The organism is uncultured Bacteroides sp., from assembly GCF_958445495.1.
Taxonomy (GTDB): Bacteria; Bacteroidota; Bacteroidia; order Bacteroidales; family Bacteroidaceae; genus Bacteroides.
On the sequence record NZ_CAUCSQ010000007.1, the window covers coordinates 57,672 to 115,342 of the forward strand.

A 57,671-nucleotide genomic window follows, 5' to 3' on the forward strand; every position below is an offset into this window, starting at 1 on the left:
CTTACTTGGAGGACTTAAATCACCCATCAACGCATTTTTTACCTATTTGAGCGACTTAAATGGACAGAGTGCTACATCTTCATTTAGACTGCTTCGGGGAGTTTACCGAATACTTACTTTACAACAGCTTTTGGTAGTTTTTCCAATGGCAGGCATCCAAGCTATGGGCTTTCCTTCAAACTGGAAAGACGAACCTTTGTGGCTTGGTTCCAAGGAGATTTAATCAGTTCTCCTGTCTCTTTTCAGAGTATGATATTTAGGTATGATTCCTTACCGGATGTTATAATCTAGGTAGTTACGGCATATACCCCGGCCTGCAGATTGTCTTTTCGTCCTATCTTTGGGGTATGAAAACATTTTATATGATTCTCCTTTTGTCATGTTGTGCGTTTCATGTCGGTGCGCAGTTCCATGATATTTTAAATGACAGGTTTACGTACATGGTGAATAGTGTATCGGATAGTGCGGAAACAGAAAACGGTAACAAAAAAGCTACTCCCTCGGTAAACCCGGATAGGCAGCTTGAGAAAATACGTGCCTTATGGATAGACAGGTATCTGAGCGTATTCTATCCGTTGGATAAGATGGTGGTCAACTCACCTTTTGGTATTCGCAAAGAACCGTTTACGGGAAAGAAGCGGCAGCATAACGGTGTGGACTTGCAGGCTAAAAATGAACGGGTATATGCCATGATGGCGGGTGAAGGTGGTAAAGGTTTCTACAAGTAAGAGTGCCGGAAAATACGTCACCATCTACCACGGAGGATACATGATTAGTTATTGCCATTTATCTAAGGTACTAGTAAAAGAAAGAATGAAAGTCATGCCCGGCGAAATCGGGGGTCTATATTTCAACCTAAAAGTAATATATCTACAAGTTTTTGACACCGTGTAATGTTCCGTATTAATGACTACTCTATTAATCCTAAAATCCAATTGATCCAAGAAATTATAGTTGATGCTCTTCGTTTATATGTTTGATCTGAATCAATATTATATAGTTTAGCATTTTTCATTATTTCAACCACTTCATCTTTTGTTGGGACATTCCCTTTATCAAAATATAGCTTCAGAGTGTTTTGAAATACAGTATGTGATAGTATAAGTTTCACAAATTCTAATTGCCGTTCTACAATGGGCAAATTAAATATACGAAAACCATCTTGAGTTAAAGTACATCCGATTTGTTGATTCTCTCGAATAGTCTCTATGAGACCTAAATACTTTGCCGCATTTGAATAGTAGTCAGTTTGCCTATGGTCAAAGTCATAATTTCGAGTAATATCATCCTTACTGATAAATCCTCTTTGTTTCAATAATTCACAAAGATTAATTACACGCTCAAAACTATCAGCTTGAGGAAATGGCAGTTCAGGTTCTATGACAACCTGAATATCGTTCAAAATATTTTGTATATTCTCTATATTAATTGTTCCTTCTTGAACTGCATATTTTTTATGCTGTAGTAAGCGGATAGAATTATATAAGTTAGGTGTAGTAAATTCATATTCCCTCAAATGGAAAATTCCATTTGAGTATGTAAGAAAGATTGGACGAACACGTTTCGTGATCCTATTACTCCATAGCCTATATGGATAATATAATTGTCTGATCAAAAAATCATCAGAAATATAATTCTTTGCTTCAATCAAGTTTAGGGAATTATCTCCTTCATACCCTCCATCTATTTCTATTTGTGAATTCTCTACATTTATTTTGAAACTATTTTTCCCTGAATTAATTGTAAAATCAAACAAAGAAGAACTCATTCGTCCACAAACTGTAGGTAACAAATTTTCTTCACCTGTAAAGTCATGCAGTATCTTAGATACAAAAGTACAGTTTATTGCAATTGATTCACTTGTAATATCTTTATAATCTATACTTTCCAAAAAAGTTGGAAAGTCAATAGTGGTTATCCCTACATCTTCTTTGTTAAAATCACAAAAAGTTTCAAATGTGCCAATTTCATATGTACCTCTGGATGTAGGTAAAATTGACAACTTATGATCAATAAACAATTTAGGAAGTTGAGAACGATGATCAAACTTTGTCATTAAGCGAGCTTCCCGAAACTGGTTGATATCTATTGAAGATATTGATACTCGCTCGTTATTTGCAAGTCTATCTAAGATACGATACTTCTCGAATATTTTCTCCCATGCTATATCGTTTTTAGATTTACTCATAATTGCTAATTAAAAATTCATCTACTTGTCCTCTCTTAGAAGAATCAGAGTTTACAGCACGATTTGCATGCACTATATGAATATTATAATCGGAATAAATTTCTTTTATGAAATTAGAGGCTGAATTTGATAAAAGAAATTTAATACCGTTATCATTCAATCTGTTACAAATATCTCTTAGTCTAAGTTGATCTCTCTCATTCCATCCACCTTGCACGTATCCTGTAAAATTAGAACTTTCAGAGATAGGATGATACGGTGGATCTAAATACACAAATGAGTTTGTTGGTATATCTCTTAGAATTGCCTCATAATCTCCATTTGATATTTGAATTTGGGCAGAATTTAAATATTTGCTTACAGCTTTAATTACAGGTTCGTTAATTATATTAGGATTTTTATATTTTCCAAATGGAGAATTAAATTCTCCAGCATTATTAACCCTATATAATCCATTATAGCAAGTTTTATTGAGATATATAATTCGTGAAGCTCTTTCAATATTTGTAAGATTATTAAAAAAAGGCTGCCTATCTATGGCTCGAATTTCATAAAAATATTCTGATGTATTTTTATGTTTTTTCAAATCTTCAATAAGTTCATTTGGATTATCTCTTATGACTATATAAACATTGATCAGTTCTTCATTATAATCATTTATAACAGCTCGTTTAGGTTGTAAATCGAAAAGTAAAGCTCCTCCTCCTATGAATGGTTCATAGTAGGGACGATTCGCTACCCCCTTGGGTAACATCTTTTTAATTTCTGGTATAAGTTGTCTTTTTCCTCCAACCCATTTCAGAAATGGAACTACAAGTTTATTTTTAGCCATTTTATACAAAATCTATTATATCAAGTGCAAAGATACCATTTTTACCGATTTGTGCTATATAAATAAACAACAAATTGAGAATCTTGATTTTAATGGATTGATATACAGCTAATTATTCATCTATTCCTCCTTAAATCCCCCTATCTTTCCTTTGCGACTACATAGGTCGGTGTATGTTCTGCCGCAGCTTGTCGATACTAAGAACCAATTTCGTTCCGTCCGTCGGGTCTTTCAGCACTTGAACCCCAGCCTTTTCGGTCTTGAATTTCTGCTTGTGTCCCTCCGAATAGAGTTCTCCTGCGTATTCCAACGGCTTGCCCTTGTTACTGCCGAAAAGAGAACCGACGCTCTCGGCTATGTTGGCGGCTGCGGTGGTTACCGCCCCTTTCTATATATTCTCTTGCACCGTTTGGCTTCGAGGTGGCATTTCGTTGGCTCTGCCCCATATAGAAACAAAGCGTAACAAACGCTGTTTCAGCTAATTCGCTACGCTTTGCTCAAATTTGCAATTCTGCTATGTGTTTATTTTGATTCGACCGCCTTTGTTTCTATCATTAACAATCGATAATTCTGAAAAGAAAAAGGGTACAAAATAGTTTCCCGGCCGTCTTCCCGGTATGAAGAAGACTGGAAAAATGAAAATATACGCTTTAGTGTTCGGAGCGCTGGCGGTTTATGCCGCATCGGCGCAGACAGCCCGTGATTGGGAAAACCATCATGTCCTCCAGATTAACCGCGAGCCGGCGAGGGCCGCTTTCACGCCTTATTCCGTACGGAAGGGCGACTGCTCCCTGAGCCTGGACGGGACTTGGAAGTTCCGGTGGACGCCCGTGCCGGAGGAAAGAATCCCGGATTTTTACCGGACGGATTTTGACGACGGAGGCTGGACGGATTTCGAGGTTCCCGCCAATTGGGAAATAAACGGGTACGGTACGCCGATTTATGTGTCGGCGGGTTATCCGTTCAAGATAGACCCTCCCAGGGTGACGGGAGAGCCGAAAGCCGGTTATACGACGTACAAGGAACGGAATCCGGTGGGGCAATACCGCCGCACGTTCGTTTTGCCGGCGGGATGGGAGGCGGAAGGACAGACTTTCTTGCGTTTCGAGGGGGTGATGAGTGCCTTTTACGTCTGGATAAACGGCGAGCGGGTGGGATACAGCCAAGGCAGCATGGAGGCGAGTGAATTCAATGTCACCCGTTACCTGCAACCCGGAGAGAACCGGGTCGCGCTGGAAGTCTACCGGTACAGCGACGGCTCTTATCTGGAAGACCAGGATTTCTGGCGTTTCGGGGGGATTCACCGCAGCATTCACCTGATACATACGCCGGATATCCGTATCCGTGATTATACGGTGCGTACCCTTCCTGCACAGGCCGGAGATTACCGGGATTTTGTTTTGCAGGTAGACCCGCAATTCAACGTGTACAGGGGGATGACAGGTAAGGGATATAGCTTGCGGGGAACCTTGAAGGATGCTTCCGGTAAGGAAATCGCCGTGCTGAAGGGGGATGTGGAAGAGATTCTTGATTTGGAACACAAGGCGGCCCGGATGAACGAATGGTATCCGCAACGCGGTCCGCGGAAAATGGGACGCATGTCTGTGACCGTGAAATCGCCGGTGAAATGGACGGCGGAGACGCCTTATTTGTACAAACTTCATCTGGCGTTGCAAGATGCCGGAGGGAAAACCGTCGAACAGGTGGAACAGTCCGTGGGTTTCCGCTCCGTGGAGATTAAAGGAGGGCAATTGCTGGTTAACGGCAGCCCGATTCGTTTTCGCGGGGTGAACCGGCACGAGCACGACCCCCGGACGGCACGTGTCGTCAGCGAGGAACGGATGCTTCAAGACATCCTGCTGATGAAACGGGCGAATATCAACGCCGTGCGTACCAGCCATTATCCGAACGTGAGCCGCTGGTATGAATTGTGCGACAGCCTGGGACTGTATGTGATGGACGAGGCGAATATCGAGGAACACGGGCTTCGCGGCACGCTGGCGAGCACTCCCGACTGGCATGCCGCATTCATGGACCGTGCGGTACGCATGGCGGAACGCGATAAGAACTATCCTTGCATCGTTATCTGGAGTATGGGGAATGAGAGCGGTTACGGACCGAATTTCGCCGCTATCTCTGCCTGGTTGCATGACTTTGACCCGACCCGTCCCGTTCATTACGAAGGGGCGCAGGGAACGGACGGCAATCCCGACCCGGAAACGGTGGACGTAATCAGCCGCTTTTATACACGTGTCAAACAGGAATACCTGAATCCGGGCATCGCCGGGGGAGAAGATAAAGAGCGCGCCGAGAACGCGCGTTGGGAAAGGTTGCTGGAAATCGCGGAACGCGCCGGCGACGACCGTCCGGTGATGACGAGCGAATATGCCCATTCCATGGGAAACGCATTGGGCAATTTCAAGGAATACTGGGACGAGATATACAGCCATCCCCGTATGCTGGGCGGTTTTATCTGGGACTGGGTGGACCAGGGAATTTACAAGACATTGCCCGACGGCCGCACAATGGTGGCTTACGGAGGCGATTTCGGCGACAAGCCGAACCTGAAAGCTTTCTGCTTCAACGGTTTGCTGATGAGCGGCCGCGAGACTACTCCCAAGTACTGGGAGGTGAAGAAGGTATATGCGCCGGTCGGGCTGGAGATGGAAGACGGCAGGCTGAAAATAACCAACCGGAACCATCATACCGGCATGTCGCAGTACCGTTGTTTATGGACGGTGTCCGTTGACGGAAAGCCGGAAGAAGAGGGTGAGCTCGCCTTGCCGGAGATAGCTCCGGGCAAGAGCAGGACAATCGGCTTGCCCGCTTTCCCGTCATTGGAAGCTAACCTTTCTTTGAAGGGAAAAAACGGAAAAAGAACAGTGGGGACTGCTGCCGATTGCCGGCTGAAAGTGAGTGTTGTCCTGCGTTCGGATACTCCTTGGGCAAAAGCCGGGCACGAGGTGGCGTGGGAACAGTTCTGTTTGCAGGAAGGGGATTTGGCGCCTTCCGGTTTAGTCAATAAAGGGACATTGGAGATAGAGGAGAACGAGGAAACCCTCTCCGTCTCCGGGCGCGGTTTTTCTGTCCGGTGGAAGAAAAAGACAGCCGAAGGCATGGTTTCACTGGTGTATGGAGGAAGAGAAATGCTGGCGGACCCGGAAGACTTTCCCGTCCAACCCCTGACACAGGTTTTCCGCGCTCCGACGGACAATGATAAGAGTTTCGGAAACTGGCTGGCTAAAGATTGGAAATCGCACGGGATGGACACCCCGCGGATTTGTCCCGAATCTTTCAGTCATGAAGTGCGCAAGGATGGAGCGGTAATCGTCCGGACCCGGACAAGCAATCTATATAAGGAAGGAAAAGTGGTGACGGTTGCCGTTTACACGGTTACCGCGGACGGAACGATAGACTTGGAAACGACTTTCCTCCTGCAGGGAGAACTTCCGGAGCTGCCCCGTCTGGGAATTGCGTTCTGCCTGGCGCCCGCTTACCGTACGTTTACCTGGTACGGCAGAGGACCGCAGGAGAATTACCCCGACAGGAAGACATCCGCCGCCGTGGGGCTCTGGAAAGGAACGGTAGCGGAACAGTATGTGCATTACCCGCGCCCGCAAGACAGCGGGAACAAGGAAGAGGTCCGCTACCTCATGCTGACGGACAAGCGGGGCAAAGGGATTCGTGTCGATGCGGTAGGGAACGTGTTTTCCGCATCCGCCCTGCATTATACCGCCGGGGATTTGTACAACGAGACGCACGACTGTGATTTGAAGCCGCGCGCGGAAGTCGTCCTGAGCATGGACGCCGCCGTACTCGGATTGGGGAACAGCAGTTGCGGGCCGGGCGTGTTGAAGAAATATGCGATTGAGAAAAAAGAGCATACCCTTCACATACGTATAAGTGGCAGGTAACGGAATGGAAATGAATATGACAGATGACACAATAATAAAAGTAACAATGAAAAAAGTAACCGCATTATTATCGACTTTAGCGTTGGCAACCGCCTTGAACGCCCAGGATTTCCCGCAGACGGAACGGCAATATCTTTCAGGCCGCGGATGCGACGATATGGTAGAATGGGATTTCTTCTGTACCGGTGGACGCAACTCCGGCAAATGGACGAAAATCGGCGTTCCTTCCTGTTGGGAGTTACAGGGTTTCGGCACTTACCAGTATGGAATCACTTTCTACGGCAAACCGTTTCCGGAAGGCGTTGCAGATGAAAAGGGCATGTATAAGTATGAATTTGAAGTTCCCGAAAGGTTTCGCGGCAAGCAGGTGAACCTTGTGTTCGAGGCTTCCATGACGGATACGGAAGTAAAGGTGAACGGGCGTAAGGCAGGCACGAAACATGAAGGAGCTTTCTACCGTTTTTCATACAATATCACGGATTTCCTGAAATACGGCAAAAAGAACTTGCTGGAAGTGACGGTAGCCAAGGAAAGCGGGAATGCGAGCGTGAACCTTGCCGAACGCCGTGCGGATTATTGGAACTTCGGAGGTATCTTCCGTCCGGTGTTTCTGGAGGTGAAACCCGCCGTCAATCTGCGGCATGTCGCTATCGACGCGCGGATGGACGGTTCTTTCCTGGCAAACTGCCATACGAACATTTCCAATGAAGGCATGAGCATCCGTGCAGAGATTCGGGACGGCAAAGGTAAAAAACTCGCTGAAACGACTGTTCCGGTAAAGGCAGGCGGGGATTGGACTTCCTTGCGGATGAACGTTTCCGACCCGGCTTTATGGACGGCTGAAACGCCGAATCTTTACAAGGCATATTTCTCCTTGCTGGACAAAAACGGCAAGGTGCTGCACCGTGAAACCGAGAAGTTCGGTTTCCGTACCATTGAAGTGCGCCGGAGCGACGGGCTTTACATAAACGGGGTGCGCATCAACGTGCGCGGCGTCAACCGCCACAGTTTCCGCCCTGAAAGCGGCCGTACTTTGAGCAAGGCGAAAAATATTGAGGACGTCCTCCTGATAAAGAGCATGAACATGAATTCCGTCCGCCTGAGCCATTATCCTGCCGACCCGGAATTTCTGGAGGCTTGCGATTCTTTGGGACTTTATGTGATGAATGAGCTGGGAGGCTGGCACGGCAAGTACGATACGCCCACCGGAGTGCGTTTAATCGAAGGAATGGTGGAACGGGACGTGAACCATCCGTCCGTTATCTGGTGGAGCAACGGCAATGAAAAAGGATGGAATACCGAACTGGACGGGGAGTTTCATAAATATGACTTGCAGAAACGTCCGGTTATCCATCCGCAAGGCAATTTCTCCGGTTTCGAGACCATGCATTACCGTTCTTACGGGGAAAGCCAGAACTACATGCGTCTGCCGGAAATCTTCATGCCTACGGAATTTCTGCACGGCTTGTATGACGGTGGCCACGGAGCCGGTTTGTACGACTACTGGGAAATGATGCGCAAACACCCCCGTTGCATCGGAGGTTTCCTCTGGGTATTGGCAGACGAGGGAGTGAAGCGTGTGGATATGGACGGATTCATCGACAACCAGGGAAATTACGGTGCGGACGGTATCGTGGGGCCACACCATGAAAAGGAGGGCAGCTACTATACCGTCAAGCAGTTATGGAGCCCGGTACAGATAACGGATACTTCCATCGACAGAGGGTTCGACGGGCGGTTCTCCGTAGAAAACCGGTACGATTATCTGAACCTGAACACTTGCCGTTTCTTCTGGAAACAGGTGAAATTTCCTTCGGCGACGGACGCTTCCGATGCGGTTGCCCAAGTGTTGAAGGAGGGGGAAGTGCAGGGAAGCGACGTACCCGCCCATTCTGCCGGCGTAGTGGATATCCGAACTACTATTTTGCCCGATGCGGACGCTCTTTTCCTGACGGTTGCGGACAAATACGGGCATGAGCTTTGGCGTTGGACATTTCCGGTAGACAAACCCGGCAAGCAGGCAGGACAGGCTTCCGCGTCGTCCGCCCGCCCGGCTTATGCGGAAACTGAAAACGATTTGTCCGTAAATGCCGGCGGCCGCACTTTCGTTTTTTCTAAAAAAGACGGGCAGCTCAAAGGTGTATCGGTCAACGGCCGGAAAATCAGTTTCGCCAACGGTCCCCGCTTTATCGGCGCCCGTCGTGCAGACCGTTCTTTGGACCAGTTCTATAACCATGACGACGAGAAAGCAAAAGAAAAAGACCGTACTTACAGCGAGTTTCCCGACGCCGCCGTGTTTACCGGGCTCGATGTGAAAGAGGACGGAGAAAACCTGGTTGTTACGGCAAGTTACAGACTGGGGAATTTGGACAGCGCCCGATGGACAATCACGCCGGACGGGACGGCGATACTTGATTATGCTTACAATTTTTCCGGCGTAGTGGATTTGATGGGTATCCGTTTCGACTATCCGGAGGAGCTGGTAACCGGCAAACGCTGGCTGGGAGCGGGACCCTACCGTGTGTGGCAGAACCGCATCCACGGTACTCAATACGATGTCTGGGAAAATGACTATAACGACGCTGTTCCGGGGGAAACCTTCACGTATCCCGAATTCAAGGGGTACTTCGGCGATGTTTCCTGGATGAATATCCGTACCAAGGAAGGGACAATCAGCCTGACAAACGAAACTCCGGATTCTTATATCGGGGTCTACCAGCCCCGTGACGGCCGCGACCGCCTGCTCTACACGCTTCCGGAAAGCGGAATCTCCGTGCTGAATGTCATTCCTCCCGTCCGCAACAAAGTGAATGCGACGGATTTGTGCGGTCCTTCTTCACAGCCGAAATGGGTGGACGGCACGCAGGCGGGACGCATCGTCTTCCGGTTCGAGTAGCCGGGCGCCTGTCGTTTTCATCCTCCGGCGGTCGTTTTTAAAGGGTTATTTAACAGGTTGCCAGGCAGAATGCGGAATTTAATGCCTATATTCGCAGAATAACCGTTTATTAACTCTCCAAACACCCTGATGAGGATGAAAAACATTTCATTAGTCCTTTTGCCGGTACTTATATTGTTTGCCGGATGCCGGCAGAAAACCCAGGGCGACTTCCAGCCGGATACCGGCGGAATGGAAGCCGCCTATGATTTCCCGGAAGAATATGCCGAAGAGGTTGTCATAACAGGCAAAGTCGTGAACCGGGAATTTTATCCTCAGGAAAAGGAGCTGACGCTTGTCATTCCTTTCTTCAAAGGGATGGAAAACCAATACATCGCTCCCCTTCAGGAAGACGGTTCTTTTTATTTCACTTTCCCGGTTTATGCCAGAATCCGGGAAGTTTCCATCCGCAACTATGCGGAACATCTGTATGTGCATCCGGGTGACAGCCTGTATGTGGAGATTGATTTCAAAGACATGTTCCATCCCAAGGTGGCGGGCGATGCGGAAAAGTTGAACCGGGGGATACTGGCTTTCACGGAAAGCGGGTATTATTACATGCGCGATTATGGTATCAGTCACGATTCGAGTGTCGGGGACTTCGAGGCGGAACTGAAAAAGGAATACAAGATGCGTTTGGAACGCAGGACGGAATACCTGCAGAAATTCAAACCTTCGCAGGATGTCGTCCTGTTCACGGAAGAGCTGTTGAAACAGGATTATTATTGCGCTCTCCTGATTTACGCCGCCCAATGCCAACACCGGACGAGAAAGGAGTTTACGAGATATCGCGCGTTATTGCCCGAAATCAACCGGCTTTATAAAACCGGGATATTGTCGGCACGCCTGTTTGACGTAGCGGACTGGGTGGAGGAGTATATACCTTTAGGAATGATTCTTAAAAACAAGGCGTTTCCCGCGATAGAGGATATAATGTCCGAGATAGGCGAGAACGAGCTGAACCAGTACTTGTATGCGAAAGTTACCGCCAACAGCCTGGATGCCAATGATACCCTTGCTTTTTCAACGAAGCGTCCGCAGTTCGACTCAATCGTGAAGATGCCTCATTTGCGGGGACGCATAGCGCAGATGTACCGGCAGACCGGAGCGTTCCTGCAAAATCCGCAATCTGTTTCCGACAACCTGTTGTATGGCAAATATAACGGGGATTCGGGCAATCCGGTCCCGATACCTTATATGGACAGTATGTACAGGATACTTGAAGAAAACCGGGGAAAAGTCATCTATATTGATTTCTGGGCGACGAGTTGCCTGCCTTGCCTTGCCGAAATGGAACCTTTGAAGAAGTTGCGGGCCGGGTATCCGACGGAAGATTTGGCTATTTACTCTATCTGTTCCGGGAATGACAGAGGCAAGAAAAACTGGGAAAAATGCCTGGACAAGTATTCGATGAGAAACTGCGGTATCGAATGCATATATGCGGCCGATTACATGGGAGTGGAGAATTACCGGAAGATTGCCAAACAATGGAAGATTACCGGATTGCCCCATTACGTGCTGATAAACAGGAAAGGGCAGATTATCGATTACGGCACTTCCGCCCGTCCGAGCAATCCCCGGCTGTTGTTGAAAATTAAAGAGATAATCAGGTAATGAACGGATAGCGTTTCCCCGTGCAGGTAACGGATATCACCGCGGCAGCCCGCGTCATTTTTCCGGATAAGGGAAAACGACGCGGGCTGTCGCATTGCCGGGTGAGTACAAAACAGCCTTTTTCCCGTCTTCCTTTATAGAATAAATGCAGATTGGAATGAAAAACCGGCTGAAACAACGAATAGTTATGATTTTATTATCGGCATGGACGCTGACGGCGCCTGCCGGTGCGCAACACGCGCGTTCACTCCGCGAACAGTTCTTGAACCCTTCCGAAGAAGCCAAACCCTGGACATTCTGGTACTGGATGTACGGCGCCGTGTCCAAAGAGGGGATTACCGCCGATTTGGAGGCGATGAAACAGGCTGGGCTCGGAGGCGCTTACCTGATGCCGATTAAAGGTCTCCGCGAGGGGGCGCAGTATGGCGGCAAGGCACAGCAGTTGACTCCTGAATGGTGGGAGATGGTACGTTTCAGCATGGAAGAGGCAGACCGTCTGGGATTGAAGCTGGGAATGCATATCTGTGACGGTTTCGCATTGGCGGGAGGCCCTTGGATTACTCCGGAAGAATCCATGCAAAAGGTGGTATGGAGCGATACGATTGTGGACGGGGGAAAAGTGAGGGAATTGCGTCTGCCGCAACCGGAAGCCTATGAGGACTATTATGAGGATATCGCGTTGTTCGCTTTGCCCGTGAAAGAAGAAGGAGCGGACGAGATGCCGGCAAGGATTACCTGTGTGAACCTGGCGACGGCAGGCGACATCAACCCTTCCAAAACTGTGAATATGGATACAGCGGGGGTAATCCGTTCTTCATACCCGTGTTACATCCAGTATGAATACGAACAGCCTTTTACCTGCCGGAACGTGGAAATCGTTTTGAACGGCAATAATTACCAGGCGCACCGGCTGAAAGTGACGGCGAGCGAGGACGGCGTGAATTATCGGTTTGTGAAACAGTTGGTTCCCGCCCGTCAGGGATGGCAAAACACGGATGAGAATTCGACCCACAGCATTCCCGCCACTACCGCCCGTTATTTCCGTTTCTATTGGACGCCCGACGGGAGCGAACCGGGAAGCGAGGATATGGATGCTGCGAAATGGAAACCCAACTTGAAGATAAAACAATTGTGCCTGCACCGGGAGGCCCGTTTGAACCAATGGGAGGGAAAAGCCGGACTGGTGTGGCGGGTCGCCCAATCCACCAAAGAGGAAGAGGTGGGAAAAGAGGACTGCTATTCGCTCTCGCAGGTTATCGACCTGACGGGGCAATACCGCCATGTTCCGGGAGGCGATACCGGAGAGAAGGCATTGACCGCCACCCTTCCCGAAGGAAGATGGAAACTGCTCCGCATGGGGCACACGGCTACCGGGCACACGAATGCGACTGCCGGAGGCGGGAAAGGGCTGGAATGTGACAAGTTCAATCCGAAAACTGTCCGCAAACAGTTTGACAACTGGTTCAAACAGGCGTTTGTCAGGACTAATCCCGAAGTCGCTCACCGGGTATTGAAATATATGCACGTGGACAGTTGGGAATGCGGCAGCCAGAATTGGAACGGCAATTTTGCGGCGGAGTTCCGGAAACGCCGCGGCTATGACCTGATGCCTTATCTGCCTTTGCTGGCGGGTATCCCGATGGAAAGCGCGGAACGGAGCGAACAAATCCTGCGGGATGTCCGTACGACGGTTGCGGAGCTGGTAGTAGATGTCTTTTATCAGGTGTTGGCCGATTGCGCCAAAGAGTACGGTTGCCGGTTCTCGGCAGAATGTGTGGCGCCGACAATGGTGAGTGACGGTTTGGCGCACTACCGGAAAGTCGATTTGCCGATGGGCGAATTCTGGCTGAACAGCCCCACGCACGACAAGCCGAACGATATGCTGGATGCCGTCAGCGGAGCGCATATCTATGGAAAAAATATCATTCAGGCGGAAGGGTTCACCGAGGTGCGCGGAATATGGGACGAACATCCCGGAATGCTGAAAACATTGCTGGACCGCAATTATGCATTGGGAATCAACCGCCTCTTCTACCATGTATATGTACACAACCCTTGGTTGGAACGTAAGCCCGGCATGACGCTGGACGGCATCGGACTCTTTTTCCAACGGGACCAGACCTGGTGGGACAAAGGCGCGAAAGCCTTGTCCGAATATGCCGCCCGTTGCCAATCCTTGCTGCAATACGGGCATCCGGTAACGGATATAGCCGTCTTTACAGGCGAAGAAATGCCGAGGCGTTCGATATTGCCGGAACGGCTGGTTCCCTCATTGCCGGGAATCTTCGGTGCGGAACGGGTGGAAAGCGAGCGCGTCCGCCTGGCAAACGAAGGCCAACCCTTGCGTGTACGTCCGGTAGGCGTTACGCATTCCGCCAATATGGCGGACCCCGAAAAGTGGGTGAATCCGCTCCGCGGATATGCCTATGACAGTTTCAACAAGGATGCTCTGCTGCGTCTGGCAAAAGCGGAGAACGGCAGGATGGTGTTGCCGGGCGGAGCGAGTTACAAAGTATTGGTATTGCCGCTTCCCCGTCCGATGAATCCTGAACCGGCGGAACTTTCGCCTGAGGTAAGGCAAAAGATAAACGAATTGAAGAATGCCGGCGTGTTAGTCCCTGCCGTCCCTTATACGGAGGAGGACTTTTCGGCATACGGGTTGGAACGTGATTTGATTGTACCGGAGGATATTGCCTGGACACATCGCCGCGGCGAGTCGGGGGATATCTATTTCATAGCCAACCAGAGGGAAGAGACACGTACATTCACCGCCAGCATGCGCGTCAGCGAAGGCAGTCCGGAATGCTGGAATCCCGTTACGGGCGAGACGGATGCCCGTCCCCGTTACGAGCGAAAAGGTAACCGCACGGAAGTAACCCTGACGCTTGCCCCCAATGAATCCGTATTTGTCGTTTTTCTCACGGAAGAAACCGGCGGGGATGATTCGCAAAAATCGTCAGGAAAGAAGAAAAGCTGTGCCGGAAAGGTTCGGAATATCGCTCTGGAACCGGAAGAATACACCGTCGTTTTCCCCGCTAACGGAAAGACGGTGACCCGGAAAGTTTTGTTCGACTGGAGCAAGGAAGAGGATGAACGGATTCGTTATTATTCGGGAACTGCCGTTTACAAGACCGTATTCCATTGGAAAGGCGGGCAGGAGAAGGGGCGACCGGTTTACCTGAATCTGGGCAGGATATATAACGTCGCTTCCGTCCGTGTCAATGGCACGGATTGCGGCACGGTCTGGACGGCGCCTTACCGCGCCGATATTACCGCAGCCTTGAAAAAAGGAGCGAATGAACTTGAGATTGAAGTGGCTAACACGTGGGCGAATGCCCTCAGGGGAGCCGATGAAGGCAAAGCGCCTTTTGACGGAATCTGGACGAATGCGAAATACCGCAGCGCGGAAAAGGAGTTGCTTCCGGCAGGACTGCTCGGACCTTTGAGCCTCTCCGTCACCGATTGATTCCGGATTGCGGAATATGGAAAAACAAGGAATAAAGATATATGGAAATGAGAAATTTAATAAGTAAAACAGGTGTTTTAGGGGCTGCTTTCTGGCTTGCCGCTTGCTTGCCGGCACATGCGGAAGTCAAGTTGCCCGCAATCTTTTCCGACGGGATGGTGATGCAGCAGCAGACCGAAGCCCGTCTTTGGGGGACAGCGGTCCCGAATAAGAAAGTAACGGTCACTACCGGCTGGGACGGGAAGGAATATGCAACGGTATCGGATAAACAGGGGGCATGGGAACTGGCTGTTTCCACTCCGAAAGCGGGAGGCCCTTATACCTTGGTCTTTGACGACGGGACCCGAAAGACACTGGACAATATCTTGATAGGCGAAGTCTGGCTCTGTTCCGGGCAGAGCAATATGGAAATGCCGATGAAAGGATTCAAGAACCAACCGGTAGAAAATGCCAATATGGACATTCTCCGCAGCAGGAATCCGGAAATCCGCCTGTTTACGGTGAAACGCGCTTCCGCTTTTACTCCGCAGGCCGATGTGACAGGGGTATGGAAAGAAGCCGCTCCGGCCAGCGTGCGCGATTTCAGCGCGACAGCTTATTATTTCGGAAGGCTGGTCAATGAAATATTAGACGTTCCGGTGGGGCTGGTCGTGGCCGCATGGGGCGGTTCCGCCTGTGAAGCCTGGATGAGGGCCGACTGGCTGAAAGCTTTTCCCGATGCTAAAATCCCTCAATCGGAAGCGGATATCAAATCGAAGAACCGGACTCCGACCGTGCTTTACAACGGGATGTTGCATCCGTTAATCGGAATGACGATGAAAGGGGTAATCTGGTATCAGGGCGAAGACAACTGGAACCGCGCGCATACTTATGCCGACATGTTTACCAACCTGATTAACGGTTGGCGGGCGGAATGGAAGCAGGGGGATTTTCCTTTCTATTATTGCCAGATAGCTCCCTATGATTACGGGATTATCACGGAGAAGGGGAAGGAGGTGATAAATTCCGCTTATCTCCGGGAAGCGCAGGCGAAAGTGGAACATCGCGTAGCGAACAGCGGGATGGCCGTATTGCTGGACGCAGGCATGGAGAAAGGGATTCATCCTGCAAAGAAACAGGTTGCGGGCGAACGGCTGGCGCTTCTTGCACTGACGAAAACCTACGGGATAGAAGGGGTAAACGGGGAAAGCCCTTATTATAAAAGCATGGAGATAAGGAACGATACAGTTGTCGTCAGCTTTGAACGTGCGAAGATGTGGATTAGCGGCAAGAACTGTTTCGAATCGAAGAATTTCCAGGTAGCGGGTGAGGATAGGGTGTTCTATCCGGCAAAAGCATGGATTGAACGCAGCAAAATAATGGTGAAGAGCGACAAAGTGTCTTCTCCGGTGGCCGTACGTTACGGATTTGAAAACTATGTGGAAGGCGATGTGTATTGCGACGGATTGCCGCTAGGCTCTTTCCGTTCGGACGATTGGTAATTTATCCACTGCAGGGGGAAAGAAGGGACGGAACGCATCTTCCGGAGTGGAAAGCGGGAATTCCGCGTTCTTTCCTTCCGTAGCGGAGTTTTTATAAGAATGCAGATTATGAATTATTCGCGCAAGTTTTTTATTCTTTTGTTCATCGTCATGAGCATGCCGGCTTCATGGAGCCGGCATGCCGATATCGTCTGGGATGCTCCGAGCCGCAATTCTTCCGAGTCCATGCCTTGCGGCGGGGGAGATATCGGCATGAATGTCTGGGTGGAAAACGGCGATATATTATTCTACTTGAGCCGTAGCGGCACGTTTGACGAAAACAATTGCCTGTTGAAGCAGGGGCGTGTCCGCCTGCGCCTGTCTCCCAATCCTTTTAAAGACGCGGAAGATTTCCGGCAGGAATTGAAACTGGAAGACGGTTTTGTGGAAATCTCGGCGGGGAAGGCGCAGGTGCGGATTTGGGCGGATGTCTTTCATCCGGCGGTTTATGTGGAGATAGCCGGCGGTAAACCTTTACAGGCAAAGGTCTTTTACGAGAATTGGAGATACCGGGACCGTTTGATTAGGAAAGGAGAGGGGCAACAATGCTCTTACAAGTGGGCTCCCCCGAAAGGGGCAGTCACAAAAGCGGATTTTATTTCTCCTGTCGCCGCGGGAGGGAAAGGTTCGCCCGACGTTGGAAAACGTCCGGCCGGCGGAAAAAAGAATTGCTTGCTGTTCTATCACCGTAATGCGGAGAATACCGTTTTTGACAGTGCGGTGTCCCAGCAGGGGATGGACGGGGTGAAGTCCCGGATGATGAATCCTTTAAAGAATCTGACTTTCGGCGGATATTTATTCGGGGATAACCTGGAATTTGTAGGAACCTCCGATAGTATATACGCCGGAACCGATTACCGGGCATGGGAATTCCGTTCGTCAAAACCCTCTGCACGGCAACGAATCTGCATGGTGTTGCACACTGCCCAGACAGAAACGGCGGAGCAATGGGAAGAGGGTCTCCGGAACGCTTTCCGGAGGATTGCCCCGCACGGGAAAATCTCTTCCGAAGTCCTATCGCACGATAGGAAACAGACCCGTTTGTGGTGGAACGCTTTTTGGCGGCGAAGTTTCATAGAGGCGGAAGGGGAAGCGGAAGAAATCACCCGGAACTATACTTTATTCCGTTATATGCTGGGATGTAACGCTTACGGGAACGCGCCGACCAAGTTCAACGGCGGGTTGTTTACCTTTGACCCTTGCCATACGGACGAAAAACAGGCTTTCACTCCCGACTACCGGAAATGGGGAGGAGGTACGATGACGGCGCAGAACCAACGCCTGGTTTATTGGCCGATGCTGAAAAGCGGCGATTTCGACATGATGCCTTCCCAGTTTGATTTCTATAACCGGATGTTGCGGAATGCGGAACTGCGCAGCCTCGTATATTGGCGGCATGAAGGGGCCTGCTTTTGCGAACAGATAGAGAATTTCGGCCTGCCCAATCCGGCGGAGTACGGTTTCAAACGTCCGGACTGGTTCGATAAAGGAATGGAATACAATGCCTGGCTGGAATATGAGTGGGATACGGTGCTCGAATTTTGCCAGATGATATTGGAAACGAAAAATTATGCGGATGCGGACATAAGCCCGTATATTCCTTTGATTGAAAGCTCGTTGACCTTCTTCGATAAACATTACCGCCTGCTCGCCTCCCGCCGCGGAAGGAAAGAGCTGGACGGAGACGGGCGTCTGATTCTTTTTCCGGGTTCCGCCTGCGAAACGTATAAAATGGCCTGCAACGCCAGCAGCACCGTCGCTGCATTGCAGACAGTCTTAAAGACTTATGGAAAAAAGGAAGAGATGCTGAAAACGATTCCCGACATTCCGTTACGCTATGTTGAAGTGAGGGATTCGTTGAATCCCGATGCCGCTCCGGTTTTGAAACAGACGATTTCCCCCGCGAAGAGCTGGGAGCGAATCAATAACGTGGAGACCCCGCAACTCTATCCTGTCTTTCCGTGGAGGATTTACGGGGTCGGGAAGGAAAACCTGGAAACGGCGCGCAATACTTATTTTTACGACCCCGATGCGGTCAGGTTCCGCTCCCACACCGGATGGAAGCAGGATTGCATCTGGGCGGCGTGCCTGGGATTGACCGAAGAGGCGAAACGGCTCTCCCTGGCTAAATTGTCAGACGGTCCGCACCGCTTTCCCGCCTTCTGGGGCCCCGGCTACGACTGGACGCCCGACCATAACTGGGGAGGCAGCGGCATGATAGGGCTTCAGGAAATGTTGCTGCAAACCGACGGAGAGCGGATACTCCTGTTTCCCGCCTGGCCCGAAGAATGGAATGTGCACTTCAAATTGCATGCTCCGGGCAAGACAACGGTGGAAGCCGTTTTGAAGGATGGGAAAGTGGCGAGCCTGAAAGTCTTGCCGGAGAGCAGGAGGAAGGATGTCATCATGATGATTGGAAAAGAAAAATGATTGGAAAAATAAACGATAGAGTTATGAATGGAAGACCTTTTTTGATATTGTCAGCTTTTCTGCTGTTATTCTCTTTGTCAGTACAAGCAACGGATACTTACCGGCCCGAAACTTCGGTGGCGGGATTTATCCGGCTTCCCGGCAGCGGGCGGCAAGTCTATAATTTCAATCCGGGATGGAGATTTTTCAAAGGCGATGTCCGGGGAGCCGAAGCGGTGGATTACGACGACCGTTCCTGGGAAATCGTCTCTACTCCCCATACTGTAGAGCTGATGCCTGCCGAAGCCAGCGGATGCCGTAACTATCAAGGTCCCGCCTGGTACCGCAAGCGTTTTGTAGTCCCTGCCGAGACCGAAGGCCGGCGGGTGCTCCTTCATTTTGAGGCGGTAATGGGAAAACAGGTCCTTTACCTGAACGGCAAACGTGTCCGGGAACATACGGGCGGTTACCTGCCTTTCACTCTGGACCTGACGGCAAACGGCGTACAGGCGGGCGACTCCTGTCTGCTCGCCGTCTTTACGGACAACAGCGACGATAAATCGTATCCTCCCGGAAAACGCCAATATACGCTGGACTTCGCTTATCACGGAGGTATCTACCGGGATGTGTGGATGATTGCCAAATCGCCCGTCGCCATTACCGATGCCGTCGATTCGCAAACCACGGGCGGCGGAGGCGTATTTGTCTATTTTGACAAAATCAGTGAGAAGAGCGCCCAGGTATATGTAAAGACGGAAGTGAAGAACGACGGTAACCGGCCCGAATCGGTGACGGTTGAGACCGCCCTGACGGATGCCGGCGGCAAACTCATCAAGCGCAGTTCCGGCAAACTGTTTCTGAAACCGGGAGAAAAGAAGTCGGTCCGCCAACAGATGGAGGTGAAGAACCCGAAACTCTGGTCGCCGGATACACCTTATTTATATAGGGTACAATCCCGGGTTAAAAAAGGAGGAAAGTCCGTTGACGGAGGAATCACCCGTGTCGGTATCCGTTTGGCGGAGTTCCGCGGCAAGGACGGTTTCTGGCTGAACGGCAAACCTTTCGGGCAGTTGGTCGGCGCCAACAGGCATCAGGACTTTGCCTATGTCGGCAACGCTTTGCCGAACTCGCAGCAGTGGCGCGACGCGAAACGTTTGCGTGACGCCGGATGCACCATTGTCCGCGTGGCTCATTACCCGCAAGACCCTTCGTTCATGGATGCCTGTGACGAACTCGGCATGTTCGTTATCGTGGCTACTCCGGGATGGCAATACTGGAACAAAAATCCGGAGTTCGGGGAACTGGTCCACCGGAATACCCGCGAAATGATTCGCCGCGACCGCAACCATCCTTCCGTGCTGATGTGGGAGCCTATCCTGAACGAGACCCGTTATCCGCTCGATTTCGCATTGAAAGCCCTTGAGATAACCAAGGAGGAATATCCTTATCCGGGACGGCCGGTAGCCGCCGCCGACGTTCATTCCGCCGGCGTGGAAGAGCATTACGACGTTGTTTACGGCTGGCCGGGAGACGATGAAAAGGAGGACAGGCCGAGACAGTGTATCTTTACCCGCGAGTTCGGCGAGAATGTGGACGACTGGTACGCCCACAACAATAACAACCGCGCGAGCCGCAGTTGGGGCGAACGTCCGTTGCTGGTACAGGCATTGTCCCTCGCCAAGAGTTACGACGAGATGTTCCGCACCACCGGCCAGTTCATCGGCGGCGCCCAGTGGCATCCGTTCGATCACCAGCGCGGCTATCACCCCGACCCTTACTGGGGAGGCATTTATGATGCTTTCCGCCAGAAAAAATATGCTTATGAGATGTTCCGCAGCCAGTCGCCCGCCGGTCTCCGGCATCCTCTGGCGGAATGCGGCCCGATGGTATTCATAGCCCATGAGATGTCGCAATTCTCCGATAAGGATGTAGTGGTATTTACGAATTGCGACTCTGTCCGTCTTTCTATTTACGACGGGACGAAAACTTGGACGAAGCCTGTCGTTCACGCCAAAGGACACCTGCCGAACGCACCCGTCGTTTTTGAGGACGTATGGGATTTCTGGGAGGCGCGGGGATATAGCTATACCCGGAAAAACTGGCAGAAAGTGAATATGGTTGCCGAAGGTATCATCGGCGGCAAGGTGGTGTGCACCCAAAAGAAAATGCCTTCCCGCCGTTCTACCAAGCTCCGCCTGTATGCGGATACGCAGAAGGTGAAACTGGTGGCGGACGGTTCCGACTTTATCGTCGTTGTCGCCGAAGTGACGGATGACAACGGAAACGTGCGCCGCCTGGCGAAAGAGAATATCGTCTTTACCGTGGAGGGGGAAGGGGAAATTATCGGGAACGCGGCTATCGGGGCCAATCCCCGCACCGTGGAATTCGGCTCTGCCCCCGTATTGGTCCGTTCTACCCGGAAGGCGGGGAAGATTAAGGTGAAAGCCCGTGTGCAGTTCGAAGGCACGCAGGCGCCGGCATCAACCGAATTGGAGTTTGAGAGCGTCCCCGCCGAATTCCCTTTCTGCTATGAGGAACAGGAACGGGCGTCAGGCCTGCACGCCGGAAAAGCGGCGATGCCGGAGAAAAGCGCAGGAAACAGGGTACGGCTGACCGAAGAAGAACGCCAACGGGCATTGGACGAAGTGGAACGCCAGCAAACAGAGTTCGGCATTGAAAAATAGAGGAAGGGAAGCAAGAGAGCGTTGATTTAAAACGCTATTTGAAAAAAAAGGATTATCTTTGGATGCATTTTATTCCAATTATTGCTGTCAATGGAAAAACGTTACGTTCTAATACTATTTTTTTCTATGATGTGGGGTTGGGGCTTCTCCTATCCGAACATGATTGTGGAGCATTATACCGCCGAACGCGGTTTGCCCAATGATATCGTCAACTGTACGTTGAAAGGACAGGATGGCTTCATCTGGTTCGGCACGTGGTACGGGTTGTGCAGCTTTGACGGAAGCAAGTTCCGGTCTTATGACAACCGGGACGGGTATTATTCCACGGATATCCCTCCCCGCAAGATTCAGCGCATAGTGGAAGACAGGAACGGTTTCTTATGGATTAAGACGATTGACCGCAAGCTGTACCTGTTTGACAAAAGGCATGAAAGTTTCCATGCGGTCTATGACGACGTGAAGGAGTATTCGGAAAACATCCAGATAATCAAGATTCAGACAACGGAGGAGGGGGATGTCCTGCTGCTGACTAAAGACAAGAGTCTCCTGCGTGCATATACCGATAAGGAGGGGAAGATAACCATGAAGCAGTTGCACGACTCGCGCCCCAACGTAAATGCCTATGACATGCGCCTGAGGCATAACGTGTTCTGCGAGACGTCCGAATTCATCAACTGGATCGGCATGGACTACCAGATTCTTTCTTTAAGGAAAGGCCCGGCTTTGAAAGACAAGCCGGCGGACTTTATCCGGGAGAAGGTTGCCGCCGGTTCCGACCGGTTCACCTGCGCTTCCTACAGTTCCGGTTTCCTGTGGCTGGGAGACGAGAACGGGCGCATTTACAGCATCGACCCCCAAAACGGGGTTGTCAACCGTTATGAAATACCGGAAATCGGAGGCCCGATATCCAATCTGCTGGTAACCGAACCGGGCATGATGTATATCACGGCCGGTGAGGGGACTTACGAATACAATATAGGCTATAAGCGGTTGACCCGGCTTCCGTTTACCGTTTCCGGGAAAGACGGCGGAATGATATTCCATGATAAATACGACAAGATATGGTTTCAGGAAGGCAACCGGGCGTTGATTTATTACGACCCGTTGAACAAAAGCGACCGCCGTTTCACGTTTCCCAACCAGAATGCCATCGGGAATTTTGAGGTTCAGGACGCGGGCGAGCAGGGAATGTTCTTCCTGACTCCGGGAGGGGAAATCCTTTTGTTTGACCGGGAAAAACTGGAGATGGTCCGCATCAACCGACTGAAACCTTTCTCCGACGACCTTCCCGGACAGCTTTTCTTCCATCTCCTGCTCGACAAGGACGGCATCCTCTGGCTGGCTTCCACGGGCAGCGGGGTTTACAAAGTCAATTTCCCGAAGAGACAGTTCCGGTTGTTGCCGGAGGTGTCTCCCGTTCCTTTTACAGACCGGTCTACGTCGTGGAATCAGGGAATACGTGCGCTCTATCAGGCGCAGAACGGAGATATATGGGTGGGGACGCGCTGGCAGGCGTTGTACCGCCTGGAGCATAACGGCCGGGTCAAACAGGTCTTTTCCGACAAAAATTACCTGCTGGGAGCCGTGTATCACATCATGGAGGACAAAGACGGCAATCTCTGGTTCTCCACCAAAGGCAACGGGCTCGTCAAAGCCGAACCGGACATGAATTCCCCGCAGGGCCTACGTTTTACCCGTTACAAGAATGACCCCAAGAATCCGAACTCCATCAGCAACAACGATGTGTACTTTACGTATCAGGACAGCCGGGGCCGTATTTGGGTCGGCCTGCTGGGAGGAGGGTTGAACCTGATTTCCGAAGAAAACGGGGTGACCGTTTTCAAGCATAAGTACAACGGACTGAAACAGTATCCTCCTTACGGCCTTTACATGGAGGTGCGTACGATGACGGAGGATGACAACGGACGCATCTGGGTAGGGACGATGGACGGCCTGATGTCTTTCGACGGCGATTTCACCGCACCCGAACAGATTCGGTTTGAAACGTACCGCCAGGAAAGCGAACGCTCCAATGTGGCGGATAACGATATTTATGTCCTGTACAAAGACAGCGATTCGCAAATCTGGGTGAGCGTATTCGGAGGAGGGCTGAACAAGCTGGTGCGTTATGACGAGAAAAAGCACGAGCCGGTTTTCAAGTCCTACGGTATCCGCGAGGGGATGAACAACGACGTAGTCAAGTCTATTGTGGAGGATAAGGACGGCAACCTTTGGTTTACGACGGAAATCGGTTTGTCTTGTTTCAACAAAGCGACCGAGCAGTTCCGCAATTACGACAAATATGACGGGTTCCTGAATGTGGAACTGGAGGAGGGCAGCGCCATCCGTACCTTGAACGGCGATTTGTGGCTCGGTTCCAAACAAGGAATCCTGGTGTTTTCTCCGGACAAGCTGGAAACGCAGCATACGGATTACGACACGCACATTGTCGATTTTAAGGTATCCAACCGTGATTTGCGCAGTTTTACCGACCAACCGGTTCTAAAAGAGTCCGTCACCTATGCCGATGCTGTCCGGTTGAATTACAACCAATCCATGTTTACAATCGAATTTGCGGCCCTGAATTTCTATAACCAGAACCGGGTGTCTTACCGTTACATACTCGAAGGATATGAAAAGGAATGGCATTATAACGGGAAAAACCGTATCGCCTCTTATACCAATGTGCCTCCCGGAGATTATACGTTCCGCGTGGAAACCCTGGATGAAGCCAGTGAGGGACCGGTATCCGGCCGTACTTTGGCAATCACCGTCCTTCCTCCCTGGTGGTTGAGCTGGTGGGCGATTCTTATCTATGTCATTTTGGGAATCATCGCGCTTTATTTCGGATTGCGGCTGGCTTTCTTCATGATTAAGATGAAAAACGACATTTATATCGAACAGAAAGTCTCGGAAATGAAGATTAAGTTCTTTACCAACATCTCCCATGAGCTCCGCACGCCTTTGACACTGATTAAAGGCCCTATCCAGGAATTGAAAGAGCATGAGAAACTTTCTTCGAAAGGGCTCCAGTATGTGGATTTGATGGAGAAGAACACCAACCAGATGTTGCAGCTTGTGAACCAGATTCTCGATTTCCGGAAGATTCAGAACGGCAAGATGCGCCTGCATGTATCATTAATCGACTTTAACGAGATGATTGTCTCTTTCCAGAAAGAGTTCCGTGTGCTTTCCGAAGAGAATGAGATAAGCTTCACGTTCCAGTTGCCGGACGAGTCGATTATGGTATGGGCGGACAAGGAGAAGCTGGGCATCGTAATCCGCAACATCATATCGAACGCATTTAAATTCACTCCCTCCGGCGGAAGCATCTGTGTGACGACCGGGCTGACGGACGACGGAAAGAGTTGTTTCGTACGGGTGGAAGACAACGGGGTAGGGATTCCGCAAAACAAGCTGACGGAAATATTCGAACGTTTCTCACAGGGGGAAAATGCGAAGAACCCTTATTACCAAGGCACGGGCATCGGGCTGGCCCTTTCCAAAGAGATCGTGAATCTGCACCACGGAATCATCCGCGCCGAAAGCCCGGAAGGGCACGGGGCGGCATTTACCGTGGAATTGTTGCTCGGCAAGGGACATTACCGCCCTTCCGAGGTCGATTTCTATGTCAGCGATACGGAAGCGGCGCCGTTATCCGCCGAAGATGAAATGTCCGCCAATGCCGCCGACGGGAAAGAACCTGAAGAAAAAACGGAAATCGACGCTTCATTGCCGACTCTTCTGTTGGTGGAGGACAATAAAGACCTTTGCCGGTTGATAAAACTCCAGTTGGAGGACAAATTCAATATTCACATAGCGGGCAATGGGGTGGAAGGACTGAAAAAAGTGCATCTTTATCATCCGGACATCGTGGTGACCGACCAGATGATGCCCGAAATGGACGGGTTGGAGATGTTGCAGTCTATCCGCAAGGATTTCCAAATCAGCCATATTCCGGTCATTATCCTGACGGCGAAGAATGACGAAGGAGTCAAGACAAGGGCGATTACCCTGGGGGCAAACGCTTATATCACCAAGCCGTTCAGCAAAGAATACCTGCTGGCGCGTATCGACCAGTTGCTCGGCGAACGGAAGCTGTTCCGCGAGCGTATCCGCCAGCAGATGGAGAACCAGGCCACGACGGAAGAGGACAGTTACGAGCAATATCTGGTCAAGAAGGATGTGCAGTTCCTTGAGAAGATACATCAGGTAATCGAGGAGAACATGGACAACAGCGACTTCAATATAGATACAATCGCTTCCGGTATCGGGCTGAGCCGGTCGGCGTTCTTTAAAAAATTAAAGAGCCTTACGGGACTGGCTCCCGTCGATTTGGTGAAGGAAATCCGTTTGAACAAGTCTGTCGAGCTTATCAAGAACACGGATTTGAGTGTTTCCGAAATTGCGTTTGCGGTCGGTTTCAAAGATTCGGGATACTATAGCAAGTGTTTCCGGAAGAAATACAACCAGTCTCCCCGCGAATATATGAACGAATGGAGGAAAGGATAAAGGAAACCGATTACAAAATGCTTTCTTGACCGTCTTTTTAGAAAACCCATTTAAGATTCGAAAGAATGAACAACATTAAGAAAGTAGTATCGGCATGGATGCTGGTTGCCTGCGTACTGCCCGTTGCGGCACAGTATCCTGTCATTCCGGACTCGGTCAAGGCAAGAGCGGCAAAACAGGAAGCGGAGTTTGAACGTCAGTCGGACGCGGCATGGGAGAAAGCCTTGCCCGTAGTCCTGGAGGAAGCGCGGAAAGGCCGCCCGTACAAGCCGTGGGCTTCCAAACCGGAAGATTTGATAAAGAGTAATATTCCGGCCTTTCCCGGTGCGGAAGGCGGAGGAATGTACACTCCCGGCGGTCGCGGGGGAAAGGTGATTGTCGTCACTTCACTGGAAGATTCCGGTCCCGGAACATTCCGGGAAGCTTGCGAGACCGGGGGAGCGCGTATCATCGTTTTCAATGTAGCGGGGGTAATCCGCCTGAAAAGCCCCATCAGCCTTCGTGCACCCTATGTCACGATTGCCGGGCAAACGGCTCCGGGAGACGGTATCTGCATAACCGGCCAGTCTTTCCTGATTGATACGCATGATGTCGTAATCCGCCACATGCGTTTCCGCCGCGGCGCCCAGGATGTGGCTTTCCGTGACGATGCGGTAGGAGGCAATGCCGTAGGAAATATCATGGTGGACCATTGTTCCGCCAGTTGGGGACTGGACGAGAATATGTCCATCTACCGTCATGTCTATAACCGGGACGAAAACGGGCGCGGTTTGAAACTGCCTACCGTAAACATCACCATTCAGAACTCTATCTTTTCCGAAGCGCTGGATACTTACAACCATGCTTTCGGCGCTACAATCGGAGGACATAACAGCATGTTCTGCCGAAACCTTTTCGCATCCAATATCAGCCGTAACAGTTCCGTAGGCATGGACGGCGATTTCAATTTCGTGAACAACGTAATCTTCAACTGGTGGAACCGTTCCGTTGACGGAGGTGACAACAAGAGTCTCTACAACATCATCAATAACTATTTCAAGCCGGGTCCTATCACCCCGTCAGGCAAACCGATTTCTTACCGTATCCTGAAACCGGAAGCCGGACGGGACAAAAGCAGGCCTGTTTCTTTCGGAAAGGCTTATGTGAACGGAAATATCGTCCACGGCAACCAGAAGGTCACGAAAGACAACTGGAACGGAGGCGTGCAACTGAAAACGGAAGCGGACGCCGCCGAATTCCTGCCGCAAATCAAAGCGGACAAACCGTTCAAGACTCCTCCCGTCACTGTCATGGATACTAAAAAAGCCTATGGCTTTGTCCTTGAGCATGCAGGAGCCACATTCCCCAAACGCGATGCGGTAGATACGCGCATTGTCAAAACCGTGCGGACCGGAAAAGCCATTTATGTGAAGGATGCTCCGGAATTTGTGTCTCCCTATGTCAAAAGGCGCCTGCCCGCCGATTCTTACAAGCAGGGCATTATTACCGATATCCGGCAGGTAGGAGGGCTTCCCGAATACAAAGGGGAACCGGTGAAGGATTCCGACGGCGACGGCATGCCGGATGCATGGGAAATCGCCAACGGGTTGAATCCCTATGATTCGGGCGACGCGAACATGGACTGCAACGGAGACGGTTATACCAATATCGAGAAATACATTTACGGTATAGATACGAAAAAGAAAATAGACTGGACAGACTTGAAGAATAACTATGATACGCTGGCTAAACGGAAAAGCCTGTTATAACTTGACGGATAAATAAAGTTTATTGAAATGAATATACAATTTAAAACAATCCTCTTGGGACTATTAAGCATAGGGTTTGTGCAAGGACATGCGCAAACCTTTGCTTTACAGGTTAAGGATGAACGGCTTACTTACCTGAATGACGAACGGGGAAACAGGATTCTCGATTTCTCGCATTGCGGTTATCGGAGTTCCGAAACGGATATCCCTTCTGTTCGCAATGCCGTGTTTGTTCCGTGGAAAGCGGGGGATAACACCCGGCGCATCCAACGGGCCGTCGATTATGTAGCTTCATTACCTCCCGACGCTTCCGGTTTCCGTGGAGCAGTGTTGCTGGACCGGGGCGAATTTGCTTTGTCCGGCAGCATCCGCATAACCGCATCCGGCGTCGTATTGCGGGGAACGGACAAGGAAAAGACCGTACTGTTGAAAAAAGGAGTAGACAGGGGGGCGCTGGTTTATATGGAGGGAACGGACGACCTGGAATTGAAGGATACGCTACGGGTCCTTTCCGATTACGTTCCGGTGAATGCGAGAACTTTGCAAATAGTTTCGGGAGCCTCCTTGAAAAAAGGCGACCGTGTGATGATTAGCCGGCCTTCCGGAAAAGAGTGGATTGCTTCTTTGGGATGCGATATCTTCGGGGGAGGCATCAGTGCTTTGGGATGGAAAGAAGGAGACATGGACTTGACATGGGACCGGGAAATCACGGAAGCGGACGGAAATCAAATCACCCTGGACGCTCCGCTGACGGTTGCCCTGGATGCGAAGTGGGGAATTTCTTCCGTTATCACTTATCAGTGGGACGGACGGCTCTCTGATTGCGGGGTGGAAAACATGACATTGGTTTCGGACTACGACAGGCATTATCCCAAAGATGAGGAGCATTGCTGGACGGGAATTTCCATCGAGAATGCGGAGAACTGCTGGGTCAGGCAGGTGAATTTCAAACATTTTGCGGGAAGTGCCGTTATCGTCCAGCGTACCGGTTCTAAAATCACCGTCGAGGACTGTATTTCGAAAGAGCCGGTATCCGAAATCGGAGGAATGCGCCGGTGCACTTTCCATACGTTGGGACAGCAGACCTTGTTCCAGCGTTGTTACTCCGAGCATGGTATTCATGATTTTTCAGCCGGATATTGCGCTGCCGGACCCAACGCCTTCGTACAATGCGACTCGTATGAGTCTTCGGGCTTCAGCGGTTCTATTGATGCATGGGCCTGCGGGCTGTTGTTTGACATCGTTAATATCGACGGGCATAACCTCTCCTTCAAGAATCTGGGGCAGGATAAGAACGGAGCCGGCTGGAATACGGCAAACAGCCTGTTCTGGCAATGTACCGCTGCCGAGATTGAGTGTTACACTCCTGCGGAAGACGCGAAAAACCGTGCTTACGGCTGTTGGGCGCAGTTCTCCGGCGACGGCGAATGGGCGCAATCGAACAACCATGTGCAGCCCCGCAGTATTTTCTACGCCCAATTGGAGGAACGGCTGCGGAAAGCATGTGCGGAACGCGCCCGTATCCTGCCCAGAAGCACGAGCGCAACCAGCAGTCCGACGGTGGAAGTAGCGATGAAACTGGCGGAAGACGCTTACAATCCCCGCCTGACACTGGAACATTGGATTAATGACAACGCATTCGTTCCTTCAACGGCGACGGCCGGGATAAAGTCCATTGACGATATTAAAGAGAAAAAGTCGCCCGCCTCTTCCGGACCGGCCGCACAGCCGGAGGTGAACATCACCGGCGGACGTATCCAGATGGACGGGGCGTTGTTGGTAGGAGGCAGCCATACGACCCCCTGGTGGAACGGAAAGCTTAAAACTAATTTCCTGAAAAAGGCAAGCCCCGCCATTACCCGTTTTGTGCCGGGACGCGAAGGGCTTGGGCTCACGGACCGCATCGATTCCGTAGTCGGCTTTATGAAGCGGAAGAATATCCTGGTTTTCGACCAGAACTACGGTTTGTGGTATGACCGCCGCCGGGACGACCACGAACGTGTCCGCCGCCGGGACGGTGACGTATGGGGACCCTTCTACGAGCAGCCTTTCGGGCGTAGCGGCCAGGGAACGGCATGGGAAGGATTGAGCAAATACGACTTGGAACGTCCCAATGCGTGGTATTGGTCGCGCTTGAAAGAATTTGCGGAGAAAGGCGGCAAAGCCGGACTGCTTTTGTTCCATGAAAACTATTTCCAGCACAATATCCTGGAGGCGGGGGCGCATTGGGTAGACTGCCCTTGGAGAAGCAGCAATAACATCAACCGTACCGGATTTCCCGAACCGGTTCCGTTTGCGGGAGACAAGCGTATCTTTGTGGCGGATATGTTTTACGACATCAGCCACCCGGTACGCCGTGAGCTGCACAGGAAGTACATCCGGCAATGCCTGGACAATTTTGCCGACAATCCGAACGTCATCCAGTTGACGAGTGCCGAATTTACAGGTCCGTTGCACTTCGTGCAGTTCTGGTTGGACGTAATCGCGGAATGGGAGGCTGAAACCGGTAAAAAGGCGAAGGTGGCGTTAAGTACCACCAAGGATGTACAAGATGCCATTCTGGCGGACCCCAAGCGGGCTGCCGTGGTGGATATCATCGACATACGTTACTGGCATTACAAGACGGACGGCATCTTTGCGCCGGAAGGCGGAAAAAACATGGCTCCCCGCCAGCACATGCGTAAAATGAAAGTGGGGAAGGTGACTTTCAACGAGGCGTACAAAGCCGTAAACGAATATCGCCGGAAATTCCCGGAGAAAGCGGTGACCTTCTATGCACAGAATTACCCGTCCGTCGGATGGGCCGTATTCATGGCAGGCGGTTCATGCCCTGTAATTCCGTGTACGGACAAGGCATTCCTGAAAGACGCGGCGGCTATGGAGGTGGAAGAAACCGATACGGATAAATACCGGAAACTGGTAAAATCTGGTATCGGAAGTATCATTTATTCCAAGTCCGGAACAGAAATTCCAATACAGTTATCGTCCGGGAAATATGCATTAAAGTACATCCATCCCGGTTCCGGAAAGATTGAGGTGATAAATAAATCGTTGAAAATAAACGGATTATATAAATTGAAGATTCCTGATAAGAAGGAAGGTATTTATTGGTTCCATAAGTTATAGAACAAAAAATCCCGTAGGAAACGACCCTGCGGGATTTTTCGTTTTTACCGGTAATTTCTAGTAAAACAATGTTATATAACATGATACTTGTTTTTTCAATCCACAAACCAGTTTTTACCTAAGGTTGAAGCCTATATCGCTTAGCTTTGCAACATCAAAATCAATCGAATTAATGCTATGATGGAACAGACTAATAATTCAACCGAAACTTTGTTCGCTTCTTTTCAAGCGGGAAATATGGCAGCATTTTCACAACTGTATGATTTGCATGTCAACATCTTATTTAATTATGGATTGAAGTTGACTCTCGACAAAGAACTGTTGAAAGATTGCATCCACGATATTTTCGTTAAGCTCTATACGAAGAAGGACGAATTGGGAACCATTGACAATTTGAAGTCTTATTTGTTCATATCATTGAAAAATAAGCTTTGCGACGAGCTCCGCAAACGCATGTATATGTCCGATACCGCGGTGGAAGAAGTGAACGCGGCGGTTCCTACGGACGTAGAAGACGATTATGTGGAAGAAGAAAAGCGCAGGAACGAATTTTCACTGGTGAAGCGTTTACTGGACCAGTTATCGCCCCGGCAGCGTGAAGCGCTCACATTATATTATATTGAAGAAAAGAAATATGAGGATATTTGTGAGATTATGAATATGAATTATCAGTCCGTGCGCAACCTGATGCATCGCGGATTGACTAAATTACGCAACCTGGCAAGTTAAATTTAGTAAAAAAGGGGATTTTTATTAGTACATAGGCAGGATAACGGCGTCTTATTTATGTAAACGCTTTAAAAAAGATGCTATATGTGCTCTAAGGTAAAAGATTTTTTGACGGATGATGATTTTATCAACTATGTGCTGGGTGTATCTCCGCAGTCGGTTTCCCGTTGGGAGGCTTATTTCAGGGAACACCCGGAACAGATAGCGGACGCGGAAGAGGCCAAGGCCGTATTACTGGCTCCGGCCGATGTCGTTTCCGGCCTTTCGGAAGTTGAAAATCGGAAATTGAAAGATAGGATTATTAGCAGTATAAAAGATTTTTCAGGTATTTTGTAATTTAAGTTAGAGATAAAATTAGGTTAGTGTTAAGGAAAAGATTGGCACGGTCTTTCACAGAACCGGAAACGGGTTGCTGTGAAAGACCGTGTTTTTCGGTTTCGGATATTTAGTGAGAAAATATTCAGGAATAAGGCTGTTGCTATAACTCTTTTTTGTAATTTTGCAGCCGATTTAAAAATATCACTTACATGAAGACAAGCGAATCTTTATTATCAATAGGTAAATTCATTGCTGAATATTCTGCCCATCTGATGGGGGCCGGGGTGCATACTTCGCGGGTGGTCCGCAATTCCAAACGCATCGGGGAGGCTTTCGGGCTGGAGGTGAAACTGGGGGTATTCCATAAAAACATCATTCTCACAATTATCGACAAACAGACTAACGAGGCTTGCAATGAAGTCATAGACATTCCCGCGCATCCTATCAGTTTTGAACATAATTCCGAATTAAGCGCATTGAGTTGGGAAGCGCTGGACAATCACTTGTCGTTGGAAGAACTGACGGAAAAATACAGGAAAATCATTTCCGCCCCGATGATACATCCTCTTTTTGTCCTGTTGCTGGTGGGATTCGCCAATGCTTCATTCTGTAAGTTGTTCGGAGGGGATTTGATTTCCATGGGAATCGTATTCTCGGCTACCATCACGGGATTTTACCTGAAACAACAGATGCAGAAAAAGAAAATCAACCACTACATTACATTTATCGTTTCGGCGTTCGTCGCTTCCCTGTGCGCCTCTACGGCTTTGATATTCGACACGACTTCCGAAATTGCACTGGCAACCAGCGTTTTGTATCTCGTGCCGGGCGTTCCTTTGATTAACGGGGTGATTGATATAGTGGAAGGTTACGTTTTAACGGGATTCGCCCGGCTGACGGAAGCTTCTTTGCTGATTGTCAGCATCGCCATCGGACTTTCCTTTACATTGATAATGGTAAAAAACAGTTTAATTTGATATGATAGCTCTTGACATTCTTTCCGACGGACTTTTTGCGGCAGTGGCCGGTATCGGATTCGGTGCGATATCCGATCCTCCCTTGCGCGCGTTTAAGATGATTGCGGTACTGGCCGCATTGGGACATGCCTGCCGTTTTTGCCTGATGACTTATTTGGGTGTGGATATCGCCACCGCTTCTTTGTTTGGCGGTCTGGTAATCGGTTTCGGCAGTTTGTGGCTGGGGAAAAAGGTGTATTGCCCGATGACGGTGCTTTATATTCCGGCATTGCTTCCGATGATTCCGGGCAAGTTCGCATACAATATGGTGTTCTCGCTTATCATGTGCTTGCAGACAGTGAATGAACCGGAACAGTTGGACGGGTATATGGGAATGTTCTTTTCCAATTCTCTGGTAGCGAGCACGGTCATATTCATGCTGGCGGTCGGGGCTACATTCCCGATGTTTCTGTTTCCTCATAGGGCTTTTTCTTTAACAAGACATTAATAAACTACTTTTATGGAGATTTTTTGGAGAACAATCGCATATTATAATTCCGCTACCTGGCTTTTACAGATAGTTATTATTCTCATCGGCATCGCGTTGACCGCATTGCTCGTATGCAAGCCGCGCCCGTGGGTGAAGATGGGAATGAAGTTCTACATGATAGGGTTATATTCATGGATTTCCGTTGTCTATTATTATATCTGTTGCGAAGAACGCAGTTATAACGGAGTGATGGCCCTGTTTTGGGGAGTAATGGCCGTTATCTGGGTATGGGATGCGATAACGGGCTATACGACTTTTGAGCGTACGCACAAATACGACGTATTATCCTATGTCCTGTTGGCGATGCCTTTTATATACCCGCTGGTTTCTTTGGCACGCGGGCTGAGTTTCCCGGAAATGACTTCTCCGGTAATGCCCTGTTCCGTTGTGGTATTCACAATCGGGGTATTGCTGTTGTTCGCCCATAAGGTAAACATGTTTCTGGTACTCTTCCTTTGCCACTGGTCGCTGATAGGACTGTCCAAGACTTATTTTTTCCAGATTCCGGAAGATTTTCTATTGGCAAGCGCCACCATTCCCGGCCTATATCTCTTTTTCAGGGAATATTTCCTGAACAACCTGCACGCCGACACCAAACCGAAGGCAAAGTATATCAACTGGTTGTTAATCACCGTCTGTATCGGTTTGGCTATATTGCTGACCAGTACGATGTTTCTGGAATTGCTTCCCAAGAACTAAACAGGGAAATAACAAGATGCATTCCGTAAAAGAAACGCACTCCGGAAGTTTTATGCCCGTTTTTCGGGACACAGTCCAACTTTCAGGGTACAGTTCAAAATGGAACGGCTTTTCTTGCCGTTTATAAGTTATGACATCATAAATTCCCCTATCTTAGCCTTCATTCGTCAGAACACAAGGCATGGATAGGGGAATGTTTTCCTTTTCAAACTTCAACCTGCAAGAGGTTTCCGGCTTTCGATTTCTCGTTTGGAACGGCCTCTTTCCCGTTATGTCTTCATCGATACGGGGACTACTGCATCCGGCTCCGGAAGATTTCCGGAAGACCGTCGGGGCCTCCCGTTTATAATTTTCCCAACATCGCGGTCAGCTCTTTCCGCCAGTCCGTCCCGTTCTCCGGCTGGAAAGTCTCGAATCCGAGTTTCCGCCCGATATGTATATTCGAAGCCCCGTCGTCTACAAACAGGGTTTCCGAAGGAATGATGTTGCAGTCATTTATCATATAATCGAAAATTTCCGGAGCAGGCTTCGTATATCCGATTTGATAAGACAGATAAAGTTTGTCGCAATAATCGCTCAGCGGCCTTTTCCTTGATGAAAAACCGGGACTGCATGCCCAGGACATGACAAAGGGATTGGTATTACTCAAAACATACACATGATATGACTTTCTTAATTCCAGCATGTAATCGAGTTTATCCGGATTCACTTCATTGAAGAATCCCAGCCATGCCTGTCCGGTTTCTTCCATTGTCAGTCGGCGGCCGCAGAGGTCTCCCAGCAGTCTCCGGAATTCGTCCGCACTCAGCTTGCCCTCTTCCAATTCCTGAAAGATTCCGGTCTGGTGGTATTTGTCCAGGCGGGTATCGGCATCCGCCAGTCCCAATTTGATAAATGCCTGAACCGCCTTGTCACGGTCAATGTCTACAATCACTCCTCCAAAATCAAATACGATATTCTTTATCATAACTTCGTTTTTTATTTGTTACAAAGATACGGCTTATCTTCGTATCCGGCACTTCCCGGAACTGAAATTAGTCTGAAAAAAATACAACGGTTTTACCGGATGCGAATACCGTCGCCATCTTCACCGGCCCGTATCGCTCCATTGACATTTCAATGTTTTCCATGCATACAGCATCACGACGATGAACGAGAGTAACGGAACGGTAAATGAAAACGACATTGTGCTCCGGTCTGCCACATAACCCATCACCAGAGGACCGATAGCCCCTCCGACGGGCGACATCATCAGATAGGACGATGCCCGTTTGGTATGATTGCCCAACCCCCTCAGCGAAAGGGCGAAAATAGTGGGAAACATGATTGCCTCGAAAGCATAGCCGAAGAAAAGGGCCGTTAAGGATACGATTCCCAGATTCAGCACAATCAACAAGCTCGTTACGACCGTACCGACGGCACAAAAGAACAAAACTTTTTCCGCCCTTATCCGCCGCATTATCCAACTGCCGGCGAAACGCCCGCACATGAACAGCCCCAGGCCGCCGAACGAGAGCACCACGGAAGCGTCGCGCGCATTCATCCAGCCGTCGTCTACTACGTAATTGATAAAGAAACTGTTAATGGATATTTCCGCAATTTCGTAACAGAACAAGGCCGCGATGCCGAAAATAAAAAGTTTATGGGACCAGAGGCCTCGCGGCTGTCCCTGCTTTTCCGTTTCTTCCCCGTGGGTAATTTCCGGCAAGCGAATCCTGGAAAACACGAAAGCCACTGCCAGAACAAGAATTCCCATCCACGTATATGGAAGTGAGATATTCGAATCTCCTTCTTCCGAAAATAGCAACAAGCCTCCGATAAGCGGCCCGCAGATACATCCCAACCCGTTGAAAGACTGCGCCAGATTCAACCGGCTGGCAGCCGTCTCCCGTCCGCCCAATTCCGTCATATACGGATTGGCGGCCGTTTCCAGGAAAACTAACCCGCAGGCAATGACAAAAAGGGAGAGAAGAAAAAAATGAAAGGACATCAGATATTCCCCGGGAATGAAAAACAACGAACCGCTTCCGTAGAGCAACAGCCCGAAAACCACTCCTTTGCGGTAGCCGTACTTGTTGATGAACAGTCCCGCCGGAACAGCCATCACGAAATATCCCAGATAAAACATTACCTGTACCCATGCCGAATGAGCGCGGCTGATATCCATCACATCCTGAAAATGTTTGTTCAATACATCCAGGATGGCATGCGCGAATCCCCAGAGGAAGAAAAGGGAAGTCACCAGAATAAAAGGAATCCGGTATTTCTTCTTGACTAATTTCTGCATAGCGAGTTAAAAAAAAGTTGTTACTTTTACCGTGCAAAGGTAGGAATAAAAAGCTCACCGGTCATACGGGAATAAGCATTTTCTGTAATACGGGTATAATAATCTGTAATTTATCTACTTTGAGAAAACTTAATTTCGACTATATTTGCAATGAATTAATAATGAATCGATGATGTGAGAAGAGCTTTTAAATATCCTGACACCGGAAACAGGGAAAATCAGGATGCCGGATGGGCCGTTGCCGTACGGTTTCCTGCGATAGGGGTATAGATTGCTATAAATGGAAAATAAAAATAACTTAATTATGCTACGTACTATCAGACTTACAGTTGCTATTGTATGCTTTACGCTTATTACCCTGCTGTTCCTTGATTTCACAGGGACATTGCACGCATGGTTCGGATGGCTGGCGAAGGTACAGTTTCTGCCTGCGTTATTGGCCTTGAATTTCGGTATCGTGCTGTTTCTTCTGATTCTGACTCTTCTGCTCGGACGTGTTTACTGTTCGGTCTTGTGCCCGCTCGGAGTTTTTCAGGATATAATCTCCTGGCTGTCCGGCAAACGGAAGAAAAACCGCTTTCGTTATTCTCCCGCATTGAAATGGTTGCGTTACAGCGTATTGGGCCTTTTTATTCTCGCGATGGTTGCGGGATTGAATTCCTTTGCAATCCTGCTGGCGCCTTACAGCGCTTACGGGCGCATGGTGTCCGGCCTGTTGGCTCCTGTCTGGCAATGGGGGAACAACCTGCTGGCTTATCTGGCCGAACGGGCGGACAGTTACGCTTTTTACGAAGTGGATGTCTGGCTGAAAAGCGGTTTTACCCTTATCGTCGCTGCCGTTACTTTGATAGCGCTCTCGGTACTTGCCTGGCGCAACGGGCGTACCTATTGCAATACAATCTGTCCGGTGGGTACGGTATTGGGGATAATTTCAAAATATTCCCTTTTCAAACCGGTGATTGATACTTCCAAATGCAACGGATGCGGCTTGTGCGCCCGCAACTGCAAAGCCTCCTGCATCGATGCGAAAAGGCATGAGATTGATTACAGCCGTTGTGTCACCTGTATGGATTGTATCGGCAAATGCAAGAAAGGCGCCATCCGGTATGCAAGACGGATTCCGAAGGCGGAAACCGTCCGTCCGGAAGTCCGGGAAGCCGTGTCCGCCGCATCGGGACCTGTGAATACGGCCCGTCGTGCCTTTCTTTCCGCATCGACGGTATTTGCGGCCGCTACCGTGTTGAAAGCGCAGGAGAAGAAGGTGGACGGCGGATTGGCGGCCATTGAAGACAAAAAAATCCCCAATCGGGAAGAACCGCTTTTCCCGCCGGGCGCATTGAGCGCACGCAATTTTACGGAACATTGTACGGCTTGCCAATTATGCGTGTCCGTTTGCCCGAACCAGGTGTTGCGTCCTTCCGACAGCCTGATGACACTGATGCAGCCCCATATGTCTTACGAGCGCGGATATTGCCGCCCGGAATGTACCAAATGTTCGGAAGTTTGTCCGGCAGGGGCAATCCGTCCGATTACAGCGGCGGATAAATCCGCCATTCAAATCGGCCACGCCGTATGGATTAAGGAAAATTGCGTGCCGTTGACCGACGGAATGGAGTGCGGCAACTGCGCCCGCCATTGCCCGACCGGAGCTATCCAGATGGTAGCTTCCGATTCCGCCCGTGCCGGTTCCCCTAAAATACCGGTTGTAAATACGGAAAAATGCATCGGTTGCGGAGCCTGTGAAAATCTATGCCCGTCCCGTCCTTTCAGCGCCATTTATGTGACAGGACATCAGATGCATCGAATTGTCTAATCTAAATCAGAACGAAATCATGGAAGAGAAAAATAGGAAAGGAATAAACAGGAGGGATTTTATTAAGATTGTCGGTATCAGCGCCGCCACTTCGACGGCTTTATTATACGGGTGTTCTTCCAAGAACAAGTCCGCCGCGGGCGGCACATCGGGAGAGGGAGAGATACCAGTGGACAAAATGACTTACCGTACCGCTCCGACTACGGGCGACCGCGTTTCGCTTCTGGGATACGGGTGTATGCGCTGGCCGCTCATACCTGCTTCCGACGGCAGCGGCGAGATGATTGACCAGGATGCGGTAAACGGGTTGGTGGATTATGCCATCGCCCACGGGGTGAACTATTTCGACACGTCTCCCGCATACGTCCAAGGTTTTTCCGAAAAGGCGACAGGCATCGCGCTGAGCCGGCATCCGCGCGATAAATATTTCATAGCAACCAAATTGTCGAACTTTTCTCCGGACACCTGGTCGCGCGAGGCTTCCCTTAACATGTACCGCAAATCCTTTACCGACCTCCAGGTCGATTATATCGATTATATGTTGCTCCACGGCATCGGCATGGGAGGAATGGAGGCGCTTAAAGGGCGTTATCTGGACAACGGGATGCTCGCCTTCCTGCTCGAAGAACGGAAGGCGGGGCGTATCCGTAACCTGGGATTCTCATATCACGGCGACATAGAGGTGTATGACTACCTGCTTTCATTGCACGACGAAATGAAATGGGACTTTGTGCAGATACAGCTCAACTATGTCGACTGGAAGCATGCTAAAGAAGTGAATACCCGCAACACGAATGCGGAATATTTGTACGGCGAACTGGAAAAAAGAAACATTCCGGCCATCATCATGGAACCGCTTTTGGGAGGCCGCCTATCGAAACTGAGCGACAATCTCGTCGCCCGGCTGAAACAGCGCTGTCCGGAGAAAAGCGTTGCTTCGTGGGCGTTCCGTTTTGCCGGTTCTTACCCGAATGTGCTGACGGTATTAAGCGGTATGACTTATATGGAGCATTTGCAGGACAATCTTCGGACGTATTCCCCGCTTGAGCCGCTGACTGACGAAGAGAAGGATTTCCTTGAGGAAACGGCGCAGTTGATGTTGAAATATCCCACCATTCCCTGCAATGACTGTAAATATTGCATGCCTTGCCCGTATGGGTTGGATATTCCGGGCACTTTGCTGCATTACAACCGCTGTATCAACGAAGGCAATGTGCCTGAAAGCGCCCAGGACGAGAATTATGCCAAAGCACGCCGCGCATTCCTTATCGGTTATGACCGCAGCGTGCCCAAGCTCCGGCAAGCCAGCCATTGTATCGGATGCAAGCAATGTGTGGTACATTGCCCGCAGAATATAGATATACCCGGCGAACTGCACCGGATAGACCGCTTTGTAGAACAACTCAAACAAGAAACCTTATAACGGAATGGAAGAATTAATCGGCCTGCTGCATGCGGGAAAATATTCCTGCGTGATTGCTAATGGAAACAAGATACGCACTTTCACCCGGCGGGGAGTGATTGATTTGTACGATTTGCTGGTACAGGAACCGGACTACCTGAAAGGGGCGGTGATTGCCGATAAAGTGGTCGGAAAAGGAGCGGCGGCTTTAATGGTTCTCGGAGGGATAAAAGAAGTGTACGCGGATATTATCAGTTCGAAGGCTTTGTCCCTGTTCCGGAAATACGGCGTGAAGGTCGGTTTCGCACAGGAAGTCCCTTTCATCTGGAACCGTGCCCGCACGGGAGGATGTCCTGTAGAAACGATGTGCAGCGAGGAAGAATCGGCGGAAGCCATATTGCCGCTGATTCGGGAGTTTCTTGAAAAAGTTTCCGGACGGGAATCCTGACACCGGTATATATTGAAACGAATGCTTGTTGCCTTTCCGCCGGAAATGGGGTGGAGGAGGCATCGGTTTAATTAAAAAATAATAATAGATATGGAAACAACTACTGTAAAACTTTATTCGCTGAATTACAACGATGTGAAAACGTATTTGGCAGCCTTATTATTCATCATCGGCAATATCCTTTTTCCCCAACTCTTTCATCTCATCCCTCAAGGAGGAATAATCTGGCTGCCAATCTATTTCTTCACCTTGACGGGAGCTTACAAATACGGCTGGAAAGTCGGTTTGCTGACCGCTGTCCTGTCACCAATCGTAAATTCCCTGCTTTTCGGCATGCCGGCGCTTGCCGTGTTGCCTGCCATCTTATTGAAATCCGTCTTGCTGGCTATCGCGGCGGGATGGAGCGCACAACGCTTCGGTCGCATTTCCATTCCCATCCTGATAGGGGTCGTACTGGCTTACCAAGCAATCGGGACATTGGGAGAATGGGCATATACGGGCAGTTTCCATGATGCCGTCCAGGATTTCCGCATGGGGATTCCCGGAATGTGCCTGCAAGTATTCGGAGGCTACCTATTTATCAAGTACCTGAATCGCAGGTAGACATTTGCAAGACAAGAGTTTCTTTCTGTACACCCATACGCCCAGTATAAAATAGGCAAGCGCCTGAAACCATAAAGTAATATATTCAGGCCAGATGTCCGCCATGTCCGCCCCCATTGAATTCAATTGCACGAAAGCGATGGTGGCGGGCGCTGCCGGGAAAATATAATGGGCCGCTTTCCAGTACCAGGGCATCAGTTCCAACGGATAGGAGACGCCGGACAGGAAAATCAACCCGACTGAGAAAAAGGCTATCATCAGCAGCGGGGCTTCCGAATCGGTGAAATAGCGGGAGGCCGCCAGTCCGAAGAAAGACGTGCCCAACAGGTAGGGTATCATCATCAGCAGGATGTACCATCCGTTTCCAATATGCGGGATACTGAAAAAATAGGGGAGCAGCCCTAACAGGAAAAAGGAAAATACGGCGTATAATATGCAATATACGAATGTTTTTCCTAACACAATGCGCATGGAAACCGCCCATCCGCGACCGAAAGGAATGAAAGAACGGATTCCTCCTGTACTGTGTTCTTCTCCGGCTAGCATTCCGATAACCATCAATAAAGTCTGGAATATGATTATCATCATAACAGCCGGAATCAGGTATGAGCCGTATCCTTCCGTATAATTATAAAGGGCGGTCCCTTCTACGTTGACCGGCTTTGCCGTTGCGACTGCCAGCAATCCCTGCGGGGGAAGGAACACGGCTTCGTCAGGCCGGTATTTATCGTTGATTGCCAGCATTACACGTGAGGACGCTTCCTGCAAAGCTTCAAAATACAAAAACGTATCGGTCGTCGCATATAGGGAGAAGACGGTTTCATCGCCACGGAACACCCGCTCTTCGAAATCATGCGGCAGGTATAATATGCCTTGTACCTTACCTTCTTTCATCCATTCCCTGGCTTCGTTATAGTCGGTTGCCCGGGCGTAGATACCGACTTGCGGGGTAGCGTCAAGCCAACGGATGAAATTCCGGCTCAGCTCACTGCGTGAATTATCGACGATGGCGACAGGGACGTCCGTCACGATATTGGGGGCGTACATATAATTGTATAACAGCCCGTACACGAATATTCCTCCCGTCAGTACCAGCAATACCGCATAACTGGTACTGATAGCGAGGAACTCACGCCGGATGATGAATGATAACTGTTGCAATTTACTTGATGTTTTCATATTTATGACTTTCTATGGCTCTTTTTAAACGGGGAAACAGCGATAAAGCCAGCAGGGGAAAGATGCAAAGGAATACGGCCGAAGGCCATAGATGGGCAAATCCGCTGCCTCCGTATAACATATTCTGTACCGCTTCGGTGAAATGCCGGACAGGAAAAAGACGGGAAGCAGCCCGGATAACCGGGTACATGTCGGGAACAGGAAAGGTTACTCCCGACAGGGTGGCGCCCAGGGAGCCCACCATGGATACGATGCTGATGATTAACGATATGGCGGGAAATAACGAGAACAGGAACAGTCCGAGCGATTGCGTCGCAATGATGAAAACTGCAGTCATTATGTTCATCAGCCACCAGCTTCCTTGGAAAGGGATATGCAGGATACCGAACATCACATAATTAGCCAGCCATCCCGTCAGGATGTATATAACGGTGTAGGGCAATAATTTCCCGGCCACCGCCGTCACCATGTTCCCTTTTGCCGCGAGCAGCCACTCGTCTGCCGTACGGAACTTGATTTCAGTGCCGACCGCATATACGGTGGTCAACAAGATTAGAATCTGGAACAGGACGAAGAAAAACGGCTGGCTCAAATAGACGGAGTAGTCAAGGCTCGGATTATATATCGGATGGTTACTGACTTGTACCGGCAACAGGAATGCCGTAATCTGTTCCTGCCCTGTTCCGAGGGCGACAGCTTGCATCACGACAGGAGAAAGCGCTACCGGAGCCAGTGCCGTTTCGAACGCCGCCATCAATTCACCGCCTACCGACAACAAGGCATAATGATAATAGTAGGAAAGAGAGGCGTCCTTCCCGGTTACGGCATCTTGTTCGAATCCCGGAGGAATGGAGAGATAACCGTAAATCTCTTTTTTCTGTACGGCTTTCCGGGCGGCGGCTTCATTGGCGAAATGGTCCGTCACTTTAAAGGTCGGTACGGCCGATATGGTCCGGACAATTTCTCTCGATGTCGCAGTGTTGTCCTGGTCGACGACGCCGACAGGAATATTTTCCATCTGGCCGTTGCCGAAAATCGTAGCCATAAAGAAAATCGTGAATAGGGGCAGGACCACGCAGACACCGAAATAAAGGCGTCGCGAAGTCATCCGCCGCCATTCCCGCAGCAATACGCGGCGAAATGGCGAATCTGTTTGCGGTAAATTCATGCTTTCATTCGTTTAAAGTCAATAATACGGACATGCCCGGACGTAGGTCGTCCACTTTCCGGACGGGACGCGCATGAATCTCAAATGTACGCAAATCATAACTTCCCACTTGTTTGGTCGATTTCCAGGTTGCGAAACTTCCCAGCGGGCTGATGTAGTAAATCCTGAATTCGACATCTTTCTCGCCGATAGCCGGTACATCCGCAACAAACGTTCCTCCTATCTTGAACCGGGGCATCAAATCTTCCCGTACGTTGAGTACGGCATGTATGTCGTCCATGACTATCAGATTCATGACGGGAGTTCCGGGAGCGACCAGTTCGCCGCGTTTCGGGAAAATGGTCGCTATCTGTCCGTTTTCCGGTGCGGTAAGCCTGGCGTCTACCAATAAAGCGGACACTTCGTCAACGGTACTCCGGGCGGCATCGACCATACTTGCCGCCGATGCCTTGTCTTCCTTCCGGGCGCCGTCTACAGCCATCTGGTATTGTTCGTAAGCGGCACGTTCGGCCGCCAGCGCCGCTTTATACATCGCTTCCGCTTCATCTTTCCGCTGGGAAGTGACTACGCTGTCTTTATACAAGGCCTGTATGCGGTCATAGGTTGTTTTCGCAAGGGTAAGGTCGCTCCGGGTTTTATTCCAGAGCTGCAACGCCGTAGCTATAATCTGGCGGCGGGTTCCCGCGTCTATTTTCTTGTTCTGCTGCACGGCTACCTGTTCCAAGGCGTTTACTTGCCGGTATTTGGCGTGTACCTCCGGACTGTTGATAACGACAAGGGTGTCTCCCTGCCGCACCCAATCGCCTTCACGGACAAGGAAAGTATCAATGCGTCCGGGTAGTTTTCCGCTGATGCGGATTTCCGTCGCTTCGGCCTGCCCTTGTAATACCAGGGGTTGTTTGTGCATCAATATCATTCCAAGGGCGGTGAAAATGCCGGCGGCCAGCATTATAATGACAAAGGCCCATGAGAGAGCTTTACTGGTTGGTTTCATTTTTTTATTACGGTTTAGGTTGATAGTTTATGAATTGTTCGGGGGTTCCGCATAGCGAAAGCAGGTTCATCAGAGCGACGTCATATTCGTAGTATGCGGCCAGACGGGCTACCTTTACATTGGCAAGCATGGTTTCGGCATCGATGACTTCGGTGGAAGTCGCCATTCCTTCGACAAAGGATTTCTTACGTATGCGTACTAATTCCTCACTTAAAGCAATCGTCGCATCCAGCGCTTTTACATTGTCTTGCGCTTTCTGGAGTTGTGTATAGAGTTTGTCTACGCCAACCGCAAGGTCGTCACGGGCTTTCATCCGTCCCAGGGCTAATGACTGCTGCGCCAGCTTCGACTGCCTGATTTTTTTCTCACGGTCTAACCCGTCAAAGAGATTCCACGTAAAACCGATGCCTATCATCGTGCGCGGCAGCAAATTGCTCTGGATACCGTGTGAATACAGGGTTTGCTTGCCGAAAAGGGCTATATTCGGCAGGTAACCGCTTTGTGCAATCCGGACTTCCTGTCTGGCGATGTGTTCCTGCAACTGTAGTTGGTTGAGCATATAATTCCCGCTGTTCACGGACATGTCGAAAAGCATTTTGGGCGGTAGCGAATCGTTCATGAACAGGGGAGAGGTGGGGATAATATCTTCATCCGTTTCTTTTTTATTCAGCAATGCCTTGAGTGTGCTCTGCACTACCGTCTCTTCTTTCCGCGCCGCTTCCAAAGCCCGTTTGGCTTCATCCATGTTGACCTGTGCAAAGAGGCGGCCGGCTTTATCCGTCATTCCGGCGGCCTCCAGTTTTAAAGCGTTCTCATAATGTTTCCGCAATCCTTTATAGGTTTCCTCACGGACTGCCACAACCTGTTGAGCCAGCCGGAGCCCGTAGTAGCTTTCGGCCAATAGGTTTTGTTGGCCGGCGGAGACCTGCGCCCGGTTTTCTCTTGCCAGCTCTACCGTTGTCCTGCCGATATCGGCAGCCCGGAAACGTTTTCCTCCGGAGAACAGTACCCATTCGGCCGACAGGTCAACAGTTGTCAGGTTTCTCGGAGTCAGGGGAAAGACAAGCGTATTTGCTCCTATTTTATCCAATATTGACGAAATAATCCGGTCGTCCGGAATAATGGAGTGTACAAAATCTTTTGCCGGGTCCGTGAATTGCGACAAGGATTGTTTTACTTCAATCTTTTCCGACATGTGCACGAATGCCCCCGTAGATTGAAGGCTGGGATACCAGAAGGCGTTCAGCTTATCCCGTTCGGCCTTGGCTATTTCAATACTTTTATCGGCTATTTTCAGGCTTCGGTTTCCCTGATTGAGCAGGCGCAGCGATTCTTCAAAACTCAACGGTGTTTGTGCATCTGCCCGGTTGACGGAAAGATACAAAACCAATAGCACAAAAAGCAGTTTATTTTTTTTCATACAGGGTTAGGTTATATCTGATTTTGAGATATTCTAACAGATGAAAAGGAAAGTTTGTTCACCGGGCAACGGAATTGTTACCCGCCAAAAGGGCGTTGGCCTCCATGCCGGATGTTCTGTTTTTCATATTTTCCCTGGAGTACGATTATCCGGATTCTGCCGGATAAAAAACAGTATGCATAATATATTGAAAGTATATGCAAAAAACACCCTGTCCGGTGAATATAAATTATTGGAATATGCGAAACGCAGGCATACGTTTTGTTTTTTGCTTTTAAAGCAACAGCCTGTTCCATTAAAAGCAAACACCCGTCGGTCGGTGAGGAGCGTGCCGTTGCTTTTAAAGCAAGCGGATAACAGTGGAAAAACAGCATACGGGAGGGGTTTCTTTACGCTAAATCCCATTTATTTTCATATTGCCCGAATCTGTCAGTCTGAAACTTCGAATAGGATTTCCATATATATTATATCGTCATATTTCTCCAAACGGGAGCTTATTGACAGAGAACCGGTGGAATTTATGTATCTTTGAAACCAACAAACGCCAAATCCCGGCCATTTTTCCGCTCTTCCTTCCGGTTCCTTGCATATTTCATTGTAAAAAGCACCATAATCATTCATTTTTCATATCCGGTTGTTTTTTCATCAAAATAAAAGATTATGCTTAACCTATACCCGGTTCCGAATCCACCCGTCCATTGCTTCCAGTCCCGGTAATTTATCTTTTCATTAAAATTTCATTGCTTTTTTATTTGAGATATAAAAATAATGTTTACCTTTGCACCATCATTTCACAAGCCCTGTAAAAAGGGCGTGATAATAGACAGGCGGTAATAGCTCAGTTGGTAGAGCACTAGCTTCCCAAGCTGGGGGTCGCGAGTTCGAGCCTCGTTTACCGCTCTTTTGAGAATCAGATAGTTATCGGAAGATGATTATCTGATTTTTGTTTATAGGAGGGGGGATAATTAAGTTCGAAAATCCGGCGTTTGGACTGGGAATTCGGATGAAAGTTCAACCGGAATCTATCGTGAATGCAACATAAACCACCAACTGGCTTTTCGGATTGACCCATATAAATTAAAGAAATGGATGATTTGAGGACATTTTATATAACAGGATTTTGCATGATTGATAAAGAAGAAGCATTCCTGACTATCAGCCAAAATCGGAAAAAGGAAATCGAACATGAGGCTGTTTTTACCCGATTCAGCAAAAAAATAAAAGATTTGGTTTTTCTGGACAATCTCGGCTTGCCGTTTACTAATGAAAAAAATACATCTGACTACGACTTGCCATTTTAATTTCATGGATACGTCCGATTTCATCTCATAAATCGGGCTTATCCGTGAATTATGAGAATCCGGTTTGAATCTCCGGTTCTCATTTTACAAGCAAAAAGAGTGCAAATAAGTCTTAAAAAAGAGCGATGAAAAAATTATATCCTACAACTTTATGATTAGGACGTTTATTCTCAATTTATAGATTTATCGGCAGAGTCCTTAAACTATCGGCGGAAACCAATCCGGAATGAAATGCCGATTGCAGCACCTTTATTTGAAATCATATTTTTCCTGAATATACTTCCCCCGATTTTCCAATCAAACCCGGTCTGCAGACCAACTTTCCCTATCCGGGATTTTCCAAAATATTGTTTTTTAGCTAAATATACCGTACTTAAAAAAAGTAAACATGAAACGGATTTGTACAGAGTAGGATATTCCTGAATCTTCTATGAGATATAAAATGGAAAATGAGTTGTTGAGTGAGTTGATTCGTCTCTTTTTAAGAGAGGAACTAACGGCTGCAAATATACGCAAATATTAAAATAGAACCAATATATTTAGTAAAAAAATTGCATATTAGACGAAAAAATAAATGAAAAAAATTAAGATTGTTGTTCAATTCAGCAAATATATTAAATCTAATAGGCTGGGAATAAATAAATTCTTTTTTTGATTCATCTCTTAAAAAGAGACGGACTGCTTTTTGCCTCCATTTAATATGTTTTCAACTTAAATTAAAATGCTATGAGAACAGCTTTTTATGTTAGGCAAATAAAATGGAAAGTCGTATTGACTTCGGGATTAATCCTCTTTCTTCCGTTTTATTCGCCTGTGTGTGCGTTGTCTGATACCAACGCGGTTATAACGGCTCAAGCAGCCAAAAAGTATGAGGGTGTTGTTATCGACGCTAACACTCAAGAACCTCTCGTAGGAGTCAATGTTTTAGTGAAAGGCACTACAAACGGGCTTATCACTGATATGGAAGGACGTTTTACCATCAATGCCGTACCGGGCCAGACACTTGTATTTTCCTATATGGGATACAAAAACACTGAGGTAAAACTAACGAATGTAACTCTTCTCAGCGTAGAAATGTCGGAAGATAGCCAGGCTTTGGATGAAGTGGTGGTAACCGCGTTCGGCGTAGGCCAGAAGAAAGAATCGATGGTAGGAGCGGTTTCACAAGTAAAAGCTCCGGAACTGAGAGTACCTTCTGCCAACCTCACCAATTCATTTGCCGGACGTATTGCCGGTGTAACCGCCATCCAGAGTTCCGGCCAGCCGGGTAACGACGGTTCCACCTTCTATATCCGCGGTATCTCTACACTAACCGCCACTTCCCCTCTAATCATCATTGACGGCGTGGAAGCATCGTCGGGTGATTTGAATGCTTTGGATTCGGAAGTGATTGAGAGCTTTTCCGTTCTGAAAGATGCGACGGCCACGGCAATGTACGGTACACGCGGTGCCAACGGCGTACTGATTGTCACGACCAAAAGCGGTGAGAACCGGGAAAAAGCGATAATCAACGCACGTATCGAAGGATACGTAAGCATGCCTACCAAAGTCCCTGAATTTGTGGATGCCGTTACTTATATGAATATGTATAATGAGGCGCAAAATAATTATGCTACCACCTCTTATATCTATTCGCAGGATAAGATAAACGGAACAATGGCGGGAAGTAGCGACCCTTATCTGTATCCGAATGTCAATTGGTATGACGAACTCTTCAAGACCGCAGCATTCAACCAGCGTGTGAATCTTAACGTACGCGGAGGAAGCAAGCGCGTCGATTATTTCATCAATGCCAATATGACGCATGAGACCGGTATGTTGCGCGGACGAAGCAAAGAATTTTATTCTTATGACAACAACATCAATAACATTCGTTATACGTTCCAGAACAACCTCAACGTCCATCTCACGAAAACAGCCACTATCTCCATGAATCTCGGAGTGGAGCTGAGGGATACTCACGGACCGAGTACGGGAACCGGCACTTTATTCTCGAATGTGATGAATGTGAACCCTGTGGACTTTCCTATTCTTTACCCGCAAGGCTCTTCCGTCACAAGTTGGGGAAATACCAGCGATTATCTCAAATGGGGAGTATATGACCGCGGAACGGTTTCCGCCGCTAAGAATCCGTTGGCGGATCTCGTAGACGGGTATGCGGACGGCTTCGAAACCACTGTACGCGCTAATCTGAAATACGCGCAAAAACTGGACTTCATCACGCCGGGATTGAAATTCAATGCTTTATTGTCTGTCAAGAACTGGTCGTCCAGCAGCACTACGCGCGCCCACGGTTATAATAAATATACACTGACCAGCTCAAATGACGGAGACTATCTGCTTCGCATCATGGGTACGGAATCAAACCATACGTTGAGCACGAACCGTACCGTGAGCGGTGACCGCCGTTTCTACTTTCAGGCATACTTGGATTATAACCGTACCTTTAAGGATGTACACAACCTTTCAGCCATGATTTTGTACAACCAGGACCAGTATGACAGCAATACGGCTACCAGCGATTTGACTACCACGCTTCCTATACGTAAACAGGGTGTTGCGGCACGTGTCAGCTACGACTATGCCCATAAGTATATGGCGGAATTGAATATGGGTTACAACGGTTCGGAGAACTTTGCCGAAGGACACCGTTTCGGTTTCTTTCCGTCAATCGCTCTGGGATGGAATATCAGCGAAGAAAAATTCTTCCAGAAAGCCAAAGGAGTAATCCATAACCTGAAACTCCGCGCTTCTTACGGTCTGGTGGGTAATGCGGATGCAAATTCCCGGTTTATGTATTTGCCGATAGTAGACCTGGACGGTTCTCCCCAGTTCAGCACCGGAAACAGCATTTCGAATATGCTCAGTTACAAAGGAATCCTGTTCAGCCGTTATGAGAATGAGAAATTGAAATGGGAAGTGGGCTACAAGACCAATGTCGGTGTGGATATAGGCTTGTTCAACAGCCTGAATCTGACGGTGGAATATTTTAATGAGTTGCGTAAGGATATTTACCAGAGAAACAATGCTTTGCCGCTTTATTTAGGTTACTATACGGGATCGATATACGGTAACTATGCCGAAGTGAAAAACTGGGGAGTAGAATTATCGCTGGACTACGGGAAACAGTTTACGAAAGATTTCTCCGTACAGTTCAAGGGAACTTTCTCTTTTGCACGTAACAAAGTCCTCAAATATGCCCAGGGATATAATCCCGATTATCCGGAAAAGTCACCTATAGGCTATCCGATTAACGCATTGACCGGTTATGTATATGCGGGACACCTGTTTATCGACCAGGGTGAAATAGACAATTCCGCAACCCAGTCTTTCAGCGCATCCGTAGCTCCGGGCGATATCAAATATGTGGATATACCCAATAAATACGGTGTAACCGACGGTATTATCAATGAATACGACCAGGTACACATGGGTTGGCCTACAACTCCGGAAATCATCTACGGGTTCGGACCGAGCTTTAAATACAAGAACTGGGACTTCTCCTTCTTCTTCCAGGGTATGGCACACCGTTCCTTCTTCATTTCCGGTTTCCATCCTTTTGGCGACGACCAGAACCGGAACGTGCTCACATTCATCGCCGAAGACTATTACAGTCCGGAGAATCCGAATATCTATGCACGTTACCCGCGCCTGACCCAGAAATCCCATAGCAATAATACCCAGAATTCGGACTATTGGTTACGTAACGGTGCATTCCTGAAATTGAAGAATGCGGAAGTCGGATATTCCTGGAAATTCCTCCGCGCATATGTAAGCGGCTCTAACCTCCTGACATTCTCGCCGTTTAAATACTGGGACCCGGAAATGGGAGGAGGAAACGGTTTGAGTTATCCTACTCAACGTGTGATAAACTTTGGCGTGCAATTAAACTTTAAATAATGACAGACAGTTATGAAAAAACTATTTTTATATGCGGCTCTTTTGTTCGGGATGTCCGGTTTTACTGCTTGTAATTACCTGGATATTGTACCTGATGAGCGCGAACAGGAGAAAGATGCCTATACCAACGAGATTGCAGCATTAAGAATGTTGTACAGTTGTTACGGTTATATGCCTAACCCCGCTGACAATACCAGCAGCCTTGACTTTTTCACAGGGGATGAGGTGGTGACTTCGTTTATGAACATCGACGGTTTTGCGTCCGGAAACTGGACTGCGAACACTACGCTTTCCAACAATTATTACAGAAACCTGTATGCGGGAATCCGTCAGTGTTGGATATTCCTGGAGCACATGAATGAATACGTGGGCATAGATGACGTGAAAGAAAACTACATCGCTCAATGCCATTTCCTGATTGCCTATTATCACATGAGACTGATGATGGGGTGGGGCCCTATCATCATTGTGGACAAGGTGGAGGATTTGACCGGTAATCTGGACACGGAATATAAATCCAGAAGCACATTGAGCGAATGCGTCGAATTTATCTGTACCCAGTACGATTTGGCTATCAATTCAGGGGCGTTGAAAGAAAGGTATGACGACAACCAAACCGGACTGGCAACTTCTGTTCTCGCCAAGTCGATGAAAGCTTATACCCTGATGTATTATGCTTCACCGTTATTTAACGGAAATGCCACTCTTGCCGCCCAACTGGTCAATCGGGACGGAACGGCATTGCTTTCCGCAGAGCCGGACGAAAGCCGTTGGGAAAAAGCCCGTCAGGCATATAAAGTCGCCATTGAGGCAGCGATTTCCGCCGGGCACGAACTTTTCAACCTGACTACTTCCACGACAAACGGGTATCCGCGTAACTCAACCATGCGTATCTTGCGCAGCAACATGTCTACGCCGGTGGAGACCAATCTGGAGAATATCTGGACATACGCATTCGACGAGGGGGAAGCCGGCCTTCAAAGACGCTCGATGCCGTTCATCGATACGAAATGTTACAATGGGGTAGCGCCGACACTCAACATGCTGCGCCGTTTCTATACCATAAACGGCCTGCCTTACGACAAAGACCCGACTTACAACATCAGAGATGAATTTGAAACGGTCAAAATAACCTCTGCCAACAATTACGTTACCATCGGTGAAGAACAAGAGGTGATAGCTAAGGAGGGGAAATATACGTCACAGATGAACCTGCACCGCGAACCGAGATATTATGCCTGGATTTCTTTCCAGGGAGGATATTATGAATTGGACCACGGTACGGGATATGACACCAATGAGATTGACAAACCCGGTTCGAGCCTGTCCGGCGGGACACGCCTGGTTACGGAATTCCTGAAAGACGGCAATTGCGGAAGGAAGAACCGCAACGCGAATTATTCCCGGTCGGGCTTCTTAAATAAAAAAGGAGTAAGTCCGGACAGCAAAGCGGACAAGACCAATCCTGCAATGAAGAAATATCCTTTCCCGCTGCTTCGGTTGGCAGACCTTTATCTGGCTTATTCCGAATGTGCCGCCGAATGTGGCATACTGGAGGACAACGGTGACGACAAAGGTGCTAAATATTACCTGAATCTGGTACGCGAGCGCGCCGGAATACCGGATGTGGATACTTCCTGGGCTCTTATCGGTGAAGCGCTCGACAAGGAACGGATGATTGAAATTATCCGTCAGGAACGTCAAATCGAACTTTATCTTGAACGCCAGAATTTCTGGGATATGCGCCGTTGGCTGAAAGCGTACGAATGTTTCAACGGACCGTACAAGGGAATGAACATCGACGGGGAAACCATTGAAGAATTCTCGCAGGAAGCTGACATAACACTCAATGAACGTGTGTTCTATGAACATAACTATTTACTGCCGTTCCCGTCATACGATATCAACAATAACGAGAACTGCGTACAGAATCCGGGATATTAATTTTTTTATGTTTTACCTGTGATATTATGAAAATATTTTATAAATACTTATTGATAGGAATCGCGGTTTGCACCGCGGCTCTTACCTCTTGCAGCAATGACGAAGAGGGAACAGCGCCCGTAATCGACATGGAAACGATGAATTTTACGGCTACGCCCGGAGAAGGGCAAATAACACTCTCGTGGCAGGTTCCGGAAAATCCCGGCTATTTATACCTGCAACTGGAATATTACGACCCGCGGGAAAAGAAAATAAACAAGAAGAATTTCAGTATATTTACCCAGGAGTATGTGGTGGAAAATACCCGTGCCCGTTATGGAGCCGCATATAACTTCAAATTCACCCCGTATAGCGATACCGGTGCGGCGGGAACTCCCGTCGAGTTGAAAGGTATCACTTCCGGCGCTGCTCCGATAGTGAATGCGGTGGTAGAGGAAAAACTGGAATTAGGTACTGCTAACTTCAAGGCTTTGGATGATAACGGCGTTAAGGTAATAGACATGATTTGCGACGGGATTACCGACCAGCAAGAAAACCTGTATCATACGGCAACGACTGATGTGCCTCATTATGTAGATATAAATTTAGGTGAGGAATTGTCCCGTTTCAAAATAAAGACCTATAACAGTAACAAGCATGACGGTGCGAATGTCGGAAATCCTACGAATGTAAAAATCTTCCGGCTTTCTTCCCTGGAAGACACTTCTGTGGATGTGGGGACAGACGACGCATTGATATGTTCCGTAGGCCTGCCGAATGTGGGTAAAAGCGTAACCAATGAGTTCATCTATCCGGATGAGGATTCCGATGAATTGGAGACACCGGTTCAATACATCCGTTTCTATGCGACTTCGGAAACTACTTATTGGAATCTGGCGGAACTGGAAATATACAAGGTGGATTATATTATTTCCAATCCCGAAGTAGACGAAGTGGAAGAATACGATAAATAACAGTCCTCTTAATATAAACCGGCAAGTTTTCCTTTTATACAAAAGGGGACTTGCCGGATGAGCCCCCCAAAAGGAAGGATTTCCGGTAATTGACTATCCATATCCTTCCTTTTTCATATTTCTAGCAAAGTTCTAAAGCATAACGCTTCTCAGGCATATCATAATTATATTGTTTGACCCCCTCAAACACTCTTCAATAAACCTTTAACACTTATTCAAGTATTATGAAAAACTGTTGGAATATACCCTTATTCACCATATTGGCATTTCTGTCAGTCATGTGCGATAATGAAGAACCTTTATATGAGGAATCCCTTTTATTGAAAATACCGGATAAAGAGAATATAAATTTTGACGAAAACGGCGGAGAGCAGGATATAGAAATCACCTCTAACGGAATTTGGAAGGCTGTCGTAGCCGATGGAGGAAAAGAGTGGTGCAAGGCAGTCCGTTCAAACGGAAAGTTGACTGTTTCCGTCGGCAAAAGCGATGAGAAAAATGTGCGGAATACTTCCATTGACATCATACTGGGAAATTTAAAGGAAACCATCAATGTATATCAACTGGGATGGGGAAAAGCGATTCTTCTTTCCAGAACTTCCGCTGACGTCCCGACTGTCGGCGGACAGGCGGAAGTGACGGTCACTACAAACATCGATTACGAAATCCGGATTGAAGACGAGGAATGGATTGAATATGTCCCGTCTACCCGCAGTGCGGACGAACATCCTTTGGAAGATAATGTAGAAAAGTTTGTCATAGGCGCCAATAGCAGCTCCGAGGAGCGGAGAGCCAATATAATTTTTAAGGATAAGGAAGAAAACGGAGAAATCGAACCGGTGGAATTCCGGATTATACAGAGCGGATTGGGAAATTACGAACCGGGAAATCTGGGAGATATAGGAAGTGATATCAAGGTGGATATGACCGGAGCGGAAGACGTTGCCGGGAGTGATAACGGGAAAAAAGCGCAATTGGCTATCGACGGAGATCCTTCAACCTGGTGGCACTCTTCAAACGGGGGCTTTGACAGTGATAACCCGATGGAGCTTACCATTTCTTTTCCTGAGCCGGTAGAGATGGATTATTTCATTTATGTACCCCGCAACGACAACAATGTAAACGGTGTATGGGGAGAGGTGGAAGTGTACATAGAAACATCCGCGAATTTGCAAAGGACCAGGGCATTTTCAGTAGAACCGGTTGTGGAATGGGATTTTAAGAAGCAAAAAAACATGGCGCGTGTGGATTTCCCCGCTTCTCAGATTGATGTGACAAAGGTAAAGTTCAAGATTAAATCCGGAGCCAACAGCAACGCCGCAGGAAAGAATCTCGCTTCCTGCGCCGAAATAGAATTTTATAAAGAAAATCCGGAAAAATTCGACTATACGGCTTTGTTCGAGGATAAGCTTTGTGCAAAATTGAAGCCCGGTATCACGTTGGAAGAAATTTTGAACTGCCAGAATGCCTTTTATAAAAATATCGCTTACTACATGTGGAACAATATATACCCGAGTGAATTCCGCATCGCCGAGTTTAAAGCCGGACAAAATCCCAAGAAGGATGCGCAAAGAAATAAAACGAACCAATACGGCATACTGGACAATCCGACGGGAATTGCTGTGACGGAAGGCGATGAACTTGTGGTTTTTGCCGATTTGAACAACGCTTCCAATGTATCTTTGCTGATACAAAATCTGAACAAACCCAATGGAGACGGTTACGGACAGGGCGAAAAACTGATACTGGCGGACGGGATAAACCGCACAGTGGCAAAAAACGACGGACTGGTATATGTGATTTACAATGAAGAAGACAATGTGTTCCAGCCGGCTCTTCCTTCAATCAGGCTTCACTTTGCCAGCGGAACGGTAAACGGATATTATGACAGCCAGAATGAAAGTTTGAAAGGGCGTTGGAAAGAACTGTTGGGTAAAGCAACCTATTCTTATTTTGATGTCGTGGGAAAGTATGCGCATTTGGTTTTCCCCACCTCACGTTTCAGAAACCACACGACTGACCTTAAAGCGCTTATTGACGCTTATGACGAGCTGGTTTATAACGAGCAGTTGTTGATGGGATTGGTAAAATATGAAAAAATGTTCGGAAACCGCATGGATTTTACCGTAATATATACTTCCTATATGTATTCCACCACCAACCATACCGGATACAATGACAATACGTTAGCAGATTTGTGCGACGAGTCAAAACTCACGACTTCCGCTTGCTGGGGGCCTGCACACGAGGTGGGGCACAGCAACCAGACTACCGGTTTGAAATGGGCGGGAATGACGGAAGTGACCAACAACATCAAGGCGGAATATATACAAACGGTTGTTTTCAAGCAGCCTTCCCGCCTGCAAACGGAGACGAACGGGCAAGGCGCCAACCGTTACGAGCAGGCATGGAATAAAATTCTGGTAGGAAAGCTGGCACATAATTGGGATTCGGGAAGCCAGTTCCTGAAACTGGTTCCTTTCTGGCAATTGCAACTTTATTTCGGAAATGTCAAAGGGATGTCTCCCGAACAAGGACACCAAACGGATAAAGGAGGATTTTACCCGGAAGTCTATGAGTTCCTGCGTGAGAATGAATCCAGCAGCAACCAAGGGCAACAGCAATTGGATTTCACTGTGATAGCCAGTGAAATGGCAGGATATGATTTGACGGACTTTTTCGAGAAATGGGGTTTCTTCAGGGAAGTCAACAGGGATGAAGTGGATTACGGAAAAGCACATTTTGAGATTACGCAGGAAATGGCGGCTTCCGCCAAGAATGAGGTTAAAGGAAAAAGATTGCCGGATATCAGCGGTATAGCGTTGGAATATATCACTGACAATAACTGGGAGATATTTAAAAAACAATCCGAAGTGGTTGAAGGAACCGCTGCGAAAAGCGGTAACCGGATATCGATGAAGAACTGGCAGAATGTAGTCGCATACGAGGTCAGGGAAAATAATGAGAAAGGAAACCTGGTCTATGTATCCGACAGAGAATCTTTCAGCGTGGATAACTGGGAACCGAATTATAAAATATATGCCGTCCAATATAACAATGTGCGTATCGAAGCGGATTTATAAGTCTTTTGTAAGTTAAAATCATGCCGGACAAATGTAATTTGAGAATTAACCGACAATAACCTTGTCACTTATTGTTGTATGCTGTCTGTTTTTTCTTAACTTTGTCTTGCTGGGAAAATATTCTTATGGATACTAAATGAAAAACAACATAATACCGTGAAAAAATGAGAAAGGAAATACTTTACCTCATGTCTGCCTGGGCAGTTGTCATGACTGCCAATGCGCAGACCCTCCCTTTGAAAGGATTTGACTATGCGGTTACGGGAAGTCCGACCGGAAAGGAATGGGAATCTCCTGAACAGCTCGCGCTGAACAAGGAACAGCCTCATTCGTGGTTCTTCACGTTCGCAGATATGGAAAGTGCCAGAAACGTACTTCCCGAACATAGTGATTATTATCAATCCCTGAACGGAAAATGGAAATTCCATTGGGCGGGCAATCCCGGCGAACGTCCGGCCGATTTCTATCAACCGGCATTTGACGTATCGGGATGGGATGAGGTCACAGTCCCGATGCAATGGAACGTGGCGGGAATCCAAAAGGACGGAAGCCTGAAATACGGCACTCCGATATATGCCAACCAGCCTGTGATTTTCAAACACACCGTAGCTGTGGACGACTGGAGAGGAGGAGTGATGCGGACTCCGCCACAAGACTGGACGACTTATAAGCACCGTAACGAGGTGGGGTCGTACCGGCGCACGTTTACCGTGCCCGAAGATTGGACGGGCCGGGAAATTTATATCAATTTCGACGGCGTATCTTCTTTCTTCTATTTATGGGTGAACGGCCATTATGTGGGTTTTTCCAAGAACTCCCGCAATACTTCGTCTTTCAATATCACTCCCTACCTGAATGAAAAAGGAGAAAATATCGTGGCGGCGGAAGTGTACCGCAACTCGGACGGTTCATTCCTTGAGGCGCAGGACATGTTCCGTTTGCCCGGCATATTCCGTACAGTGTCGTTGACCTCTAC

35 protein-coding genes, 1 tRNA gene and 1 pseudogene (1 of these 37 only partly in view) are annotated in these 57,671 nt (G+C 48.7%); 28 read left to right on the forward strand and 9 right to left on the reverse strand.

The genetic code is table 11. The annotated features are described in order from the left end of the window. The first annotated feature begins 347 nt into the window (after positions 1–347). Both Q5076_RS03990 and Q5076_RS17880 read left to right on the forward strand, forming a co-directional pair. Positions 348–728: a hypothetical protein gene (locus Q5076_RS03990; RefSeq protein WP_303011009.1), complete on the forward strand. Its 381-nt coding sequence runs from the start codon at positions 348–350 to the stop codon at positions 726–728. After that, positions 706–894, forward strand: coding sequence for a hypothetical protein (locus Q5076_RS17880; protein WP_368389372.1), 189 nt, complete (start codon positions 706–708; stop codon positions 892–894). The genes Q5076_RS03990 and Q5076_RS17880 overlap by 23 nt, the downstream gene beginning before the upstream one ends. A gap of 16 nt (positions 895–910) precedes the next feature. Here Q5076_RS17880 and Q5076_RS03995 read toward each other — a convergent pair whose 3' ends face one another. From Q5076_RS03995 to Q5076_RS04005, 3 genes and pseudogenes are all read right to left on the reverse strand, one after another. After that, positions 911–2,188 (reverse strand): transcriptional regulator, encoded by a 1,278-nt coding sequence (locus tag Q5076_RS03995; protein ID WP_303011010.1) that lies wholly within the window; start codon positions 2,186–2,188, stop codon positions 911–913. Continuing rightward, positions 2,181–3,020: a DNA adenine methylase gene (locus Q5076_RS04000; RefSeq protein ID WP_303011012.1), complete on the reverse strand. Its 840-nt coding sequence runs from the start codon at positions 3,018–3,020 to the stop codon at positions 2,181–2,183. Before Q5076_RS04000 ends, Q5076_RS03995 begins: the two co-directional genes overlap by 8 nt. Positions 3,021–3,177: 157 nt before the next feature. Beyond that, a pseudogene (locus Q5076_RS04005) lies at positions 3,178–3,408 on the reverse strand (hypothetical protein); the annotation flags it as partial. A 229-nt stretch (positions 3,409–3,637) separates the two neighbouring features. Here Q5076_RS04005 and Q5076_RS04010 point away from each other — a divergent pair. From Q5076_RS04010 to Q5076_RS04080, 15 genes are all read left to right on the forward strand, one after another. Further along, positions 3,638–6,934 (forward strand): glycoside hydrolase family 2 TIM barrel-domain containing protein, encoded by a 3,297-nt coding sequence (locus tag Q5076_RS04010; protein ID WP_368389373.1) that lies wholly within the window; start codon positions 3,638–3,640, stop codon positions 6,932–6,934. 46 nt (positions 6,935–6,980) lie between these two features. Continuing rightward, on the forward strand, positions 6,981–9,830 hold the full coding sequence (locus Q5076_RS04015; protein WP_303011016.1) for a glycoside hydrolase family 2 TIM barrel-domain containing protein: 2,850 nt from the start codon (positions 6,981–6,983) through the stop codon (positions 9,828–9,830). A 135-nt stretch (positions 9,831–9,965) separates the two neighbouring features. Next, positions 9,966–11,483 carry a TlpA disulfide reductase family protein gene (locus tag Q5076_RS04020; RefSeq protein ID WP_303011018.1) on the forward strand — a complete coding sequence of 506 codons (1,518 nt, stop codon included), beginning with the start codon at positions 9,966–9,968 and terminating at the stop codon, positions 11,481–11,483. Positions 11,484–11,640: 157 nt separating this feature from the next. Next, positions 11,641–14,949: a glycosyl hydrolase gene (locus Q5076_RS04025; RefSeq protein ID WP_303011020.1), complete on the forward strand. Its 3,309-nt coding sequence runs from the start codon at positions 11,641–11,643 to the stop codon at positions 14,947–14,949. A gap of 47 nt (positions 14,950–14,996) precedes the next feature. Next, positions 14,997–16,430, forward strand: a complete 1,434-nt coding sequence (locus Q5076_RS04030) for a sialate O-acetylesterase (protein ID WP_303011022.1) — start codon at positions 14,997–14,999, stop codon at positions 16,428–16,430. A 150-nt stretch (positions 16,431–16,580) separates the two neighbouring features. Beyond that, on the forward strand, positions 16,581–18,899 hold the full coding sequence (locus Q5076_RS04035; RefSeq protein ID WP_303011095.1) for a DUF5703 domain-containing protein: 2,319 nt from the start codon (positions 16,581–16,583) through the stop codon (positions 18,897–18,899). A 23-nt stretch (positions 18,900–18,922) separates the two neighbouring features. After that, positions 18,923–21,562 carry a glycoside hydrolase family 2 protein gene (locus Q5076_RS04040; protein WP_303011024.1) on the forward strand — a complete coding sequence of 880 codons (2,640 nt, stop codon included), beginning with the start codon at positions 18,923–18,925 and terminating at the stop codon, positions 21,560–21,562. Positions 21,563–21,688: 126 nt separating this feature from the next. Next, positions 21,689–26,074 carry a hybrid sensor histidine kinase/response regulator transcription factor gene (locus Q5076_RS04045; RefSeq protein WP_303011027.1) on the forward strand — a complete coding sequence of 1,462 codons (4,386 nt, stop codon included), beginning with the start codon at positions 21,689–21,691 and terminating at the stop codon, positions 26,072–26,074. 65 nt (positions 26,075–26,139) lie between these two features. Continuing rightward, positions 26,140–27,822: a polysaccharide lyase gene (locus Q5076_RS04050; RefSeq protein WP_303011030.1), complete on the forward strand. Its 1,683-nt coding sequence runs from the start codon at positions 26,140–26,142 to the stop codon at positions 27,820–27,822. A gap of 27 nt (positions 27,823–27,849) precedes the next feature. Continuing rightward, positions 27,850–30,948 carry a DUF6298 domain-containing protein gene (locus Q5076_RS04055; protein WP_303011032.1) on the forward strand — a complete coding sequence of 1,033 codons (3,099 nt, stop codon included), beginning with the start codon at positions 27,850–27,852 and terminating at the stop codon, positions 30,946–30,948. A 177-nt stretch (positions 30,949–31,125) separates the two neighbouring features. After that, positions 31,126–31,677, forward strand: coding sequence for an RNA polymerase sigma factor (locus Q5076_RS04060; RefSeq protein ID WP_303011035.1), 552 nt, complete (start codon positions 31,126–31,128; stop codon positions 31,675–31,677). Positions 31,678–31,761: 84 nt separating this feature from the next. Further along, complete coding sequence (locus Q5076_RS04065; RefSeq protein ID WP_303011038.1) at positions 31,762–32,013, forward strand: hypothetical protein; 252 nt, start codon at positions 31,762–31,764, stop codon at positions 32,011–32,013. Between the two features lie 191 nt (positions 32,014–32,204). Next, complete coding sequence (locus Q5076_RS04070; RefSeq protein ID WP_303011041.1) at positions 32,205–32,972, forward strand: threonine/serine exporter family protein; 768 nt, start codon at positions 32,205–32,207, stop codon at positions 32,970–32,972. Between the two features lies 1 nt (position 32,973). Beyond that, positions 32,974–33,459: a threonine/serine exporter family protein gene (locus Q5076_RS04075; RefSeq protein WP_303011044.1), complete on the forward strand. Its 486-nt coding sequence runs from the start codon at positions 32,974–32,976 to the stop codon at positions 33,457–33,459. Between the two features lie 12 nt (positions 33,460–33,471). Beyond that, the gene (locus Q5076_RS04080) at positions 33,472–34,200 is read left to right on the forward strand and encodes a DUF6064 family protein (protein WP_303011047.1); all 729 of its coding nucleotides are present in this window, start codon (positions 33,472–33,474) and stop codon (positions 34,198–34,200) included. A 343-nt stretch (positions 34,201–34,543) separates the two neighbouring features. Here Q5076_RS04080 and Q5076_RS04085 read toward each other — a convergent pair whose 3' ends face one another. Both Q5076_RS04085 and Q5076_RS04090 read right to left on the reverse strand, forming a co-directional pair. After that, positions 34,544–35,167, reverse strand: a complete 624-nt coding sequence (locus tag Q5076_RS04085) for an HAD family phosphatase (RefSeq protein WP_303011049.1) — start codon at positions 35,165–35,167, stop codon at positions 34,544–34,546. Positions 35,168–35,287: 120 nt separating this feature from the next. Further along, positions 35,288–36,487 (reverse strand): sugar MFS transporter, encoded by a 1,200-nt coding sequence (locus tag Q5076_RS04090; RefSeq protein WP_303011053.1) that lies wholly within the window; start codon positions 36,485–36,487, stop codon positions 35,288–35,290. Between the two features lie 304 nt (positions 36,488–36,791). Here Q5076_RS04090 and Q5076_RS04095 point away from each other — a divergent pair, with 304 nt between their 5' ends. The 4 genes from Q5076_RS04095 (at position 36,792) to Q5076_RS04110 (ending at position 40,753) form a co-directional block, all read left to right on the forward strand. Then, the gene (locus Q5076_RS04095; RefSeq protein WP_303011055.1) at positions 36,792–38,300 is read left to right on the forward strand and encodes a 4Fe-4S binding protein; all 1,509 of its coding nucleotides are present in this window, start codon (positions 36,792–36,794) and stop codon (positions 38,298–38,300) included. A gap of 19 nt (positions 38,301–38,319) precedes the next feature. After that, a complete protein-coding gene (locus Q5076_RS04100; protein WP_303011058.1) occupies positions 38,320–39,723 on the forward strand; it encodes an aldo/keto reductase in 1,404 nt (467 codons plus the stop codon). A gap of 4 nt (positions 39,724–39,727) precedes the next feature. Continuing rightward, a complete protein-coding gene (locus Q5076_RS04105; RefSeq protein ID WP_303011059.1) occupies positions 39,728–40,150 on the forward strand; it encodes a DUF1893 domain-containing protein in 423 nt (140 codons plus the stop codon). Between the two features lie 90 nt (positions 40,151–40,240). Next, a complete protein-coding gene (locus tag Q5076_RS04110; protein ID WP_303011060.1) occupies positions 40,241–40,753 on the forward strand; it encodes an ECF transporter S component in 513 nt (170 codons plus the stop codon). Here the strand turns inward: Q5076_RS04110 and Q5076_RS04115 are convergent. Genes Q5076_RS04115 through Q5076_RS04130 form a run of 4 tightly spaced genes read right to left on the reverse strand, consistent with a single transcriptional unit; the run spans position 40,724 to position 45,514 of the window. Continuing rightward, positions 40,724–41,932 carry an ABC transporter permease gene (locus Q5076_RS04115; protein WP_303011062.1) on the reverse strand — a complete coding sequence of 403 codons (1,209 nt, stop codon included), beginning with the start codon at positions 41,930–41,932 and terminating at the stop codon, positions 40,724–40,726. The genes Q5076_RS04110 and Q5076_RS04115 overlap by 30 nt on opposite strands. Further along, positions 41,916–43,100 (reverse strand): ABC transporter permease, encoded by a 1,185-nt coding sequence (locus tag Q5076_RS04120; protein WP_303011065.1) that lies wholly within the window; start codon positions 43,098–43,100, stop codon positions 41,916–41,918. The genes Q5076_RS04115 and Q5076_RS04120 overlap by 17 nt, the downstream gene beginning before the upstream one ends. Before the next feature lie 4 nt (positions 43,101–43,104). Next, positions 43,105–44,094: an HlyD family secretion protein gene (locus Q5076_RS04125; protein ID WP_303011068.1), complete on the reverse strand. Its 990-nt coding sequence runs from the start codon at positions 44,092–44,094 to the stop codon at positions 43,105–43,107. 7 nt (positions 44,095–44,101) lie between these two features. Further along, positions 44,102–45,514 (reverse strand): TolC family protein, encoded by a 1,413-nt coding sequence (locus Q5076_RS04130; RefSeq protein ID WP_303011071.1) that lies wholly within the window; start codon positions 45,512–45,514, stop codon positions 44,102–44,104. Between the two features lie 827 nt (positions 45,515–46,341). Between Q5076_RS04130 and Q5076_RS04135 the strand changes: the two genes are divergently transcribed. The 7 genes from Q5076_RS04135 to Q5076_RS04165 form a co-directional block, all read left to right on the forward strand. Beyond that, a tRNA-Gly gene (locus Q5076_RS04135) sits at positions 46,342–46,414 on the forward strand. A gap of 224 nt (positions 46,415–46,638) precedes the next feature. After that, positions 46,639–46,815 (forward strand): hypothetical protein, encoded by a 177-nt coding sequence (locus Q5076_RS04140; RefSeq protein WP_303011072.1) that lies wholly within the window; start codon positions 46,639–46,641, stop codon positions 46,813–46,815. 726 nt (positions 46,816–47,541) lie between these two features. Then, the gene (locus tag Q5076_RS04145; RefSeq protein ID WP_303011073.1) at positions 47,542–50,715 is read left to right on the forward strand and encodes a TonB-dependent receptor; all 3,174 of its coding nucleotides are present in this window, start codon (positions 47,542–47,544) and stop codon (positions 50,713–50,715) included. A gap of 12 nt (positions 50,716–50,727) precedes the next feature. After that, entirely contained in the window at positions 50,728–52,659 is a 1,932-nt protein-coding gene (locus tag Q5076_RS04150; RefSeq protein ID WP_303011074.1) for a RagB/SusD family nutrient uptake outer membrane protein, read from the forward strand. A gap of 26 nt (positions 52,660–52,685) precedes the next feature. After that, positions 52,686–53,612: a hypothetical protein gene (locus Q5076_RS04155; protein ID WP_303011076.1), complete on the forward strand. Its 927-nt coding sequence runs from the start codon at positions 52,686–52,688 to the stop codon at positions 53,610–53,612. Positions 53,613–53,836: 224 nt separating this feature from the next. Beyond that, positions 53,837–56,695, forward strand: a complete 2,859-nt coding sequence (locus Q5076_RS04160; RefSeq protein WP_303011078.1) for a M60 family metallopeptidase — start codon at positions 53,837–53,839, stop codon at positions 56,693–56,695. 209 nt (positions 56,696–56,904) lie between these two features. Further along, positions 56,905–57,671, forward strand: partial view of a glycoside hydrolase family 2 TIM barrel-domain containing protein gene (locus Q5076_RS04165; RefSeq protein ID WP_303011096.1) — the beginning only. It continues 3,235 nt past the right edge of the window; only the first 767 of its 4,002 coding nucleotides appear in the window; the start codon lies at positions 56,905–56,907; its stop codon lies off the right edge, out of view.

Bases quoted from the DNA above. Each gene is read 5' to 3' on its own strand.
- Q5076_RS04155 (WP_303011076.1), top strand. From the start codon at position 52,686: ATGAAAATATTTTATAAATACTTATTGATAGGAATCGCGGTTTGCACC.
- Q5076_RS04125 (WP_303011068.1), bottom strand. From the start codon at position 44,094: ATGAAACCAACCAGTAAAGCTCTCTCATGGGCCTTTGTCATTATAATG.
- Q5076_RS04060 (WP_303011035.1), top strand. From the start codon at position 31,126: ATGATGGAACAGACTAATAATTCAACCGAAACTTTGTTCGCTTCTTTT.
- Q5076_RS04090 (WP_303011053.1), bottom strand. From the start codon at position 36,487: ATGCAGAAATTAGTCAAGAAGAAATACCGGATTCCTTTTATTCTGGTG.
- Q5076_RS04130 (WP_303011071.1), bottom strand. From the start codon at position 45,514: ATGAAAAAAAATAAACTGCTTTTTGTGCTATTGGTTTTGTATCTTTCC.
- Q5076_RS04120 (WP_303011065.1), bottom strand. From the start codon at position 43,100: ATGAATTTACCGCAAACAGATTCGCCATTTCGCCGCGTATTGCTGCGG.
- Q5076_RS03995 (WP_303011010.1), bottom strand. From the start codon at position 2,188: ATGAGTAAATCTAAAAACGATATAGCATGGGAGAAAATATTCGAGAAG.
- Q5076_RS04100 (WP_303011058.1), top strand. From the start codon at position 38,320: ATGGAAGAGAAAAATAGGAAAGGAATAAACAGGAGGGATTTTATTAAG.
- Q5076_RS04085 (WP_303011049.1), bottom strand. From the start codon at position 35,167: ATGATAAAGAATATCGTATTTGATTTTGGAGGAGTGATTGTAGACATT.
- Q5076_RS04080 (WP_303011047.1), top strand. From the start codon at position 33,472: ATGGAGATTTTTTGGAGAACAATCGCATATTATAATTCCGCTACCTGG.
- Q5076_RS04055 (WP_303011032.1), top strand. From the start codon at position 27,850: ATGAATATACAATTTAAAACAATCCTCTTGGGACTATTAAGCATAGGG.
- Q5076_RS04150 (WP_303011074.1), top strand. From the start codon at position 50,728: ATGAAAAAACTATTTTTATATGCGGCTCTTTTGTTCGGGATGTCCGGT.
- Q5076_RS04035 (WP_303011095.1), top strand. From the start codon at position 16,581: ATGAGCATGCCGGCTTCATGGAGCCGGCATGCCGATATCGTCTGGGAT.
- Q5076_RS04010 (WP_368389373.1), top strand. From the start codon at position 3,638: ATGAAGAAGACTGGAAAAATGAAAATATACGCTTTAGTGTTCGGAGCG.
- Q5076_RS04030 (WP_303011022.1), top strand. From the start codon at position 14,997: ATGAGAAATTTAATAAGTAAAACAGGTGTTTTAGGGGCTGCTTTCTGG.
- Q5076_RS04110 (WP_303011060.1), top strand. From the start codon at position 40,241: ATGGAAACAACTACTGTAAAACTTTATTCGCTGAATTACAACGATGTG.
- Q5076_RS04000 (WP_303011012.1), bottom strand. From the start codon at position 3,020: ATGGCTAAAAATAAACTTGTAGTTCCATTTCTGAAATGGGTTGGAGGA.
- Q5076_RS04075 (WP_303011044.1), top strand. From the start codon at position 32,974: ATGATAGCTCTTGACATTCTTTCCGACGGACTTTTTGCGGCAGTGGCC.
- Q5076_RS03990 (WP_303011009.1), top strand. From the start codon at position 348: ATGAAAACATTTTATATGATTCTCCTTTTGTCATGTTGTGCGTTTCAT.
- Q5076_RS04040 (WP_303011024.1), top strand. From the start codon at position 18,923: ATGAATGGAAGACCTTTTTTGATATTGTCAGCTTTTCTGCTGTTATTC.
- Q5076_RS04115 (WP_303011062.1), bottom strand. From the start codon at position 41,932: ATGAAAACATCAAGTAAATTGCAACAGTTATCATTCATCATCCGGCGT.
- Q5076_RS04065 (WP_303011038.1), top strand. From the start codon at position 31,762: ATGTGCTCTAAGGTAAAAGATTTTTTGACGGATGATGATTTTATCAAC.
- Q5076_RS04140 (WP_303011072.1), top strand. From the start codon at position 46,639: ATGATTGATAAAGAAGAAGCATTCCTGACTATCAGCCAAAATCGGAAA.
- Q5076_RS04045 (WP_303011027.1), top strand. From the start codon at position 21,689: ATGATGTGGGGTTGGGGCTTCTCCTATCCGAACATGATTGTGGAGCAT.
- Q5076_RS04105 (WP_303011059.1), top strand. From the start codon at position 39,728: ATGGAAGAATTAATCGGCCTGCTGCATGCGGGAAAATATTCCTGCGTG.
- Q5076_RS04070 (WP_303011041.1), top strand. From the start codon at position 32,205: ATGAAGACAAGCGAATCTTTATTATCAATAGGTAAATTCATTGCTGAA.
- Q5076_RS04025 (WP_303011020.1), top strand. From the start codon at position 11,641: ATGAAAAACCGGCTGAAACAACGAATAGTTATGATTTTATTATCGGCA.
- Q5076_RS04145 (WP_303011073.1), top strand. From the start codon at position 47,542: ATGAGAACAGCTTTTTATGTTAGGCAAATAAAATGGAAAGTCGTATTG.
- Q5076_RS04015 (WP_303011016.1), top strand. From the start codon at position 6,981: ATGAAAAAAGTAACCGCATTATTATCGACTTTAGCGTTGGCAACCGCC.
- Q5076_RS04050 (WP_303011030.1), top strand. From the start codon at position 26,140: ATGAACAACATTAAGAAAGTAGTATCGGCATGGATGCTGGTTGCCTGC.
- Q5076_RS04095 (WP_303011055.1), top strand. From the start codon at position 36,792: ATGCTACGTACTATCAGACTTACAGTTGCTATTGTATGCTTTACGCTT.
- Q5076_RS04160 (WP_303011078.1), top strand. From the start codon at position 53,837: ATGAAAAACTGTTGGAATATACCCTTATTCACCATATTGGCATTTCTG.
- Q5076_RS04020 (WP_303011018.1), top strand. From the start codon at position 9,966: ATGAAAAACATTTCATTAGTCCTTTTGCCGGTACTTATATTGTTTGCC.